Genomic DNA, 57671 nt, shown 5'->3' on the forward strand with positions numbered 1-57671 from the left:
CGGCTGGGCAAACTCCGTGCTCTGCAACAACTCCGGATCGGCGCCCCACATCACCTCACGCACCGACAGCCGGGAATGCTCGTCCACCACCGCGACAGCCTCATCCAACGCCCCGGCGAACACCACGAACCTCTCGTACAGCTGCCGGCCCATCCCCAACGTCTGCGAGCCCTGACCGGGAAACACCAACACCGTCTTGCCCGTCGCCCGGGCCCGCCCCACCACGGTGGCCGCATCCGGCCGCCCCGACGCCACACCCGCCAAACCCGTTGCCAGCACGCCACGCTCGCATCCCACCAGCACCGCGCGATGCTCGAACACCGCCCGGGCGCTGACCAACGACCACCCCACGTCCAGTGGACTCGCCTGCGGTCGCTCGGCGAGGTGGGCCGACAGCCGTTGCGCCTGCAGGGCCAGCGCCCGTTCGGAGCGGGCCGAGAGCACCCAGGGCAGTGCGACGTCGGCCGGCGCGGACGCTGGAGTTGGATTCTGTTGCGCCGCATCCTGTTCCACGATGACGTGTGCGTTGGTGCCGCCCATCCCGAAGGACGAGACGCCGGCGCGCCGCGGCCCGCCGCGGTCCGGCCACGGCGCCAGCGCGGTATTGACGCGCAGGCCGAGACGGTTCAGGTCGATGTCGGGGTCGGGGCGCTCGAAGTGCAGGTTCGGCGGGATCGCGGCGTGTTCGATGGCCAGGACCGCCTTGAGCAGGCCCGCGATCCCGGCGGCGCTGGCGGCGTGGCCGATGTTGGTCTTCACCGATCCCACCGACACCGGGTGGTGGGATCGTTCGGCGAAAATCCGGCCCAGCGCTTGGGTTTCGACGGCGTCGCCGACCCTGGTGCCGGTGCCGTGCGCCTCGACGTAGTCGATGTCGGCGCCGCCCAGGCCGGCCTCGGCCAGCGCGCGGCCGATCACGTCGGCCTCGGCGGCCGCCGATGGCAGGGTCTGGGCGGGCGCGCCGTGCCCGGCGTTGCCCACCGCGGTGGCGCGGATGACGGCGTGGATGCGGTCGCCGTCCCGCCGGGCCGCCGCCAACGGTTTGAGCAGCACCAGCCCGCCGCCCTCGCCGCGCACGTAGCCGTCGGCGCGCCGGTCGAAGGCATACGTGTGACCCGACACCGACACCGCGCCGAATTCGCGTTCCAGCAGGGCGATTTCGTCGGCCAGGTTGAGATGGACGCCGCCCGCGATGGCCAGCGGCGCCTGCCCGCTGCGCACGCTCTCGCAGCCCAGGTGCACCGCGACCAGCGAGGACGACTGGCCGGAGTCGACGGTCATGCTGGCGCCGCGCAGCCCGAGCAGGTACGAGATCCGGTTGGCGATCATGCCCCGGCTGACGCCGGTGAAGGTGTGGTGGTCCACGTTGTCGGGGACGTCACGCAGCGTCAGCGCGGCGTAATCGTCGGTCATCGCACCCAGGTACACCGAAACCGCTTCTCCGCGTAGCGTTTCGGCGACGATGAAGGCATCTTCGAGCAGTTCCCAGGCCAGCTCGAGGGCCAGGCGCTGCCGCGGGTCCATCGCGGCCGCCTCGCGCGGCGACAGGTTGAAGAAGTCGGCGTCGAATTCCGCGGCCTCCCCGGCGAATCGGGTGACTTCGCGCCCGTCGCGCAGCAGACGCCAGAAGGAGCCGGGGTCCGGCGCGCCGGGGAACCGGCATGCCATCCCGATGATCGCTACGTCGGTCGGGGGCACTGTCAGGGACCGGCTTCGTCGTCGAGGATCGCGAAGAGCTGGCTGTCGGTGGCGGTGGCGATGTCGTCGTCGAAGGCGTCCTCGGGGAATTCCGGGTGCCCGCTGGGCTGGGGCGGCGTCGACAGCAGGCTTTGCAGCCGGGTGACCAGCTGTGCCCGGTCCCCCGGGCTCAACCCCGGCTGGGTGAGCAGGGTCTGCAGTTCGCTCACGACCTCGTCGATGCGGGACGACCGATCGGGTGGCGCGGCGGTCTCGGCCGGCGCCGCGGGGGTCGGGCCGGCGCTGGTCAGCTGGCCGCCGAGGTGTTCGGCGAGCGCGGCCGGCGTGGGGTGGTCGAAGATCACTGTGGGCGAAAGCGTAAGCCCGGTCGCGATTTTGAGCCGGTTGCGCAGCTCGACCGCGGTGAGCGAATCGAATCCGAGATCGCTGAAGGCATCGCCGGGGTCGACGTCGGCGGTGCTGTGTCCCAGCACCGCGGCCGCGTTGCCGCACACCAGCTCCACCAGTTCGGCCTGGCGCTGTTCGGGATTCATGCCGGCCAGCCGGGCTCGCAGGCCCGTCAGCGACACCATGTCGGTGTGCTCGAGCATCCGGCGGGCCGGGCGGCCGGCCAGCTCGCTCAGCAGCGGCGGCAGCGCTGCGCGGTGCTGGGCCAGCGCGGCCCGGTCCAGCCGGGTGCCGACCACCAGCGGCTGCTCCCCGAGCAGGGCGTCGTCCAGCAGGTCCAGCGCCTGCCGGGTGGACAGCGCGCTCAGCCCGGCCCGGCTCATCCTGGCCTTGTCACGCTCCTCGAGGTGGGCGGTCATCGCCGACGGCTCTTCCCACATCCCCCAGGCCACCGACAGGGCCGGCAGCCCGTGCGCGTGCCGGTGGATTGCCAGCGCGTCCAGGAAGCTGTTGGCCGCCGCGTAGTTCCCCTGCCCCGGCGCACCGACGATCCCGGCCATCGACGAAAACACCACGAACGCCGACAAATCCAGGTCCTTGGTCAGCTCGTGCAGGTTCCAGGCGCCGTCCACCTTGGCCCGCAGCACCGTGTCGATGCGCGCCGGGGTCAGCGAGGCGATCACCGCGTCGTCGAGCACCCCCGCGGCATGGAACACCGACCGCAACGGGTAGCGCGCCGGCACCTGAGCCAGCATCGCGGCCACCGCATCGCGGTCGCCGACGTCGCAGGACAGCACCGACACCGACGCGCCGGCGCCCCGCAATTCGGCGGCCAGCTCGGCCATTCCGGGTGCGGCTTCGCCGCGGCGGCCGACCAGCATCAGGTGCGGCACCCGGTGCCGGGCGACCAGGTGACGAGCCAGCGCCGCGCCCGCCATGCCGGTGGCGCCGGTGATCAGCGCGGTGCCGCCGGAGAGCCCGGCCGGCCCGTCCGGCATGGTCAGCACCACCTTGCCGATGTGCCGGGCCGCACTGACGAACCGGTAGGCGTCGGCCGCGCAGCGCGCGTCAAAAGCCTTGACGGGCAACGGCGTCAACGCCCCGGCGGCGAATAACTCCATCACTTCGGCCAGCATCGCCGCGATGCGGTCCGGGCCGGCCTCCATCAGGTCGAACGCCCGGTAGCGCACCCCGGGATGGGCCCGCGCGACGACGTCGGGATCCCGCAGGTCCGTCTTACCCATTTCGATGAACCGCCCGCCGGGGCCCAGCAGCCGCAACGACGCATCGTTGAACTCGCCGGCCAGCGAGTTGAGCACCACGTCCATGCCGCCGGGGGCGGCACCGAACTTCTGCTCGAAATCCAGGGTCCGGGAATCCGCGATGTGCGCATCGTCGAAACCCATGGCGCGCAACGTGTCCCACTTGCCGCGACTGGCCGTGGCGAACACCTCCGCACCCCAATGCCGGGCCAGCTGCACGGCGGCCATGCCCACCCCGCCGGTGGCGGCGTGCACCAGCACCCGCTGCCCGGCCCGCAGCCCGGCCAGCACCGACAGCCCGTAATACGCCGTCAGGAACACCACCGGGATGCCGGCGGCCTGAGCCATCGACCAGCCGGGCGGCACCCGGGTCACCAACCGGCGGTCGACGGCGGCTTCGGAGCCCACCAGCCCGAAGATGCCCATCACCGCATCACCGACGGCCACATCGGTGACACCGGCGCCGACCTCGGTCACGACCCCGGCGCCCTCGGCGCCCAACTGGGCCGCACCCGGATACATCCCCAACGCGACCAACACATCCCGGAAGTTCACCCCGGCCGCGGCCACCCGCACCCGCACCTGCCCGGGGGCCAACTCCGCGGCGGGGTGTTCCTGCACCGCCAGGTCTTCGAGCGTCCCGGCGTCGCCGGCGGCCAGCCGCCACACCGCCGGCGGCCCGGGCAGTTCCAGCAGCGCCCGCCGCCCGGCGGGTCTCAACCGGGCGCGGTAGGCCACGCCGTCGCGCACCACCAGTTGCGGTTCGCCGCAACCGATCACCGTGGCGAGGTCCAGCGAGCCGTCGGTGTCGACCAGCACCACCCGGCCCGGGTGCTCGGCCTGCGCCGAGCGCACCAATCCCCACACCGCCGCGCCGGCCAGATCCGCGACGTCCTCCCCCGGCAGACCCACCGCGCCGCGGGTCGACACCACCAGCACGCCGCCCGCCTCGCCGGCGAGCCGGGACTGCAGCACGCCCAGCGCCTGATGCGTGGCCGCATGGACCGCGGCCGGTCCGGCGCCATCGACAGCGGCGGGCTCCCAGACCGTGACGCCTTCGCTGATTGGGTTGTCGGGCAACGAGTTCCGCGGCTCGATCACCGACCACGCCACGTCCAGCAGCTCACCGCTGCCGGAGCGGACCGCCACGGCCGCGGCCAGCTGCTCGGCCGACACGGCACGGGTGACCAGCTCCCGCACCGACAGCACGGGGACCCCCGACGCGTCGGCCAGTTCGACCGACACGGCGCCGGCGCCGGCCGGCGCCAACCTGACCCGGACCCGCGACGCGCCGGCCGCGTGCAGGCTCACGCCCTGCCAGGAGAACGGCAACACCGTCTCCAGCCGCTTGTCGGCCACCCCTAACGCGTGCAACGCCGCGTCCAGCAGCACCGGATGGATGCCGAAGCGGCCCGTCGAAACGCCGGCCTGCTCCGGCAATTCCACCTCGGCGAACGTCTCGGCCCCGCGCCGCCACACGGCCCGCAACCCCCGGAAGGCCGGGCCGTACCCGTAGCCCCGCCCCGCCAAGTCGTCGTAGCCGCCGGCCACGTCGACCGCCTCGGCATCCGCCGGCGGCCACACCGACAGCTCCGCCGCCGGGGCCGGCGCCGCCTCGCTCAGCACACCTTCGGCGTGCAGAGTCCACTCCGATTGCGCGACACGCGAATACACCGCAACCGACCGCGAGCCCGGCTGCCCGGCCGCGTCGGCCACCACCACCTGAAGCTGCACGGTGCCGCCCGCGGGCAGTGACAGCGGCGCCGACAGCGTCAGCTCCTCGACCACCGGGCAGCCGACCTCGTCGCCGGCGCGCAACGCCAGTTCCACGAAACCCGCGCCGGGGAACAGCACCGTGCCGGCCACCGCGTGGTCGGCCAGCCACGGCTGGGCGGCCGTCGAGAGCCGGCCGGTCAACACCACGCCACCGGAATCCGGCCGGTCCAGCACCGCGCCCAGCAGCGGGTGCTCGGCCTCGGCCAACCCCAGGCTGGCGATGTTCGCCGAGCCCACCGCGTCGCCGGACAGCCAAAACCGGCGCCGCGCAAAGGCATACGTCGGCAGGTCGACCCGGCGGGCGTGCAGGCCGGTGAACGCCGCGGACCATCGCACGTCGGCGCCGGCCGTGAACAGCCGCGCGGCCGCGGTCAGCAGCGAGTCGACTTCGGGGCGGCCCTTGGGCATGGTCACCACCGACATCGCCCGGTCGGACGTCAGCGATTGTTCGACCGCGGACGTCAGGGCCGCGCCCGGGCCGACTTCCAGGAACACGCCGGCACCCTGGGATTCGGCCAGCCGCACACCGTCGACGAACCGGACCGGCCGGCGGACATGGTCCACCCAGTACTGTGGCGTGCCGTAGCCGGGGCCGGCCAGTTGTCCGGTCAGGTTGGACACCAAAGGGATTCGCGGGGGCCGCGGCTCGATACCGGCCGCCGCGGCGGCGAAACCGTCCAGCATCGGCTCCATCAGAGCCGAGTGAAACGCATGCGAGACCGCCAACCGGTGCACCCTTGCGCCGGAGCCGGCCAACCGGTCCGCCACCGCCGCCACGGCTTCCTGCTCACCGGAGAGCACCACCGCGTCGGGGCCGTTGACCGCCGCGATGCTCACCCCACCACCCAGCAGCGGCCCCACCTGCGACTCGCCCGCGGTCACCGCCACCATCACCCCGCCGGGCGGCAGCGCCGCCATCAACGCACCCCGGGCCGCCACCAACCGCGCCGCATCCCGCAGCGACAACACCCCCGCCACACACGCCGCGGCGATCTCACCCACCGAATGCCCCATCACCACCCGCCGGGCGGCAGCGCCGCCATCAACGCACCCCGGGCCGCCACCAACCGCGCCGCATCCCGCAGCGACAACACCCCCGCCACACACGCCGCGGCGATCTCACCCACCGAATGCCCCATCACCACATCCGGTGTCACACCCAAGGATTCCCACAACGCCGCCAACGCCACCTCGAACACGAACAACGCCGGCTGGGCAAACTCCGTGCTCTGCAACAACTCCGGATCGGCGCCCCACATCACCTCACGCACCGACAGCCGGGAATGCTCGTCCACCACCGCGACAGCCTCATCCAACGCCCCGGCGAACACCNCGGCTGGGCAAACTCCGTGCTCTGCAACAACTCCGGATCGGCGCCCCACATCACCTCACGCACCGACAGCCGGGAATGCTCGTCCACCACCGCGACAGCCTCATCCAACGCCCCGGCGAACACCTCGAACCTCTCGTACAGCTGCCGGCCCATCCCCAACGTCTGCGAGCCCTGACCGGGAAACACCAACACCGTCTTGCCCGTCGACCGAGCCCGCCCCACCACGGTGGCCGGGCCCGGCCGCCCCGACGCCAGACCCGCCAAACCCGTTGCCAACGCGCCACGCTCGCGGCCCACCACCACCGCGCGATGCTCGAACACCGCCCGGGTGCTAACCAACGACCACCCCACGTCCAGTGGACTCGCCTGCGCGTCGGCGGTCACATGGTCCAGCAACCGGCGGGCCTGCCCGGCCAACGCCTCGGCCGAACGGGCCGAAACCACCCACGGCACAACAGCATCGGGCATAGTAGACGATGCGGGTGCGGCCTCGGTCTCGGCGGCCGCGGGGGCCTGCTCGACGATCACATGCGCGTTGGTGCCGCTGATCCCGAACGACGACACCCCGGCGCGGCGCGGCCCGCCGTGCTCCGGCCAGGGCCGCGGGTCGGTCAGCAGCGACACCGCCCCGGCCGACCAATCCACATGCGGCGACGGGACGTCCACGTGCATCGTCTTGGGCATCACCCCGTGCCGGAGCGCCTGCACCATCTTGATCACCCCGGCCACCCCGGCCGCCGCCGAGGTGTGACCGATGTTGGATTTGATCGAGCCCAGCCACAGCGGCCGGTCCGCCGGGCGGTCCTGGCCGTAGGTCGCCAAAAGCGCTTGGGCCTCAATGGGATCGCCGAGCACCGTGCCGGTGCCGTGGCCCTCGACCACGTCCACGTCCACGGCCGACAGGCCGGCGTTGGCCAGCGCCGCCCGGATCACCCGCTGCTGCGAAGGCCCGTTGGGGGCGGTCAGGCCGTTGGACGCGCCGTCCTGGTTGACCGCGCTGCCCCGCAGCACCGCCCACACCGGGTGTCCCAGCCGACGGGCGTCGGCCAACCGCTCCAGCACCAGCACACCGGCGCCTTCCGACCACGAAGTGCCGTCGGCCGCACCGGCATACACCTTGCAGCGGCCGTCGGGCGCCAGCGCCCGCTGCCGGCTGAACTCGACGAACGCCGCGGGCGTGGCCATCACGGTGACACCGCCGGCCAGCGCCAGGTCGCACTCGCCGGACCGCAGCGACTGCGCGGCCAGGTGCATGGCGACCAGCGACGACGAGCACGCGGTGTCCACCGACACCGCCGGCCCCTCCAGGCCCAGCACGTAGGACACCCGGCCCGAGGTCACGCTCAACGTCGAGCCGGTGAGGCCGTAGCCCTCCAGCTCGCCCTTCACCTCGCCGCCGTAGCCGGCGTGGATGACGCCGGCGAAAACCCCGGTCGCCGTGCCGCGCAACGCCGAGGGATCAATGCCGGCCCGCTCCAAGGCTTCCCAGCAGATCTCCAGCATGATCCGTTGCTGGGGATCCATGGCCAGCGCCTCGCTGGGTCCGATGCCGAAGAACCCGGCGTCGAAGTCGCCCGCGTGCTGCAGAAAACTGCCCTGCCGGGTGTACATCTTGCCCTTGGCGTCCGGATCGGGGTCGTACAACCCCTCGACATCCCAGCCGCGGTCGACCGGAAAGTCCGACACCGTGTCGCGGCCCTCGATCACGAGGTCCCACAACGCTTCCGGCGAGTCCACCCCGCCGGCGTAGCGGCACGCCATGCCCACCACCGCCACCGGTTCGGACAGCCGGCCTTCCAGCTCCGCGACCCGCCGCCGGGTCCGCCTGAGATCGGCCGTGAGGCGCTTCAGGTAGTCGAGGTGCTGCTCGGTGCCCGGCATCGGCGCTCCTTGCGGGGTGTCAGCGGCCGAGTTCTTCATCGAGGATCGCAAAGAGTTGGCTCTCGGTGGCGGCTTCCAGGTCTTCGTCGAGCGGTGCGGAATCGGGCCCGTCACCGGCCGGAAGCGCGCCGAGCAGGCCGTGGATGCGGGCCCGCAGCACGGCCTTGTCGTCGGAATTCCAGTGGGGCGCGCCCAGCAGCGCCTGCAGCTCGCGGGTGATGTCGTTGAAGCGACCCATCAGGTCGGGCTGGTCGTCGCCGCCGGAGCCGGCCAGCCGGGAGTCGAGGTGCTCGGCCAGCACCACCGGTGTCGGATAGTCGAAGATCAGTGTTGGCGAAAGGGTAAGCCCGGTAGCGTTTTTCAGCCTGTTGCGCAGTTCGACCGCGGTCAGCGAGTCGAACCCGAGGTCCTGGAACGCCCGGCCGGCGTTGATGTCCGCCGGGTTGGGCACCCCGAGCACCATCGCCGCGTTGCCGCACACCAGGTCGACCAGCTCGCGCCGGCGCGCCTCGGGACTCAGGCCGTGCAGCCGCGCGGCAAGCCCGCTCATCGACGCGGTGACGTCCGCGTCGTCGATGACGCGGCGGGTGGGGCCGGCGGCCAGCTCGCGCAACAGCGGGGGCAGCGCGGCGATGTTCTCCGACAGCGCGGCACGGTCCAGCCGGGCCGCCACCAGCACCGGCGTCTCGACCAGCATGGCGGCGTCGAACGCCGCCAGCGCCTGTTCGGTGGACAACGGCGCCAGCCCGATCCGGCTCATCCGGGCCTTGTCGCGGTCGCCGAGGTGGGCGGTCATCGCCGAGGCCTGTTCCCACAGCCCCCACGCCAGCGACAGGCCGGCGAGCCCGTCGGCGCGCCGGTGGGCAACCAGCCCGTCCAGAAAGCTGTTGGCCGCCGCGTAGTTGGCCTGACCGGGCGTGCCCACGATCCCGGCCATCGACGAAAACACCACGAACGCCGACAAATCCAGGTCCTTGGTCAGCTCGTGCAGGTTCCAGGCGCCGTCCACCTTGGCCCGCAGCACCGCATCCACCCGGTCCGGGGTCAGCGAGGACAGCAGCCCGTCGTCGAGGATCCCGGCGGCGTGCACGATCCCGCGCAGCGGATAGCCCGACGGTAGCCCGGCCAGCATGGTGGCCACCGCGTCGCGATCGCCGACGTCACAGGCCAGCACCGACGCCGACGCGCCCGCCCGCTGCAGCTCGTCCACCAACTCGGCGGCTCCGGCGGCCTGCGCGCCGGTGCGGCTGACCAGCACCACATGGCCCACCCGGTAGCGGTCGACGAGATGGCGGGCCAGCGCCGAACCGGCCATCCCGGTGCCGCCGGTAATCAGCACGGTGGACTGCGCCAGCCCGCCCCCGCACCCGCTGAGCACCTCGCCGGGCCCGGACGGCACGGTCAGCACCACCTTGCCGATGTGGCGGGCCTGGCTGACATACCGGTAGGCCGTCGACGCGCAGCGCACGTCGAATGTCTTGAGCGGCAACGGTGTCAGCACACCCGCTCGCAGCAGTCCCACGATTTCGGCCAGCATCGCCGCGGTGCGGTCGGGGCCGGCCTCCATCAGATCGAACGCCCGATAGCGCGCCCCGCGGTACCGCTGCGCGACGACGTCCGGGTCACGCACGTCGGTCTTGCCCATCTCGATGAACCGCCCGCCGGGGGCCAGCAGCCGCAGCGACGCGTCGGTGAACTCGCCGGCCAGCGAGTTGAGCACGACGTCGACCCCGGCCCCGCCGGTGGCCGCGAGGAACTTCTGCTCGAAGTCCGGGCTGCGCGAATCACCGATGTGGTCGTCGTCGAATCCCATCGCGCGCAAGGTGTCCCACTTGCCGCGGCTGGCGGTGGCGAAGACCTCGGCGCCGTAGTGGCGGGCCAGTTGCACCGCGGCCATGCCCACTCCGCCGGTGGCGGTGTGCACCAGCACCCGCTCGCCGGGCCGCAGCCCGGAAAGCACCGACAACCCGTAAAGCGCCGTCAGGAACACCACCGGCACGCCCGCCGCCGCCACCAGCGACAGACCCGGCGGCACGGCAGTCAGCAATCGCTGATCCACCACCGCTTCGGACCCGACCACCCCCAGCAGCCCCATCACCGGGTCACCGACGGCCAGGCCGGTCACCGCGGGCCCCACCTCCACGACCACGCCGGCGCCTTCGGCGCCCAGCCGGCCGCCGCCGGGATACATGCCCAGGGCCACCAGCACATCCCGGAAGTTGACCCCGACCGCGGCCACCGCGACCCGCACCTGCCCGTCCGCCAATTCCGTTCGCGGGCACCGGCTGACCACCAGGTCCCCCAGCGTGCCCTCGCCGCCGGCGTCCAACCGCCACGCCCCGGACGGCAGCCCGAGCGTCGCGCCGGCCCGCGCCGGCCGCAGCCGGGCCGCATGGGCCACACCCTGGCGAACCACCACTTGTGGCTCGCCGCAAGGGATTACCGCCCTGGCGTCCAGGGATCCGTCGGAGTCGATCAGCACCAGGCGGCCCGGATGCTCGGCCTGCGCCGACCGCACCAGGCCCCACACCGCCGCACCGGCCAGGTCCGAAACGTCCTCCCCGGCCAGGGCCACGGCCCCGTGGGTCTGCACGGCCAGCACCCCGGCGCCCTCACCGTCCAACCAGGATTGCAGCACCGCCAGCGTCTCGGTGACCGCCGCGTGCACCGACTTCACCACGTCGCCGCCGTGTTCGCCCGGCTCCCACAGCGTGACCTCGTCACCAAGATCGTTGCCGCCCAGTGCGATCGGCGACCAGATCACGTCGAGCAGCCCCGAGGGCTGCGCGGTGCCCATCGCCGCGCTCAGCTGCCCCGGTGAGACCGGGCGCATCGTCACCGACCGCACCGACAGCACCGGCAGGCCCGCGCCGTCCGCCAATTCCACCGACACCGCGCCGGCCCCGGCCGGGGCGATCCGGACCCGCGCCCGCGACGCGCCCGAGGCGTGCAACGCCACCCCCTGCCAGGAGAACGGCAACACGGTCTGGTCCTTCTCGCCCGCCACACCGAGCGCGTGCAGCGCGGCGTCCAGCAACACCGGATGGACGCCGAAATCGTCACCGGCGGCGGCGTCGTCGGGCAGGGCGACCTCGGCGAAGATCTCGTCGCCGCGCTGCCACATCGCCCGCAAACCCCGGAAGGCCCGGCCGTATTCGTAGCCCCGCTGCGCGAGCCGGGCGTACCCGCCGGTGACGTCGACCGCGGTCGCCCCGATCGGCGGCCAGATCGACAGGTCGCCGGCCGGTGTCACCGTCCCGGTCCGCAGCACACCCTCCGCGTGCAGCATCCACTCCGAATCCTGGTGTGCGGCAGCCGAATACACCGACAGCGGGCGGCGTCCCGCCTCGTCGGGCGCGCCGACCACCAGCTGCAGCCGCACACCACCGGACGCGGGCAGCGGCAACGGGGCCGACAACGTCAGCTCGTCGATCACGCCGCAGCCAACCTCGTCGCCGGCCCGGATGGCCAACTCGACGAACCCCGCCCCGGGAAACAACACCGTGTCGCCCACCGCATGATCGGCCAGCCACGCCTGCGCGGACGTCGACAGCCGGCCGGTCAGCACCACACCCCCGGAATCGGGCCGCGGCAGCACCGCGCCGAGCAGCCCGTGCTCGGCGCCGCGCAGCCCCAGGGCGGCGACGTCGGAGGATCCCGTCGACCCGCCGGGCAGCCAAAAGTGTTGCCGCACAAACCCGTACGTCGGCAGGTCGACGCGGCGGCCGCCCAGCCCGTCCAGCATCGCGCACCAGTCCACGACCACGCCCGACACGAACGCCTGGCCGGCCGAGAGCCAGAACCGGTCCGGTCCGCCGTCGTCGCGGCCCAGCGACGGGATGACGCAGCCCTGACCGCCGTCGGGCATGGTTTCTTCGATGGCGGCCGTCAGCACCGGATGCGGGCTGCACTCGATGAACGCCCGATAGCCCGCTTCGGCGGCGCCGCGCACCGCCCGCTCGAATTGCACCGTCTGCCGGATGCTGCGGAACCAGTAGTCGCCGTCCAGCGCGGCGGTGTCCATCAGTTCGCCGGTGACCGTGGAGAAGAACGCCACCGCCGACGACCGCGGCGCGATACCGCGCAGCGCCTCGGCGAGCGAATCGCGAATTTCCTCCACCTGAACCGAATGCGAGGCGTAGTCGACGTCGATCCGGCGGGCACGGATGTCGTCGGCCGCGCACCGGTCCAGCAGTTCCGTCAGGGCATCCACCTCGCCGGACACCACCACCGCCGAAATCCCGTTGACGGTGGCGATATTCAATCGCTCACCCCAGGGGGCGATCAGCTGCTCGGCGCGCGAGCGTCCGCAGGCCAGCGAGACCATGCCGCCGCGGCCCGACAGCCGCACCAGCAGCCGGCTGCGCAGCGCCACCACCCGCGCGGCGTCGTGCAGCGACAGCGCCCCGGCCACACAGGCCGCCGCGATCTCGCCCTGGGAGTGACCGATCACGGCGTCGGGAACCACACCCACCGAACGCCACAACTCGGCCAGCGACACCATCACCGCCCACAGCGCCGGCTGCACCACGTCCACCCGGTCCAGCCCGGGCGCGCCCGGTGCCCCGCGGATGACGTCGATCAGCGACCAGTCGACGTGCTCGGCCAACGCCCGAGCACACCGATGCATGTGTTCGGCGAATACCGTTGAGCGGTCCAGCAATTGAGCGCCCATGCCGGGCCATTGCGAGCCCTGGCCGGGGAACACGAAAACCGTCTTGCCCACCGGCTGGGCCCGGCCGGTCACCACGCCCGCCCCCGGCTGCCCGCCCGCCAGATCGGCCAGCCGGCGAAGCAGCTGCGCGCCGTCGGCGCCGACGATCACCGCCCGGTGCTCGAACCGCGACCGCGTCGACACCAGCGACCAGCCCACGTCCAGCACCCGCACGCCGGGATCGGCCTTCACCCGCGCCAGCAGCCGCGCCGCCTGGTTCGTCAACGCCTCGGCCGAGCGCGCCGAGAGCACCCACGGCACCACCACGTCACCCCCTTGGGGCGCAACGGTTTCCGGCTCATACTGCTCGACGATGACGTGCGCGTTGGTGCCGCTGATGCCGAACGACGAGACGCCCGCGCGGCGCGGCCGATCCCGCGCCGGCCAGGGCCGCGCCTCGGTGAGCAGCGACACCGCCCCGGCCGACCAATCCACCTGCGGCGTCGGCTCGTCCACGTGCAGGGTCTTGGGCATCACCCCGTGCCGAATCGCCTGGACCATCTTGATCACCCCGCCGGCGCCGGCCGCGGCCGAGGTGTGACCCATGTTGGATTTGATCGACCCCAACCACAGCGGTTCGTCGACCGGGCGGTCCTGGCCGTAGGTCGCCAAAAGCGCTTGGGCCTCAATGGGATCGCCCAGCATGGTGCCCGTCCCATGCCCTTCCACCAGGTCCACGTCGGCCGCGCCGAGCCGGGCGTTGGCCAGCGCCGCCCGGATCACCCGCTGCTGCGACGGACCGTTGGGGGTGGCCAGGCCGTTGGACGCGCCGTCCTGGTTGACCGCGGAGCCGCGCAGCACCGCCAGCACCGAATGTCCCAGTCGCCGTGCATCGCTCAGCCGCTCCAGCACCAGCACCCCGACGCCTTCGGAGAAGCCGGTGCCGTCCGCGGCGCCCGCGTAGGCCTTGCAGCGGCCGTCGGCGGCCAGCGCCCGCTGCCGGCTGAACTCGATGAACATCGCGGGGGTGGCCATCACCGTCACCCCGCCGGCCAGCGCCAGGTCGCATTCGCCGGAGCGCAGCGACTGCGCCGCCAGGTGCAGCGCCACCAACGACGACGAACACGCGGTGTCGACCGACACCGCCGGGCCTTCCAGGCCCAGCGCGTAGGCCACCCGCCCCGAGGCCACGCTCAGCGTCGAGCCGCGCAGGCCGTATCGCTCCAGGTTTCCGGGCACCCGGCCCTGGCCGCCGTAGGAGCCGTGGAATATCCCGGCGAACACCCCGGTCGCCGATCCGCGCAGCGTGGCGGGGTCGATTCCGGCCCGCTCCAACGCTTCCCAGGACACCTCGAGCAGCAGCCGCTGCTGGGGGTCCATCGCCAGCGCCTCACTGGGTGCGATCCCGAAGAACGCGGCATCGAAATCGCCCACGCCGGTGAGGAATCCGCCGCACCGGCAGTACGACTTGCCGACCGCGTCGGGATCGGCGTCGAACAGCCCGGCCAGGTCCCAGCCGCGGTCGGCGGGAAACTCCGAGACGACGTCGCGGCCCTCGACCACCATCTCCCACAACGCCTCGGGCGAATCCACGCCGCCCGGGTAGCGGCAACCCATGCCCACCACGGCCACGGGTTCGGTCGCCGCGACCAGGTACCGGCGGTTCTCGCGCTTGAGCCGCTCGTTCTCCTTCAGCGACTGGCGCAGCGCCCGGACCAGTTCCTCGGTGTCGCCGCTCATCGGAGGCGGCCTCGGGTGTCACTCACAGCGATACTTCCGCATTCGTGCACGGGCGAGGGTCAGTGCCAACGCAACAACACCAGTTCGGAGCAGAAACCCGGACCCATCGCGAGCATCAGGCCGGGGCTGTCGCTCGGCGGCGGCTTGGCGAGGGTGTCGCGCAGCACGTGCAGCACCGACGCCGACGACAGGTTGCCGATCTCGCCGAGTGACCGCCAGGTCAGTTCCAGCGCCTCCGGCGGCAGGCCGAGGGCGGCGTTGATCGCCTCGATCACCTTGGGCCCGCCCGGATGGCTGACGAAGGCGCCGATGTCGTTGGTGGTCAGGCCGTGCGCCCCGAGGAATCCGGTGACGTCGTCCTCGATGTACTGCTCGACGACGGCCGCGACGTCCTTGGACAGCACCAGCTCGAATCCCGTCGCGCCCACGTCGTAGCCCATGGTGCGCAGCGAATCCGGATACAGGTGGCTGCGCGAATCCAGGACGCTGGGGCCGGCGGCGTCGAGCTGCTCGGCGCGCCGCTCGCCCACCGCCACCACGGCCCCGGCGCCGTCGGCGAACAGGGCGCTGCCGACCAGCCCGGCCAGCGACGGCTTGTAGCCGGGGTAGGTCAGCGAGCACAGCTCGACCGAGACCAGGGCGGCGACGGCGTCCGGTGCGCCGCGCAGGTAGTCGTGCATGCGGGCCACCCCGGCGGCGCCGGCCACGCAGCCGAGCCCGAACAGCGGCACCCGGCGCACGTCGTCGCGCAGACCGAGCCGCGCGGCGATCCGGGCGTCCACCGAGGGCACCGCCAGGCCGGTGACCGTGGTGGTGATCAGCACGTCGAGGTCTTCGGGTTTCAGGCCGGCCTCGTCGAGCGCGCCGGACAGCGCCGCGCAGCCCAGGGTCACCGCGTGGTCGATGAAGATCCGGTTGGCCACGCCGAAGTCGGTCAGCGTGGGGTATTGCTCGAGCGGCAGCACCAGATGGCGGCTGCCGACCTTGGCGCTGGCATGCAGCTGCCGCACGATGTCCTCGTAGCCTTCGAATTCGGGGATGCTGACGAAGAAGTCGGTGAGCTCACGCTGCGGATAGCGGTGCGGCGGCAGCGCACCGAACACGCCGGCGATGACGCTCATTGCACCCACCCCTTGATCACGACCGGTCGGGCTGACAGGTTCAGCCGCATCGCTCGAGCGGGAAGTCTAGTCCGGTTGCAATTTACCGGCAGGTAAATCGAAGCCATCTCAGGCCGGGCCGCCGAGCCGCTCGCGCAGCCGCGCGGCGGTGGCCGCCACGGTGTCGATCTGCTCGACGACCCGCGCCGGCGCGGTGCCGCCCCGCGCGTCCCGGGAGGACACCGAGCCCTCGATCGTCAAAACCTCCCGTACCTGCGGCGTCAGGGCCGGGCTGATGGCGGCCAGTTCGTCGTCGGTCAGCTCGTCGAGCCCGACGGCCCGCTGCTCGGCGGCGCGCACCGCGGCCCCGGCGGCCTCGTGCGCGGACCGGAACGGCACGCCCTGGCGCACCAGCCATTCGGCGATGTCGGTGGCCAGCGTGTAGCCGGCGGGGGCCAGCGCGGCCATCCGCTGCACGTCGAAGGTCAGGCTGCCGACCAGGCCGGCCATCGCGGGCAGCACCAGCTCCAGCTGGGCCACCGCGTCGAACACCGGTTCCTTGTCCTCCTGCAGGTCGCGGTTGTAGGCCAGCGGTTGGGCCTTCAGCGTGGCCAGCAGCCCGGCCAGGTTGCCGATCAGCCGCCCCGACTTGCCGCGGGCCAGCTCGGCGATGTCCGGGTTCTTCTTCTGCGGCATGATCGAGCTGCCGGTGGACCAGGCGTCGTGCAGCTTGACGTAGCCGAACTCCGTCGAGCTCCACAGGATGACGTCCTCGGCCAGCCGGGACAGGTCGACGCCGATCATGGCGAAGACGAACGCGGCCTCGGCGGCGAAGTCCCGGGACGCGGTGGCGTCGATCGAGTTGTCGGCGGCGCTGGCAAACCCCAGCTCCGCGGCGATCGCGTCCGGGTCCAGGCCCAGCGACGAGCCGGCCAGCGCCCCCGAGCCGTACGGGGACACCGCGGCGCGCTTGTCGAAGTCGACGATGCGGTCGACGTCGCGCAGTAGCGGGTGGGCGTGCGCGAGCAGATGGTGGGCCAGCAGCACCGGCTGCGCGGACTGCAGGTGCGTCTTGCCCGGCATGATGGCCTCGGGGTGGGCGGCGGCCTGGGCGACCAGCGCCCCCACCACGTCCAGCGCCCCGGCCGCGACGCGGCGCACGGCGTCGCGCAGCCACATCCGGAACAGGGTGGCCACCTGGTCGTTGCGCGACCGGCCGGCCCGCAGCCGCCCGCCCAGGTCGGGCCCGACGCGGTCGATCAGGCCGCGCTCCAGCGCCGCGTGCACGTCCTCGTCGGTGACCAGCGGGGTGAAGCTGCCGTCGGCCACGTCTTCCGCCAGGCTGTCCAGCCCGGCCAACAGCCCGTCGCGCTGCTCCTCGGACAGCAGCCCGGCCCGGTACAGGATCACGGTGTGCGCCCGGGAGGCGACGATGTCGTAGGGGGCCAGCACCCAGTCGAAGTGGGTGGACTTGCTCAGGGCGGCCAGCGCGTCGGACGGGCCGTCGGCGAACCGCCCGCCCCACAGCGACCCCTCGCGGGTGCTCACGCGCGCCCCCCGGCGCGCCCTCTTGCGGGAAAGCTCACCGCTGGTCCCGGCGGGAGGCGATCTTCGACGACAGCCCGTGCACGTAGACGAAACCCTTCGCCGCCGACTGGTCGAAGCTGTCGCCCTCGTCGTAGGTGGCCAGGTTGAAGTCGTAGAGCGATTCGGCGCTGCGCCGGCCGTTGACGGCAATGTGGCCGCCGTGCAACACCATTCGGATCTCGCCGGTGACGTGCTCCTGGGTCTTGTCGACGAAGCTTTCCAGCGCAGCCTTCAGCGGCGAATACCACAACCCGTCGTACACCAGCTCGGCCCAGCGCTGATCGGTGTGCCGCTTGAACCGGCCCAGCTCCCGCTCCAGCGTGACGTGCTCGAGCTCGGTGTGCGCGGTGATGAGCACCATGGCGCCGGGCGCCTCGTAGATCTCGCGGCTCTTGATGCCCACCAGCCGGTCCTCCACGACGTCCAGGCGCCCCACCCCCTGGGCGCCGGCGCGGGCGTTGAGTTCCTCGATGGCGCCCAGCACCGACACCGGCTTGCCGTCGATGGACACCGGAACCCCGCGCTCGAACCCGACGATCACCTCGTCGGGGGTGCTCCAGTTCAGCGTGGGGTCCTCGGTGTAGGCGTAGACGTCCTTGGTGGGCGCGTTCCAAAGGTGTTCCAGGAAACCGGTTTCCACCGCGCGACCCCACACGTTCTGGTCGATGGAGAATGGCGAGCGTTTGGTCACGTTGATCGGGATGGCGTTCTCCTCGGCGAACGCGATCGCCTTCTCCCGCGTCCACGCGTAATCGCGCACCGGGGCCAGCACCTCGAGATCCGGTGCCAGCGAAGCGAATCCGACCTCGAAGCGGACCTGGTCGTTGCCCTTGCCGGTGCAGCCGTGCGCGACGATGCTGCCGCCGTGCTCGCGGGCCGCGGCCACCAGGTGCTTGACGATCAGCGGCCGGCTGATCGCCGACACCAGCGGGTAGCGGTCCATGTAGAGGGCGTTGTTGCGGATGGTGGGCAGGCAATAGCCCTCGGCGAATTCGTCGCGGGCGTCCACGACGACGGCCTCCACCGCGCCGCAGTCCAGGGCGCGCTGGCGGATGACCTCCATGTCTTCGCCGCCCTGGCCGAGGTCGATCGCCACCGCTACGACCTCACGGCCGGTCTCCTTGCCGATCCAGCTGATGGCCACCGAGGTGTCCAGACCGCCGGAATACGCCAGGATGACGCGTTCTGACATGAACCAATCTCCTTAAGTTGAACCGCTTTAGGTGAGTTTTTCCAATGTGTCGGCCAGCTCCGCGCCCGTCATCGGATCGCGGGCGGCGACGAACACGGTGTCGTCGCCGGCGATGGTGCCGACGACGTACGGTAGCGCCGCCCGGTCGATGGCGCTGGCCAGGTAGTCGGCGGCGCCCGGCGGAGTGCGCAGCACCGCGAGGTTCGCGCTGGCGTCGGCCGAGACCAGCAGCTCGCTCAGCAACCGGGAAAGCCTTGCGGTGCCGCCCGATACGCCGCGCACCGGGCTGCCGTCCTCGGGGACCATGTAGACGCCGACCCCGCCGTCGGCGCCGCGCAGTTTGACCGCGCCCAGCTCCTCGAGGTCGCGCGACAGGGTGGCCTGGGTGACCTCGATGCCCTCGTCGGCCAGCAGCGCCGCCAGCTCGCTCTGGCTGCGCACCTGCGCCGACGACAGGATCGCCACGATGCGGGCCTGCCGGGCGGCCCGGGTGGTTTCGGGGGCGCTCTTCGAGCGGGTCATGCCTGCCGCTCCAAAAGCCAGGTGAGCAGCGCCTTTTGCGCGTGCAACCGGTTTTCGGCCTCGTCCCAGACGACGCTGGACGGCCCGTCCATCACCTCGTCGGTGATCTCCTCGCCGCGGTGGGCCGGAAGGCAGTGCAGCACAATGGCTTCCGGATCCGCGAGGGACACCAGGTCGGCGTTGAGCTGATACGGCCAAAACGGTGTGCGGCGGTCCAGGCCGTCGTCCTCCTGCCCCATCGACGTCCAGGTGTCGGTGACCAAGACGTCGACACCGCGCGCGGCCGTCCGCGCGTCGGTGGTGAGAGTGACCGTGGCGCCGGTGCTTTCGGCGCGCCGCCGGGCCGCTGCCACGAATTCCGGTGCCGGGGTGAAGCCGTCCGGGGCGGCGATGGTGACGTGGATGCCGGCCGTGACCCCGCCCAGCATCAGCGAGTGGGCCATGTTGTTGGCGCCGTCACCGAGGTAGCACATCCGCAGGCCGCTCAGCGACCCCTTGTGCTCGGCGATGGCCTGTAGGTCGGCGAGCACCTGGCAGGGATGGAACTCGTCGGAGAGCGCGTTGATCACCGGCACGGTCGCGGCGCCGGCCATCGCCTCGAGGCGGTGCTGCTCGAACGTCCGCCACACGATGGCCTCGACGTAGCGGGACAGCACCCGGGCGGTGTCCTCCAGCGTCTCGTCGCGGCCCAGCTGGGTGCTGCGGGCGTCGACGACCACGGCGTGCCCGCCGAGCTGGGCGATGCCCACCTCGAACGAGAACCGGGTGCGGGTGGAGTTCTTGTCGAAGAGCACCGCGACCCCGCGCGGGCCCTCCAGCGGGCGCGCGCTGAACGGGTCCTTCTTCAGCTCGGCGGCCAGCGCCAACACCTCGGCCTGCTCGGCCGGCGACAGGTCGTCGTCGCGCAGGAAATGCCGGGGGGTCATGCCGCGGCCCTGTCGAGAATGCCGGGCAGCGCCGCGATGAAGCCGTCGATCTGGGCCTCGGTCACGATCAGCGGCGGAGCCAGCCGGATGACGCCGGGGGCGGCGGCATTCACCAGGAATCCGGCCTCGCGGGCGGCCGCCTCGGCGTCCTTGGCGCGCGGCGCGGTCAGCACCACCCCGCACAGCAGTCCGCGCCCGCGCACGTGGTCGACCAGCGGATGGCCGAGCCCCTCGATGCCCTGGTGCAGCGACTTGCCCAGCACCTCGGCGTGCCGGACCAGGTTCTCCGAAACCAGCACCCGCAACACCGCGAGCGCCGCGGCCGCGCACACCGGGTTGCCGCCGAAGGTGCTGCCGTGCAGGCCCGGGGTCAGCAGGTCGGCGGCCGGACCGACGGCCAGGCAGGCGCCGATCGGCAAGCCGCCGCCGAGCCCCTTGGCCAGCGTCACCACGTCGGGGGTGATGCCGTCGTGCTGATGGGCGAAAAACGTTCCGGTGCGGCCCATTCCGGTCTGCACCTCGTCGAGCACCAGCAGCGCGCCGTGCCGTGCGGTGATGTCGCGGGCGGCGGCCAGGTATCCCTCGGGTGGGACGACGACGCCGCTCTCCCCCATGATCGGTTCCAAAAACACCGCGGCGGTGCCGTCGTCGACCGCGGCGGCCAGCGCCTCGGTGTCGCCGTAGGGCACGTGCGTGACGTCGCCGGGCAGCGGCGCGAACGGCGCCTGCTTGCTGGGCTGACCGGTCAGCGCCAGCGAACCCATGGTCCGGCCGTGGAAGGCCTCTTGCGCCGCAACGAGTTTGGTGCGGCCGGTGAGCCGCGACAGCTTGAACGCGACCTCGTTGGCCTCGGTTCCGGAGTTGCAGAAGAACACCCGCGCCGTGCCCGCGGATTCGGTGCCGCCGGATTCGTGGCCGGCTGGTTCGTGGCCGGCGCCCAGCAGGGCCACCAGTTCCTCGGCCAGCGCCAGACTCGGCTCGGTGGCATACAGATTCGAGGTGTGGCCCAGCGTCGACAGCTGCTTCGTGACGGCCTCGATGATCGCCGGGTGGCGATGGCCCAGCACGTTGACCGCGATGCCGCCGAGCAGGTCGAGGTAGGTGTTGCCGTCGACGTCGGTGACCACGGCGCCCTCGCCGCTGGCCAGCGCGACCGGCGGGGTGCCGTAGTTGTGCATCATCACGGCCTCCCAGCGCCGCCGCAGCGCGTCCGTGTTTGTCACCATCGCCGATCCCCCTTCCCGAGCGTCACGCTGGGGTGGTTCTCGGCGCCGAACGCCACGCTGGCGTGACGCTCGGCGGCTGGCAAGGCACCCTTCGTCACGAGCTCACCACCTTGGTGCCGGTGCCCGCGTCGGTGAAAAGCTCCACCAGCACACAGTGTTCGACCCGCCCGTCGATGACGTGCGCGCTGGGCACGCCCGCGGACACCGCCCGCAGACACGCCTCGACCTTGGGGATCATGCCCGCCTCCAGCGTGGGTAGCAGTTGGGACAGTGTGGCCGTGTCGATCTCGCTGACCAGCGAATCACGGTTGGGCCAGCTGGTGTACAGGCCCTCGACATCGGTGAGCATCAGCAGCTTCTCGGCGCCCAGGGCTTCGGCCAGCGCCGCCGCCGCGGTGTCGGCGTTGATGTTGTGTACCACCCCTTCGGCGTCCGGGGCCAGCGTCGACACCACCGGAATGCGCCGCGCCGCAATCAGATCCAGCACCGCGGCGGCGTTGACCCGCTCCACGTCGCCCACCAGGCCGATGTCGGTGGTCACGCCGTCCACGGTGACGCTGCGCCGCACGGCGGTGAACAGCTGGGCGTCCTCGCCGGTGATGCCGACCGCGTACGGGCCGTGCGCGTTGATCAGGTTGACCAGTTCGCGGCCGACCTGGCCGAACAGCACCATCCGCGCCACGTCGAGCACTTCCGGTGTGGTGACCCGGAATCCGCCCTTGAAGTCGCCAGGGATGCCCAGCCGGCGCAGCATCGCGGTGATCTGCGGCCCGCCGCCGTGCACGACGACGGGGTGGATGCCGCAGTTGCGCAGGAACGCCATGTCGGCGGCGAAGGCGCGCCGCAGGGTGTCGTCGGTCATGGCGTTGCCGCCGTACTTGATCACCACAATCTTGCCGTGCAGCTGCTTGAGCCAGGGCAGCGCTTCGGCCAGCACCTGCGCCTTGACCGCGGTGGGCAGCGCTTCGGTCGAGGGCGTCATGAGCTGTAGGCCGAATTCTCTTCGACGTAGCCGTGCGACAGGTCGGTGGTGCGGATGGTGGCCCGCCCGTCGCCGAGCCGCAGGTCGACGGTGATGTCGATGTCGGGCCCGGACAGGTCCACCTCCCGCGCGCCGGGTGTGCCGACGCCGTCGGCGAAGACCGCGGAACCGTTGAACGACACCGTCATCCGGTCGGGATCCAGCGCGATCGGCGCGATGCCGACGGCGGCGACCACCCGGCCCCAGTTGGGGTCGGAGCCGAACACCGCCGTCTTGACCAGGCTGTCGCGGGCGATGGTCCGGGCGGCGACGACGGCGTCGTCGTCACTGGCCGCGCCGGTGACGGTGACGTTGACACGTTTGGTGACGCCCTCGGCGTCGGCCTGCAGCTGAGCGCACAGGTCATCGCAGACCCGCAGCACCGCGTCGTCGAGATCGGCCTGCGCCGGCGTGATCGCGCTGGCTCCGGAGGCCAGCAGCAGCACCGTGTCGTTGGTCGAACACGCGCCGTCGATGTCGAGCCGGTCGAAGGTGGCGGCGGTGGCGCGGCGCAGCGCGGTGTCCAGCGCCACCGGGTCGACGGCCGCGTCGGTGGTGAGCACGCACAGCATGGTGGCCAGCGACGGCGCGATCATGCCCGCGCCCTTGGCCATCCCGCCGACGGTCCAGTTGCCGGGATGGTGCAGCGCAACCTGTTTGGGCACGGTGTCGGTGGTCATGATGGCCTGCGCGGCGTCGTCGCCGCCGGACAGGCCGCCAGCCATGTCCTGCACGATGGTGCGCACCCCGGCGAGCAGCTTGTCCATCGGCAGCCGGTCGCCGATCAGCCCGGTGGAGCACACCGCGACCTCGATGGCGCCGGTCTCGGTGCCCCAGTCCGACAGCGCGGCGGCGACGGCTTCGGCGGTGGCGTGGGCGTCCTGGAAGCCGCCCGGCCCGGTGCAGGCGTTGGCGCCGCCCGAGTTCAGGATGACGGCGCGCAACGCGCCGGTGGTCACCACCTGCTGGCTCCACAGCACCGGCGCGGCCTTGACCTTGTTGCGGGTGAACACGCCGGCGGCGCCGTAGTCGGGTCCCTCGTTGAAGACCAGGGCCAGGTCGCGCTTGCCCGACGCCTTGATCCCCGCGGCGATGCCGGCGGCCCGGAAGCCGGCCGGCGCGGTGACGCCCTGTTCGCGCAGCAGCCGCGCCGCGTTCACCGTCTCGGTCACGGCGCCACCCCGATCACCGAAAGTCCTTGTGTCTCCGGCCAACCCAGCGCCAGGTTCATCGACTGCACGGCCGCCCCGGCGGTTCCCTTGACCAGGTTGTCGATCGCGGCGATCGCCACCAGCACGCCCGCCGCCTCGTCCACCGCCACCGCGATGTGCGCCGCGTTGCTGCCGATCACCGCCCCGGTCCGCGGCAGCTGTCCCTCGGGCATCAGGTAGATGAAAGGCTCTGCGTCATAAGTCTTTTCGTATGCGGCCCGAAGCGCCGACAACGGCGCGGTGGTGCGGGCGGTGCAGGTGGCCAGGATGCCGCGCGAGGTCGGGATCAGCACCGGGGTGAACGACACCGTGACGTCGCGTCCGGACACGGCCGCCAGGCCCTGGGCGATCTCGGGGGTGTGCCGGTGCGCCCCGGCGATGTTGTAGGCCCGCGCCGACCCGATGACCTCCGAGCCCAGTAGGTCGGTCTTGGCGGCGCGACCGGCTCCGGAGGTGCCGCTGACGGCGACCACGGTGACGGCGGGCTCGATCAGGTCCTCGGCCATCGCGGGCAGCAGGGCCAGCAGCGCCGCGGTCGGGTAGCAGCCCGGCACCGCGATCCGGCGGGCGCCGCGCAGCCGCTCGCGCGCCCCGGGCAGCTCCGGGAGCCCGTAGGGCCAACTGCCGGCGTGCGGCGCGCCGTAGAACCGTTCCCAGGCGGCGGCGTCGGTCAGCCGGAAGTCCGCGCCGCAGTCGACGATCAGCGTGTCGGCGCCGAGCTGGTCGGCCAGCGCCGCCGAATGTCCGTGCGGCAACGCCAGAAACACCACGTCGTGGCCGGCCAGCACGGCGGCGTCGGTGGGCTCCAGCACGCGCTGGGCCAACGGCGTCAGGTGCGGGTGATGCTCGCCGAGCGGGCTGCCGGCGCTGGCCGCGGCGGTCACCGCGCCGATCGTCAGCCGCCCCTGGGCGTAAGCCGGGTGCCCGAGCAGCAGGCGTAGGATTTCACCGCCCGCATAGCCGCTGGCACCGGCTACCGCCACCCTCATCACGTCGGCCATTTCGACGATTCTGCATGGTTATGCAGTACTTTGCAAATCCATTCCATCTAGGTGCGCAGCTCGGCGCCGACCGCCTCGGCGGCCCGGCGCACCGCGGCGTCGCGGGCCGCGGTGGCGTCATCCTCGGTCAGGGTCCGGTCCGGCGCACGGAACCGCAGTGCGAAGGTCAGCGACTTGCGGTGCTCGCCGAGCTGCGGCCCGGTGAAAACATCGAACAACTGCAGGTCTTCCAGCAGGTCCCCGGCGCCCTCGCGGACGGCGTCGGCCACCGCCTGGGCCGGCACGTCGGCGGCCACCACCAGGCTGACGTCCTGAAACACCGCCGGGAACGGCGAGACGCGGGGGGCGGGCAGCGTCGCGACGAGGGGTATCGCGTCCAGGTCGAGTTCCAGCGCGCAGGTGCCCCTGGGCAGGCCGGCGCGTTCGACCACCGCCGGATGCAGCTGGCCGGCGTACCCCACCGGGGTGTCGCCGACGAGCACCTCGGCGCATCGGCCCGGATGCCACGGCAGCTGCTGCGCGGCGCGCAACCGCACGTCCACGCCGGCGGCCCGGGCGATGACGCGCACCGCCTCGAACGCGTCGGCGGCCTCGGCGCGACGGCCCGGCCCCCACGGGCCGCGTTGTTCGCGCAGGCCGGTCAGCACCGCGGCGACGTGCTGGGGTTGCCGCGGCAACGACGCGTCCAGGACCGCGATCTCGGCGTCGGTGGGCCGGCGGTCGACCGGAATGAACTGCACCGCACGGGTTTCCGCTGTCGGCTGCACCACCTGCGCCAGCGCGTAGAGGGAGACGTCGACCAGGCCGCGAGACACGTTGCGCACCAAGGCTTCCAGCAGTGCGGGCAGCAGCGTGGTGGCCAGATGCGGGCGGTCGGACTCCAGCGGGTTGAGTACCTGGGTGGTGACGCGCCGCGGGTCGTCGTCCGGCAGTCCCCACACGTCGAACACGCCCGCCGGCAGGAACGGGGTGGGCAGGATCTCGACGTAACCGGACTGGGCCAGCGACCGCCCGATGGCGCGGCGGCGGCGCTGCGCGGCGGACAGGCCGCGGCCGGCCGGCGCCGACGGCAGCACCGATCCGATCACCTCGAGGCCCTCCAGCCGCAGCACCTCCTCGACCAGGTCGGCCGGCTGCAGCAGGTCGGGCCGCCAGCTGGGCGGGACCACCGTCAACGTGCCGCCGTCGGCGGTGACCGCGGCGCCGATCTGGGCGAGCCGCTTGGCCGCGGTGCCCGGCGGGTAGGTGACCCCGGCGAGGCGGTCGGGCAGGTCGGCGGGCATCTGGATGGCCGGCGGTGACCAGCCGTCGCACGCCGGCTCGCCGCGCCAATCGGTCAACGCCTCCGACACCGTGCCGCCGGCGATGCCGGCGAGCAGCGCGGCGCACCGGTCCAGCGCGGCCACCGAGATCGCCGGATCCACCCCGCGCTCGTAGCGGCGGGCGGCTTCGCTGGGCAGGTGCAACCTGCGCTGGGTGCGCGACACCGCGGCCGGGTCCCACACCGCGGCCTCGAGCAGCACGTCGGTGGAATCGGCGCGCACCTCGGTGCTGGCCGCGCCCATCACGCCGCCGATCGCCGCGGTCGCCGCGTCGTCGACGATCAGGACGTCGACGGGTTCGAGCTTGCGCTCGATGTCGTCGAGGGTGACGACGGTCTCGCCGGGCCGGGCGAAGCGCACGCCGAGCCCGCCGCTGATCCGGTTGCGGTCGTGGGCGTGCATGGGGTGGCCGAGCTCGAGCATCACGTAGTTGGTCACATCGACCGCCGGCGAGGTGGCGCGGATGCCCGACAGCAACAGCCGGCGCTGCAGCCACCACGGCGATACCGCCGCCGGGTCGATGCCGGTGACCGGGCGCAGCGCGAACCGCCGCACCCCGGTGTCGGGCTGCACCGTCAGCGGCCAGGCCTCGCCGTCGACCGGCAGCGGCTTGACATCCGCGGGGTCGACGAATTCCAGGTCGTAGGCGCAGGCGATCTCGCGCGCCAGGCCGCGCAACGACATGCAGTAGCCGCGGTCGGGGGTGATCGCCAGGTGGAAGATCACGTCGTCGAGTCCCAGCACCGCGGCGCCGTCGGCGCCCGGTTCGGCGGTGCCCGGCGGCAGCACCAGGATCCCGGAATGGTCGGCGCCCAGGCCGAGTTCGGCCGCCGAGCAGATCATTCCGTCCGAATTGCGGCCGTAGGTTTTGCGCGCGGTGATGGCGAACCCGCCCGGCAGCGTGGTGCCGGGCAACGCCACCACCACCAGGTCCCCTGCTACGAAATTTGTTGCGCCGCAGACGATTTCACGGTCAACGTCGTCGCCGACGTCGACATGGCAGAACTGGATCGGCTTCTTGAAGCCGGTCAGCTCTTCGATGTCGGTGACCCGGCCGACGGTCAGCGGGCCGTCCACCGGCCCCAGCTCGATGACCTCTTCGACCTCGTGGCCGATGCGGATCAGGGTCTGTTCCAGCTCGGCGGGGGCGACGTCCCAGTCCGGCGCCCCGGCGGCCACGACCTCGCGCAACCAGCTGTACGGAACGCGCATCAGGCGCCCACCCCGAACGGCAGCGAGAACCGCATGTCGCCCTCGACCATGTCACGCATGTCCGGAATCCCGTTGCGGAACTGCAGGGTTCGCTCCAGGCCCATTCCGAATGCGAACCCGGAGTAGACGTCCGGGTCGATTCCGGCGGCCCGCAACACATTTGGATGCACCATTCCGCAGCCGCCCCACTCCACCCAGCCGGCGCCGCCCTTCTTGCCGACGAACCACACGTCCACCTCGGCGGAGGGTTCGGTGAACGGGAAGAAGTGCGGCCGGATCCGGGTCCGCGCCTGCGGGCCGAATTCGGCTCGCGCGAACGCGTCCAGCGTTCCGCGCAGGTGCGCCATGGACAGGCCGCGGTCCACGGCCAGGCCCTCGACCTGGTGGAAGACCGGGGTGTGGGTGGCATCGAGTTCGTCGGTGCGGAAGGTGCGCCCGATCGAGATGACGTAGACCGGCAGCTCGCGGGCGAGCAGCGTGCGCACCTGCACCGGCGAGGTGTGGGTGCGCAACAGCTGCCGGGAACCCTCCGGCGCGATGTAGAAGGTGTCCTGTTCGCTGCGCGCCGGGTGGTCGGCGGGGAAGTTGAGCGCGTCGAAGTTGAACTGCTCGGCTTCCACCTCGGGCCCCTCGGCCAGTTCCCAGCCCATCGCGATGAAGGTGTCGGCGATGTGTTCGGCCAGGATCGTGATGGGATGCCGGGCGCCGACCGGCTGCCGGGTCGACGGCAGGGTGACGTCGATGCGTTCGGCGACCAGCACCGCGGCGTCGCGTTCGGCGCGCAACTCGGCCAGGCGTTCGTCGTAGGCCTGCTGGGCCTGCGCGCGTGCGGCGTTGACCCGCTTGCCCGCGTCGGCGCGCTGGTCCTTGGGGACGCCGCCGAGCGCCTGGCGGGCCAGGGCCAGCGGCGCCCGGTCACCGAGGTGCTCGGTCTTTAGGCGCGCCAACGCGTCGAGGTCGCCGGCCCGGGCGAAGGCCTGCCGGGCGGCGCCGACCGCCTCGGCCAACGCTGTTTCCGACAGGTCCACGGGTTGATCACCCACGCGGCGACACTCTCCTTGCTGACGAGGCTCTACGGGCTGCCCGCATCGGCGCCGCGCTGGGTTCGATTCGCCCGGCTCCTCCTCGGTCGCTACGCGAACCGCATCGTCGCCGGGCTGGGCACGATGGTGATTCCGCGCGGCACGGGTCGAGTGCTGATCATAGTGATGCGCTGCGTGCCGCCGCGGCGACGGTCGTCAGCCGGCTACGGCCGGCTGCGGGCCGGTCAGCGGGTCGTCGCCGTCGAGCGGGGTGACCGCCAGGCCGCGGCCGGTGTACGCCTTGGCCGCCGCGTAGGCCACGGCGGCGCCCAGCAGACCGAACACCGGCGTGGCCGCCATGGTTCCCCAATGGTGGGCCAGCATCAAAAAGCCGAAGCCCGAGGACGCCGCCAGCATCAGGTAGCGCGCCGGCGTCCAGTGGATCGGCTGGCGGAACCGCGCCGACACCAGCACGCCCAGGATCACCGCGACGGTGTGACCGGCATCGGTGAAGTCGCCGCCGACGATCGCCGAGGCGATGCCCGCCGCCACCCACCAGCCGACCCAGGCGGCCCGCCAGCGCGCCGGGATCACCGCCGTCATCGCGCCCAGCACCGCCAGCGCGCCGTAGCTCATCCCCACGTCACTGGCCCGGGTGATCGACACGGGCAGCCAGCCGAACTCGACCGACGCTGCCAGCGCGGCGGCCACCAGCAGCGTCGCGCCGATGTGGCCGACCAGAAACGCCACCACCAGCCGGATGGTGCGCAGGTGCAGCTCCGCCAGCGCCAGCAGACAGGTCAGAAAGGGCAGCCAGAAGTAGAGCGGTCCGGCGTCGACGACCAGCGCGCTGCCCAGCAGCGTGCCCAGGTGGCCGTGCGACAGGTTGTGCAGGTTGGTGCTGGCGCGCTGCACGATGACGTCATGCGCCTGCGGGCCGAGCACCAAGATGGCGCAGCTGATGGCCAGCAGCAGCGCCGCATACCCCACGGTGAATTGGACCCGGGCCAGCCGGGACACGATGCCCCCAATCATTGGCACCCATTATGGCTGCGGTTTCGTCTCGTCCGTGTCATCGGAGGCTGACAACTCCTTAAGAGTCTTGAGGCGATATATCGCCAAGTCGGCGGGCATGCCGGCGGGCTTGGGTCCGAAAACCGGTTTGCGGGTGCGTTTGGCCTCGACGCCCAACGCGTCCAACTCGCTTTGCGGTATGTGGTCCAACGTGGAACTCGACACCATGATTCCACCCTTGGTGGCCCGTTCCATAACCCGTGCGGCGATGTTCACATCCACACCCAGCCAATCCGAGGCCAGCCGCTGCGGGCGGCCGGTGTGGATGCCGACCCGCATCCGCGGTGTGTAGCCGGCCACCTCGACCGATCTCAGCGCCTCCTTGGCGGCCAGCACGGCCCGCACGGCGACGGTCGGATCGCCGAACACGGCCATCAGCCCGTCGCCCATCCGCTTGACGATGTGCCCGCCGGCGTCCAGCAGCGGTGGTTCGACGGCGCGGGCCACCTGGCGCAGCAGCGCCAGGGCGGCGTCGTCGCCCGCCTGCAACGACCAGGTGGAGAACCCGACCAGGTCGGTGAAGACCAACGTCACCTCCGGATTGGCCGGACGACGCGAGATGCCCTCGGTCAGCGCCTGCCACACCTGCAGCACCCCGAGGCTGACCTCACGCGACACCGCGTCGCGGTCCCCCAGTAGCCGGTCGGCCGCGCGGGCCGCGGCGCGCGGGCCGCCGTCGCCGGCGGTGGACAGCGGATCGCCGAAGTCGGGGTCGCCCGGCAGCAACCGGCGCGCACGCCGGACCAGGGCCACCGCCCCGGGGCTGTGGTTTCGGTTGTGCAGCCACTGGGTCGCGTTGTGCACCGACAGTGCGGTGCGTCGCGAAGCCGACTGCGCCGCCGCGGATTCCTCGGGCTCGCCCGGATCCAGATCGCGACGCGCGAGTTCCACCTGGCCAGGTTATTTGCTTTCGTCGACGCCAGGCAACGACGGCCGCGTCGCATGTGTCGCAGCTCGCATTCGCACGGTGTTGATGACGGGCCTCGATCACGGAGGCGGCACACCGGCGTGGAACCCCGATAACACTCCCCGGACACGGCACCGAAATCGTAGACAACACGCGTTGTCAAAAGTTATCGTGAGCGCAACTGGCGCAGGAGGCCGCGATGACTGGCAGATCGACCACAGCCGCTGATCCGCTCGGACCAGATTCCCTGACCTGGAAGTACTTTGGCGATCTGCGCACCGGAATGATGGGCGTGTGGATCGGCGCCATCCAGAACATGTATCCCGAACTCGGCGCCGGCGTGCAAGAGCATTCGATCCTGCTGCGCGAGCCGCTGCAGCGGGTGGCCCGGTCGGTCTACCCGATCATGGGTGTGGTCTACGACGGCGACCGGGCGCCGCAGACCGGCCGGCAGATCACCAGCTACCACCACACCATCAAGGGGACCGACGCCTCGGGGCGCCGGTACCACGCGCTCAACCCGGACACCTTCTACTGGGCGCACGCCACGTTTTTCATGCTCATCATCAAGGTGGCCGAGTACTTCTGCGGCGGCCTGACCGAGGCCGAGAAGCGGCAGCTGTTCGACGAGCACGTGCAGTGGTACCGGATGTACGGGATGAGCATGCGCCCGGTGCCCAAGTCGTGGGAGGAATTCCAGGAGTACTGGGAGCGCACCGGCCGCGAGGTCCTCGAGATCAACCAGGCGACGCTGGACATCTTCCGGATGCGCATCCCCAAACCGAAGTTCGTGTTGATGCCGACCCCGCTGTGGGACCAGCTGTTCCGGCCGCTGGTGGCCGGCCAGCGCTGGATCGCGGCCGGGTTGTTCGAGCCCGCGGTGCGCGAGAAGGCCGGCATGCACTGGACGCCGGGCGACGAAGTGCTGTTGCGCCTGTTCGGCAAGATCGTCGAACTGGCCTTCCTGGCGGTGCCCGACGAGATCCGGCTGCACCCGCGGGCGCTGGCCGCCTACCGGCGCGAACAGGGACGGCTGCCCAGCGACGCGCCGCTGGTGGAGGCCCCGCCGTTCATGGCGCCGCCGCGGGACCGGCGCGGACTGCCGATGCACTACTTCCCGCCGCCACCCAGGTTGCCGTTCGACCCGGCCTTGCAGCCCGCGCGGGCGCTGATGGAACGCGCCGGATCGCTGGTGCACACCACGTTGTCGCTGGCCGGCCTGCGCGCCGGGCGAGGCCGGCCGAAACGACCGGTCAGGGCCGCATGAACAGCTCCAGCGCCCGCGCGCTCTGGTAGAGGCAGATCGCCGCGGCCGAGGCCACGTTCAGGCTCTCCGCGCCGCCGGCCATCGGGATGCGCACCCGGTGATCGGCCGCCGCCGCGACTTCGCTTGGCAGACCGTGTGATTCGGGGCCGAACAGCCAGGCCGTCGGCTTGGCCAGCAGTTCACCCGCCCGATCCAGGCGCACCTCGCCGTCCACGGTGGTGGCCAGCAGCTGCAGGCCGGCCTCGCGCACCGCGGCGACGGCCTCGCGCAGGTCCGGCGCGGCGACCACCGGGACGGAGAAGATGCTGCCGGCCGATGCGCGCAGGCATTTGCCGTTGTACGGGTCGACGCTGTGGCCGGCCAGCAGCACGCCGGCCGCGCCCATGGCGTCGGACAGCCGAATCAGGGTGCCGGCGTTGCCCGGCTCGCTGATCTGGACCGCGACCGCGATGAGCCGCGGCGACCCGGCCAGCACGTCGCGCAGGCCGGTGGCCGGCAGGTCGCACACCGCGACCAGCCCGGCCGGGGTGACGGTGTCGGAGAGCGCCTTGGCGGCGCGCTCGGTGATCAGATGGACCGGGCAGTCCAGCGCCGCCAGCAGCGGCGCATACCGCTGCTGCGCGGCTTCGGTGACGAAGACGTCGCGGACCAGGCCGCGGCCCGCGGCCGCCTCGACCAGGTTGGGGCCCTCGGCCAGGAACCGGGCGGCCCGGCGCCGGCCGACGTGGCGGTGCAGTTTGGCCGCCGCGGCGACCCTGCCCGAACGTTCGGTCAGCACCCTGCGGCGTCCCCGTCGTCGCCGGGTCGGTTAGGCCGCTTCTCCGGAGTCCGACGGGGCGTTGACGTCCTCGGGCAGCGCCGCCCGGGCGACGTCGACCAGCGCGGTGAAGGCGGCCGGGTCGGCGATCGCGATGTCGGCGAGGTTCTTGCGGTCCACCTCCACGCCGGCGGCCTTGAGGCCCTGGATCAGCCGGTTGTAGGTGATGTCGTTGGCGCGCGCCGCGGCGTTGATCCGCGAGATCCACAGCTTGCGGAACTCGCCCTTGCGCGCGCGACGGTCGCGGTAGGCGTAGTTCAGCGAATGCAGTTGCTGCTCTTTGGCTTTGCGGTAGAGCCGGGATCGCTGGCCGCGATAGCCCTTCGAGGCCTTCAGGATGCTGCGCCTCTTCTTGTGGGCGTTGACCGCCCGCTTCACGCGTGCCATGGGGTGTTCCTACTCTCGTTCAAACGTCATTCGGTCGGAGGTGCCGTGCCAGCTCACGGACGGGTCTGGCCGGCGCGGGGGTCAGCCGTTCAGCAGGCTGTTGACCCGCTTGGTGTCGTTGGCCGACACCGTGGTGCGGCCTTCCAGCCGCCGGGTGCGGGTGGTCGGCTTGTGTTCGAGCAGATGCCGGCGGTTGGTCTTCTGCCGGACGATCTTGCCGGTTCCGGTGCGCCGGAACCGCTTTGAAGCCCCGCTGTGGGTCTTGGCTTTGGGCATGTTTCCTCTGTTCGGTAAGGACTGTCGTGGTCGGGCGGTGGGTCAGCTCGACGAGGGTTCGGCGTCCGCGGCCGCATCGGAGTCCGATGCCGCGCCGCCGGGGCCCTCGGGATGCCGCGCCCTGGCGCGAGTCTTCGCGCCGCGATGCGGTGCCAGCACCATCGTCATGTTGCGGCCGTCCTGCTTGGCGGACGTCTCGACGAAACCGTATTCGGCGACGTCGGCGCCCAGCCGCTGCAGCAATCGGTAGCCCAGCTCGGGCCGCGACTGCTCACGTCCGCGGAACATGATGGTCACCTTCACCTTCGATCCCGCTTCCAGGAAGCGGATGACGTGACCCTTTTTGGTCTCGTAGTCGTGATCGTCGATCTTGGGTCGCAGCTTTTGTTCCTTGACGACGGTCTGCTGCTGGTTCCGGCGGGATTCGCGCGCCTTTTGCGCCGCTTCGTATTTGAACTTGCCGTAGTCCATGATCTTGCAGACCGGTGGTCTGGCGTTCGGGGCGACTTCGACAAGGTCGAGATCGGCGTCCGCGGCGACGCGCAGTGCGTCTTCGATGCGCACTATGCCTACCTGCTCTCCCCCTGGGCCGATCAACCGGACTTCAGGTACGCGGATGCGCTCGTTGACGCGGGTCTCAGTGCTGATGGGGCCTCCCTTGTTGGGCTTCTATATGTCCTGGCGAATATCCTGCGTGACGACCGGTGACCGGGTGGTCCGGGAAGCAGCGGCGGAGACACCACACCACTAGCAAAAAGGCCCTGCACAAGCAGGGCCCAATGCCGACCGATCCCGGCTGAGCGGTGCTCGAGCCGCCCGCGGTAGCCGCGGAACAGGCATTCGCGATGCCTGTGACCGGACCGCCGGACCTGGGAGAATCCGCTCAGGATCTCGTCGGCCCGCGGTGGGAGTGGGACTCCACTTACTGTTCCCGGCTTGCGCCGGGCTGGTCGCAGCCGTCAGTTTAGCAGTGTTGAGGAGGCTTTTAGCACTTCGGCCGCCCGACCGGGCCGGCGCGGGCGTCGATCCGGCCGGGAAAACACCGCGAAATTCGTGCCGGCCACTCTTAGCGCTTCGACAAGCTTTTCACGGATAGAGGGCATATCCTCGCGGTCTGTGACACTCGCATCTCCTGGTTCGAGGTCTGGTTCGGGTCCTCGTTCGGGGCCGCGGTTGGGGCCTGCAAACCGGTCGACCTCGCGGTATCGCTGGGTGCCGGCGGCCGCCGGGTGGACCGTGGGTGTGATCGCCACGGTGTCGCTGCTGGGCAGCGTGTCCCCGCTGATCCGGTACCTGATCAAGGTCCCGCGCGAGTTCATCAACGACTACCTGTTCAACTTCCCCGACACCAGCATCGCCTGGTCGTTCGTGCTGGCCCTGCTGGCGGCGGCGCTGACGGCACGCAAGCGGATCGCCTGGCTGCTGTTGCTGGGCAACATGATCCTGGCCGCCGCCCTCAACGTCGCCGACATCGCCGCCGGTGACAACACCGCGGCCGAGATCTTCGGCGAGAACCTGGGTTTCGCCGTCCACATCGTCGCGATCGTCCTGCTGGTGCTGGCGTATCGGGAGTTCTGGGCCAAGGTCCGCAAGGGCGCGTTGGTCAAGGCGGCCGCGGTGCTGGTCGCCGGGGACGTGGTGGGCATCCTGGTGTCGTGGGGCCTGGTCGAGTTGTTCCCCGGCACCCTGGCCCGCCAGGACCGGCTGCCCTACGTGGTCAACCGGGTGGTCGGCTTCGCGCTGGCCGACCCGGACCTGTTCACCGGCCGCCCGCACGTGTTCCTCAACGCGATCTTCGGGTTGTTCGGCGCGCTCGCGCTGATCATGGCGACCATCGTGCTCTTTCAATCCCAGCGCGCGGAGAACGCGCTGACCGGTGAGGACGAGTCGGCCATCCGCGGACTGCTGGAGTTGTACGGCAAGAACGACTCGCTGGGCTACTTCGCCACCCGCCGCGACAAGTCGGTGGTCTTCGCCCAGAGCGGACGCGCCGCCATCACCTACCGGGTCGAGATCGGGGTCTGTTTGGCCAGCGGCGACCCGATCGGCGATCCCCGCGCCTGGCCGCAGGCGGTCGACGCCTGGCTGGGCCTGTGCCAGACCTACGGCTGGGCGCCCGGCGTGATGGGCGCCAGCACGCAGGGGGCTCGGACCTATCGCGAGGCCGGCCTCAACGCGCTCGAGCTGGGTGACGAGGCCATCCTGCGCACCTCCGAGTTCAAGCTGTCCGGCCCGGACATGCGCGGCGTCCGCCAGGCGGTGACCCGGGCCCGCCGCGCCGGGTTGACGGTGCGGATCCGCCGGCACCGCGACATCTCCCCCGAGGCGATGGCCGACACCATCGCCCGCGCCGACGCCTGGCGTGACACCCAGACCGAGCGCGGCTTCTCCATGGCGCTGGGCCGACTCGGTGACCCGGCCGACGGGGACTGCCTGCTGGTGGAGGCCATCGACCGGGACGGCAGCGTGGTCGCGATGCTGTCGCTGGTCCCGTGGGGCACCACCGGTGTGTCGCTGGACTTGATGCGCCGGTCGCCGAGTTCACCCAACGGCACCATCGAGCTGATGGTCAGCGAGCTGGCGTTGAATGCTGAAAGCCTTGGTATCACCCGCATTTCGCTGAACTTCGCGATGTTTCGGTCGGCGTTCGAACAGGGCGCCCAGCTGGGCGCCGGCCCGGTCGCGCGGCTGTGGCGGGGGTTGCTGCTGTTCTTCTCCCGGTGGTGGCAGCTGGAGACCCTGTACCGCTCGAACATGAAGTACCAACCCGATTGGGTTCCGCGCTACGCCTGCTACGAGGATGCCCGGCTGATCCCCCGGGTCGGCGTCGCGTCGGTGATCGCCGAGGGCTTCCTGGTGTTGCCGTTCAGCCGGCGCGACAAGGTGCACACCGGCCACCACCCCGCCGTGCCGGCCCGGCTGGCGCAGTCGGGCCTGCTGCACCACGACGGCTCGGCACCGGACGTGAGCGGGCTGCGCCCGGAGCGCACCGACGCCGAGGAGGCGCGCTCGCGGCTGCCCGAGCAGGTTAGGGTGCGCCTGGCCAAGCTGAAGGTGTTGCAGCGCAACGGTGTTGACGCCTATCCGGTGGGCTGTCCGCCCAGCCACACCGTCGCGCAGGCGCTGGACGCCGACGACCAGCAGGACATCACCGTCGCCGGCCGGATCCTGCGGATCCGCGACTTCGGTGGGGTGCTGTTCGCCCAGCTGCGGGACTGGTCGGGGGAAATGCAAGTGCTGCTAGACAATTCGCGTCTGGAGCGGGGCCGCACGGCCGACTTCACCGCGGCCATCGATCTCGGCGACCTGGTCGAGGTGTCCGGTCAGATGGGGTTCTCCAAGAAAGGCACCCGGTCGCTGATCGTCACCGACTGGCGGATGATCGGTAAGTGCTTGCGGCCATTGCCCAATAAGTGGAAGGGGCTCACCGATCCGGAGGCCCGGGTGCGAACCCGCTACGTCGACCTGGCGGTCAACCCCGAGTCGCGGGAGTTGATCGCGGCGCGCAGCGAGGTGCTGCGCTCGGTCCGGCAGACCCTGTTCGCCAAGGGATTCATCGAGGTCGAGACCCCGATCCTGCAGCAGATCCACGGCGGCGCCACCGCCCGACCGTTCGTCACGCACATCAACACCTACGACATGGACCTGTTCCTGCGCATCGCGCCGGAGCTGTATCTGAAGCGGCTGTGCGTCGGCGGCGTGGAGCGCGTCTTCGAGTTGGGCCGGGCGTTCCGCAACGAGGGGGTCGACTTCAGCCACAACCCGGAATTCACCCTGCTGGAGGCCTACCAGGCGCACGCCGACTATCGGGTGTGGATCGACGGGTGCCGCGAGCTGATCCAGAACGCCGCCCAGGCCGCGCACGGCGAGCAGACCGTGCTGCGGCCCGGCGCCGACGGCCGGCTGCAACCGGTCGACATCTCCGGGATCTGGGCGGTCAAGACCGTGCACGACGCGGTGTCCGAGGCGCTCGGCGAGCAGGTCGACCCCGGCACGTCGCTGTCCACCCTGCGCAAACTGTCCGACGCGGCGCGCATCCCCTACCGCGCGCACTGGGACGCCGGCGCGGTGGTGCTCGAGCTCTACGAGCACCTGGTCGAGGACCGGACCGAGGAGCCGACGTTCTACGTCGACTTCCCCACCTCTGTGTCACCGCTGACCCGGCCGCACCGCAGCCGGCCCGGGGTCGCGGAGCGGTGGGACCTGGTGGCCTGGGGTGTCGAACTGGCCACCGCCTACAGCGAGCTGACCGATCCGGTGGAGCAGCGCCGCCGCCTGCAGGAGCAGTCGCTGTTAGCTGCCGGCGGGGATCCCGAGGCGATGGAACTCGACGAGGACTTCCTGCAGGCGATGGAGTACGCGATGCCGCCGACGGGCGGGCTGGGCATGGGCGTCGATCGCCTCGTCATGCTCATAACGGGCCGCAGCATCCGCGAAACCTTGCCGTTTCCGCTGGCCAAGCCGCATTAGCGGAGGCCATCCGACACTCGGCCAATCCGGGGCGAACATTCGGTGAATACGTTCCAGGCCGGTTAACAATAGATCACAATGACTCACGTGACAGACTCCCCGAACGGTGCACCCGCACAGTTCCTGGCGTTTAGCCACACCTCGCTGATGCATGGCTGGGTGCCGATGACGGTCCAGGTGCTGGCCGGTGTCGTGCTGACGTTGGCGGTCGGCTGGCGGTCGCGCCGCTGGCGGACGGTGTGGGTGCCGGTGGCCGCGCTGGCCGGCGCCGCCGTGGCCTACCTGACGCACTGGTACATCGTCGACCGCGGGCTGTCCGACGAGCCCGCCCCGGCGGCGCTGTGGCTCTGGGTCATGCTGACCGGGACTGCGGTGGCGGTGCTGGTGCTGGGCTGGCGAACCGCGCGCCGCTGGCGGCGCGGCGCCGCGGTGCTGGCTGTTCCGCTGTGCTTGCTCAGCGCGGCCCTGGTGCTCAACCTGTGGGTCGGCTACTTCCCCACCGTGCAGTCCGCGTGGAGTCAGCTGACGTCGGGCCCGCTGCCCGACCAGACCGACCAGGCCACCGTTACCGCCATGGCCGCCAGTCGAATCCGGCCGCCGCACGGCACCGTGGTGCCGGTGGCGATCCCGTCGGACGGCTCGCACTTCAAACACCGCGGCGAGCTGGTCTACCTGCCGCCCGAATGGTTCGCCACCACCCCGCCCCCGGCGTTGCCGACGGTGATGATGATCGGCGGTCAGTTCAACACCCCGGCGGACTGGACCCGGGCGGGCAACGCGGTCAAGACCATCGACGACTTCGCGGCCGCCCACCACGGCCAGGCGCCGGTGTTGGTGTTCGTGGACTCCGGCGGCGCCTTCAACAACGACACCGAGTGCGTCAACGGGGTCCGCGGCAACGCCGCCGACCACCTCACCAAAGATGTTGTGCCGTTCATGATCTCGGCGTTCGGGGTCAGCCCGCACCGGTCCAACTGGGGCGTCGCGGGATGGTCGATGGGCGGCACCTGCGCGGTGGATCTGACCGTCATGCACCCGGAGCTGTTCAGCGCGTTCGTCGACGTCGCCGGCGACTTCTTCCCCAATGCGGGCAACAAGGCGCAGACCATCGCCCGGCTGTTCGGCGGAAACGCCGACGCCTGGGCGGCATTCGATCCGACCACGGTGATCAACCGGCACGGACCGTACCGCGACGTGGCCGGCTGGTTCGCGATCTCCTCGGACGGCCCGCCCGCGCCCCGGCGTGACATCCAGCTCAGCGACAGCGGCGCCATCCGGCTCGCGGCACGCGAAGCCGCGGCTAACCCCGGCAACCAGACCGCCGCCGCCTATTCGCTGTGCGCGCTGGGCCGCGCCAACGGCATCGACTGCGCCGTGGTGCCGCAGCCCGGTCGGCACGACTGGCCGTTCGCGGACCGCGCGTTCGCGGCCGCGCTGCCCTGGCTGGCCGGGGCGTTGGGCACTCCCGGAATTCCGCGAACCCCGTTGCCCGCCACGTCGTCCCCGGCCGTCGGCGCTCCGCTGGTGGTCCCGGCCGAGCGGTCCAACACCGGCAAGCGATAGCGCCGGTGGCGTCGGAGAAACTTCCCGGCAGAATCGCGCGCCGATACGCGCATATCGTCGGTCGATACGACGATATCGTCGGACCGTGGAACCCACGCGAATGTTTCCGTACGAGCCTCCCCCTCCTCCACAACCGTCGCCCAAGGAACGGATTCGGGACGCGGCACTGAGTTGTTTTGCCGTGCGCGGCATCGCCGCCACGCCGCTGCGTGCGGTCGCCGAGGCCGCAGACGTGTCAATTGGGCTGGTGCAGCACCACTTCCGCACCAAGGCCGCGCTCACGGCCGCGGTCGATCAGTACGTGCTCCAGGTGTTGGACGAGGCATTGAAGCCGACCATGCTGCCCGAGCCTCCCGAGGACGGGCTCAACGAGGCCGGTCACCGGCTGACCACGCTGATGGCCGAACGCCCCGACGTCGTGATGTATCTCGGGCGCGCGCTCGCCGAGGGCGGTGCACTCGGGTCCGTCATCTTCGACGGGCTGCTGAGAATCTGTGCGACCCAGGGCGAACAATTCGTGGCGCAGGGCAACACCCAGCTCGACCTCGACCCGGATTGGGCGGCGATCAACATCCTCGTCCTGCGCGTCGGCGCCATAATTCTGCATCCGTACATCGAGCTCCACCTGGGCAAACCGTTCTTCACCGAGCAGCAGCTGCGGCGCTGGGACGCCTCGGTCACCAGCCTCATCCGGCACGGCATGTTCCTCGAGGACACTCAGCACCCGTACGGAGACGCGAACGCACGGTGAGCGATCGACAGTCGCCACACCGCAATTGGCGCAGGCCGCTCACTACCCGACCGACGTCACATTTTCGGCCGGGCGTTTGCGTTTGAGCCGCTGGCCCACCGGCCAGGTGCTATACACGAAGCACCATGGATGCGCCCGCCGTGACCGCCTATGCCGCGCAACTTCTCGAGATCGGTGAGCCGAACGACGAGTTGACGTTACAGCGGCTGCGAGCCGAACCGTGCGTTGAGTTCATCGACCGCCTCGATGCACAGTTGGCCAACCTCGGCAGCCTTCGTCCCGCCCCGCCGCCTGAGCTTCTTACGGAGCCGGGCCGATGGGCTTACTACCCCTGGCGGCGCACGGCCGTGGCGGTCCTGGGCCCGCGCGGATACCGCGCGGTCCGGTTGGACCGCAACCGCCACAACATCACGCCGCAAGAGCAGGAAAAGCTTGGCGCGCTGAGTATCGGCGTGGCGGGACTGAGCGTCGGGCACGTGATCGCACACACCCTGGCCGCCCAGGGACTGGGTGGTCGCCTCCGCCTGGCCGACTTCGATCACATCGAACTTTCGAACCTGAATCGGGTGCCGGCAACGGTGTTCGACCTCGGCCTCAACAAGGCACGGGTGGCCGCGCGGAGAATCGCCGAGCTCGATCCCTATATCGACGTCGAAATATTCGACGCGGGACTCGCTCTGGACAACGTCGACGCATTCCTTGACGGGCTGGACATCGTCATCGAGGAGTGCGATTCGCTGGACATCAAGGCCACCCTTCGGGAAGCCGCGCGCGTCCGCCGGATTCCGGTGTTGATGGCCACCAGCGATCGCGGGTTGGTCGACGTGGAACGCTTCGATCAAGAACCTGCGCGCCCGATCCTGCATGGCTTGATGGGCGATCTCGACATTGAGTTACTTCCCAGCATGACCAGCCGCGAAAAGGTGCGACACATCCTCGGTTACCTTGAAGCTGAACAATTATCGTCGCGCGGCGCGGCGTCGCTGATCGAGGTCGACCGCACGCTGTCGACCTGGCCGCAGTTGGCCTCGGATGTGGTACTGGGAGCGGCGGCGCTGGCCGAAGCCGTGCGTCGAATCGGACTCGGCGAGAAGCTGCACTCGGGCCGCACTCGCATCGATATCGGCTCGGCGTTCGATCACCTCGACGAGCCCCACGTAGCGCGGCACGGTCCCGTACTGGTGGACGATCACGACCCGCTGGAACTGCCCGGGATGACGGGGATCATCGCCGCCGCGGCGATTCGTGCACCGTCCGGCGGAAACGTACAGCCGTGGCATGTCCAAGCCGGACCCGCCGACGTCACCATCGACATTGCCCCCCAACACACTTCGACCATGGACGTCGGCTTCCGTGGCAGTGCGGTCGCGGTGGGCGCTGCCCTGCTCAACGCAAAAATCGCCGCGGCCGCCCACCACATTCTCGGACCGGTCAAACTCGAGGAGCAGGTCGATGGCTCACTGTTGCGCGCCACCCTGGAAATGGCCGACGGCACCGACCCCGGCCTGGCGCGGCTCTATCAACCGATGCTGCAACGCGAAACCAACCGGCACCATGGAAAGCCAGAAGCGATCGACCCCGCCCTCGTCGAGGCCCTCAGCACCGCAGCGCAACGGGAAGGCGCGCAACTGCGTCTGCTCACACAGAAAGACCAAATATGGCGTGCAGCAATACTTTTGGGTGAATCCGACCGCATTCGCTACCTGACACCGCAACTGCACCAAGAGATGATCTCCGAACTGCGCTGGCCCGGCGATGCCGATCCCGACACCGGTATCGATGTGCGCAGCCTCGAACTCGATGCGGGCGACTTGGCCATGCTGGATATTCTGCGACGCACGGACATCATGGCGCACCTCGCCGAGTGGAACGCGGGCAGCGCACTGGGCGACGACATCCGCAACCGGCTACTAGCCAGTTCTGCACTGGCCGCGATCACCGTGCCGGGCCAGGACCTCCGAGACTACGCACGTGGCGGAGCGGCCGTCGAACTGGTCTGGATCATCGCGCAGCGGGCGGGGCTCGCGGTGCAGCCGGTTTCGCCGGTATTCCTGTACGCCCACACCCGAACCGAGTTCGAGGAACTTTCGCTCCAGTTCGCTGATGAGCTAATGCAATTGGAACGCGATTTTCGCAGTTTGGTCGACATTCCAGCAGACGAGTCAGCCGTGCTCCTACTCCGGTTCACCGCGGGACCACCGACATCGGTGGCGAGCCGGCGAAGCATCGATCGAGCCCGGGTGCTCAGTTGAACCGTTGTATAAGGCACCGCTTTGGGATCCCAAGGCTGTCACGCACCCATCCCCGTGATGCGGCGCACAATGCCTGCCTTGCCCGTCGTAGGAGGCTACGGTAAGGGCAATGTCGGGCACCTTGGACCACCTGGTCACCGCTGCCGCCGCGGAACTGATGGCGGCCACCGCGGCAGACGCCGCCCAGATCAGCGAACGGGTGCTCGCCGACCTCGTCAGCCACTTCGGCGTTAATTTCGGGTTTCTGCGGCACAACGATCACAGCATCCGCGCGACAGTGCTCGTTGCTGAATGGCCCCCGCGCAACGTGGACCCCGACCCTCTCGGGGTGATCTATTTCGCCGACGCCGACTCTGTCTTCGCGCGGGTCGAGACGATGAAAGAACCCGATGTTCTACGTCCCGAACCGGCGAATGCCGACTATCAACGCAATATCGAAGACGGCACCGGAATCCCCGAGGTCTCCCTGGCCGCCGTTCCGCTGCTGTCCGGAGATGTCACCACCGGGACCCTGGGATTCGTCAAGTTCGGCGATCGCGAATGGCTATCCGAGGAACTCAATGCGTTACAGGCGATCGCGGCACTCTTTGCGCAGCTGCAAGCCCGTGTCGTCGCCGAAGAGCAAATTCACTACCTTGCCGAGCATGACGAACTTACCGGGTTGCTGAACCGCAGAGCGCTCATCGCGCACCTCGACAAGCGGCTGGCGCCGGGACAGCCCGGCCCGGTTCCAGTCGTGTTCCTCGCGATCGACCGCTTCAAAGTCATCAACGGCCGCCTCGGCCAAGACGCCGGCGACCGATTCATCGACGCCTTCGCCGCGCTACTCCGCGAAGCCACCGAAATACCGTCCGTCATCGCCCGTTTCGGGGGCGACGAGTTCGGCGTCGTGCCGGCTGCGCCGATGGATGTCGAAGCGGCCGAAAGTTTTGCGCACTCATTGCACGAGCGGCTTCACCATCCGATCGCAATCGACGATGAAATGCTCAGCCGCACCGTCAGTATCGGCGTCGCGGCCGGCATACCGGGGGACGAGAGCACGTCGGATTTGCTCCGCCGGGTGGACCAGGCCACCCGATCGGCCAAGGCCGCCGGCGGCAACAACGTCGCGACCTTCCGCCCGGAGATGTCGACAATAGACACGATCCGCAACGACATCGAGCTGTACCTGGAAGGGATGATCGACGGCGGCAGCGGTGCGCTGGTCTTGCACTACCTGCCGGAATTCGACATGCGTACCGGCGAGATCCTCGGCACCGAGGCGCTAACGCGTTGGCAACACCCCACTCTGGGCTTGTTGATGCCTGACTCGTTCATCCAGGTCGCTGAATCAATCAACCTGGGTGCCAAATTGGGCCGCCTGGTCATGCGGTCAGCGTGTGCGCAATTCGGACAGTGGCGGTCACGCGGCGTCGGACAGGGAACCGTGCTGCGAATCAACGTCTCGCCCGTCCAGCTGGTCACGGCCGGCATAGTTGACACCGTCGCGGCCACCCTCGACGAGTTCGGCCTCGATCCGAGCACCGTGTGCCTCGAGATCACCGAAAGCGTTGTGGTCCAAGACATCGACGCGACGCGTCAGACGTTGTTCGGGCTGAAGGACATCGGAGTGCAGATCGCCATCGATGACTTCGGCACCGGTTACAGTGTGCTGACATACCTCAAATCGCTGCCCGTCGACTCGCTCAAGATCGACAAGGGTTTCGTCCAGAGTCTCGATACCAATCCCGGTGACCTGGCAATCGTGCGTTCCACGCTGGCCCTCGCCGACGCGTTCGGGCTCGACGTTGTGGCCGAGGGTGTGGAAACGGTGGCAGCGGCCGAGACGCTGCTCAGCCTGGGCTGCCATCGCGCACAAGGCTTCCTGCTGTCACGCCCACTCGACAGCGCGGGTATGGAAGCGCTTCTGATCAAAGGCGCTATACCGATGAGGTTCTCGGACGGGGGCGCTCCCGAAAACCAGCACGTGGTCTAGCAGCAGGCCATCAGAAACCTATGCCGATAGGCGGCTGAGGATTTCGGTGTTCTCGGCGCACATCAACTTGAATTGCGCCGGATCGGCATGGGCGGCGAGGGTGCGGCGGTCCCACCACATCACCTTGGTTCGGTAGTTCTCGTTGGGATAGGCCGCCGCCGGCACCCGAGACGCCACCACACCGCCGGAGGACTGCCACTGCTCGAGCACGTGCGCCGCCGCGGTGGCCATGACGAACTGGGCACCGAGCAGCGTCATCGTCGGCAACGCGGTGCGGGCCAGCACGGTGGAAAGGGCCCGATTGCCGTATTCGCGGGAATTCGTCCATGCGCTTTTCACTTCCACGACGCCAAAGGGAATCCGGTTGGCAATCATGTAGCGCAGCAGCGGAAGCCCCGGGTTTCCTTTCCACTCCTTCAGGGCGTGCGAATCCTCCGGAGACCGCAACGGCCCCACCACCCGCGTCCCCCCGACGACCCGACCTTGGGGGTCAAGCGCGGCAAAGAACAGGATCGTGTCGGCGCCATCCCTGATCCGCTCCAGGTCGAGCACCCAGTCCAGGCCGTGCTTGCGATAACTCTCGAGTGCGCCGTCCAGATATTGATTCCACAATTCGGGCTCCGCTTCCGGCGTCGACGCGGTGACCCGACAACCCGTCGCCTGGTCGTACCAGCCGAATCCGGTCTCCGGCCACGGGCCGTCGCTAATCTCTCTTGCCGCGAGCTGAGCCGCTTCCATGTTTACCTCCACTCATTTGCCGTACGATCCGAGCCATTTTTGACCGAGCCTTCAGCACCAATTTGTTTGTTAATAAGACTCGTGACAAATAACCAAGGTGATTGTGGCACAAGCAGCTAATTACGTCCCTTCGGCTCGGGCAAGAAGTTGCACGGCGCGCTTGCTCAGCGGCGCATGGGATTTGGCGAATAGAACAGCTACTGTTCAGTAACCGCGGTGGCGGCCGATTTATGGTTAACGCCGGTCCCGGCCAGAGCATGGAAAATGTGGCGTGCAGCGACGAATCTTCCCCAATCGTCTGTGCCGATGATTTGACGCCCAACGGTGACAACAGGCGTTGCCTATTTCGATCGCCGCCGCAGTAGCGTAACCGCATGCCCGACGAATCAGCTACGCCGGCCGACGCCGGCTACGACAACGCCGGCGTGCCCACCTTCGATTCCGTCCGGGACAAGATCGAGGCGCGCTACGCGACGGCGCAGGGCGCCGCCGACCTCAACGCGGAATCGCCCGAAGGCCGATCGGTCGCCGAGCAGTACGACGAGCGGAAACGCGCCGCCGCACGGCGGCTGGCCCAGATCCGCGAGTCCATGCGGCCGCAGCAGGATTGACTCAGGCGGTGGCTTTGCGGCGCCGGCTCGACCGGCGCGGGGCGCCGGCCGCCGCCCCGCCACGGCCGATCACCTCGGCGAGGAACTTGCCGGTGTAGCTCTCCGGCACCGCGGCGACGTCCTCCGGAGTGCCTTGCGCGACAACGGTTCCGCCCTCGGCACCGCCCTCCGGGCCCATGTCGACGATCCAGTCGGAGGTCTTGATCACGTCCAGGTTGTGTTCGATGACGATCACCGTGTTGCCTTTGTCGACAAGGCCGTTGATGACCTTCAGCAGCTTGCGGATGTCGTCGAAATGCAGCCCCGTGGTGGGCTCGTCGAGGATGTAGATGGTGCGGCCGGTGGAGCGCTTCTGCAGTTCGGCGGCCAGTTTGACGCGCTGCGCCTCGCCACCGGACAGGGTGGGCGCCGGCTGGCCGAGCCGCACATAACCCAGGCCGACGTCGACCAGGGTGCGCAGGTAGCGGTGGATGCCGGTGATCGGCTCGAAGAACTCCGCCGCCTCCTCGATGGACATGTCCAGCACCTCGGAGATGGTCTTGCCCTTGTAATGCACCTCCAGGGTCTCCCGGTTGTAGCGGGCGCCGTGGCAGACCTCGCACGGCACGTACACGTCGGGCAGGAAGTTCATCTCGATCTTGATGGTGCCGTCGCCCGTGCACGCCTCGCACCGGCCGCCCTTGACGTTGAACGAGAACCGGCCCGGTTGATAGCCACGAACTTTGGCCTCGGTGGTGGCGGCGAACAGGGTGCGGATCTTGTCGAACACGCCGGTGTAGGTGGCCGGGTTGGACCGCGGTGTGCGCCCGATCGGCGACTGGTCCACCCGCACCAGCTTGTCCAGGTGGTCCAGCCCGGTGACCCGGGTGTGCCGGCCCGGCACCAGCCGGGCGCCGTTGAGCCGGTTGGCCAGCACCGTCGCCAGGATGTCGTTCACCAGAGTCGATTTGCCCGAGCCCGACACGCCCGTCACCGACGTCAGCACACCGAGCGGGAACGACACGTCGATGCCGCGCAGGTTGTGCTCGCGCGCCCCTACCACGGTGAGCTGGCGGCGCCGGTCGACCGGGCGCCGGATCGCCGGCATCTCGATGCTTTCCTTGCCGGACAGGTAGGCCCCGGTGATCGAGTCCTGGTTGGCCAGCAGCTCGGCATAGGTTCCGCTGTGCACGATCTGGCCGCCGTGCTCACCGGCCCGCGGGCCGATGTCCACGATCCAGTCGGCATGGGCGATGGTGTCCTCGTCGTGCTCCACGACGATCAGCGTGTTACCCAAATCCCTTAATCGCGTGAGGGTTTCGATAAGCCGGCGGTTGTCGCGCTGGTGCAGACCGATGGACGGCTCGTCGAGCACGTAGAGCACCCCCACCAGCCCGGACCCGATCTGGGTGGCCAGCCGGATGCGTTGCGCCTCACCGCCGGACAGGGTGGCCGCCGCACGCGACAGCGACAGATATTCCAGCCCGACGTCGAGCAGGAACCCCAGCCGGGACTGGATCTCCTTGAGCACCTGCCCGGCGATCGCCTGCTCGCGGGGCCCCAGGGTGAGCGTGTTGAGGAACTCCGCGCAATCCGAGATGGACAGCTCGCACACCTCGGCGATGGATTTCTTCCCGTGCCGCCCCGCCGCCAGCGTGACGGCCAGGATCTCCGGCTTCAGCCGGGTGCCCTCGCAGACCGGGCAGGGCACGTCGCGCATGAAGCCCTCGTAGCGCTCCTTCATCTGCTCCGACTCGGTCTGGGCCATCTTGCGCTGCAGGAACGCCAGCACGCCCTCGAAATCGGCGTAGTACGAGCGGGTCCGGCCGTACCGGTTGCGGTAGCGCACATGCACCTGGTGGTCGGAACCCTCGAGAATCGCCTTGCGGGCCTTGGCCGGCAGCTTGCGCCAGGGGGTGTCGACGTCGAAGCCCAGCTCGTCGCCGAGCCCGGCCATCATCCGGGTGAAGTACTCCGCGGTGTGGCCCGTCGACCACGGCGCCACCGCCCCCTCGGCCAGGGTGCGCTCCGGGTCGGGCACCACCAGGTCGGGGTCGACCTCCTTGCGGATGCCGAGCCCGCTGCACTCGGGGCAGGCGCCGTAGGGCGAGTTGAACGAGAACGACCGCGGTTCCAGGTCGTCGACCGCCAGCGCGTGCCCGTTGGGGCAGGCCAGCTTCTCGGAGAACCGCTGCTCGCGGTTGTGCGCGTCGTGTTCGTGGTCGACGAATTCCAGCACCACGATGCCGTCGGCCAGGTTCAGCGCGGTCTCCACCGAATCGGTGAGCCGCTGCTTGGCGGACGCCTTGACGGTGAGGCGGTCCACCACCACCTCGATGTCGTGCTTTTCCTGCTTCTTCAGCTTCGGCGGATCGGTCAGCGGATGCACCACGCCGTCCACCCGGACCCGGCTGTAGCCCTGGGCGTTGAGCTTCTCGAACAGGTCGGCGAACTCGCCCTTGCGGGTGCGCACCACCGGGGCCAGCACCAAGAACCGGGTGCCCTCGGGCATCGCCAGCACCTGGTCGACGATTTGCTGGGGCGTCTGCCGGGCGATCCGCTCGCCGCACACCGGGCAATGCGGGGTGCCCGCGCGGGCGTAGAGCAGCCGCAGGTAGTCGTAGACCTCGGTGATGGTGCCGACGGTCGAGCGCGGGTTGCGGTTGGTGGACTTCTGGTCGATGGACACCGCCGGCGACAGCCCCTCGATGAAGTCCACGTCCGGCTTGTCCATCTGCCCCAGGAACTGGCGGGCGTAGGCCGACAGCGACTCCACGTAGCGCCGCTGCCCCTCGGCGAAGATGGTGTCGAAGGCCAGCGACGATTTGCCCGATCCCGACAGCCCGGTGAACACGATCAGCGCATCCCGGGGCAGGTCGAGGTCGACGCCGCGCAGGTTGTGCTCGCGGGCGCCCTTGACGATCAGACGGTCAGCCACGCTGCCCTCTCTCAATGAATCCGCTCCGTACAGCCGGTATGCGCACGGCGCATTCCATGCTAGGTGCCCATACCGACAAGCAACGTTTGACCAGTAACGTGGCCGCTATGACTGCCTCGGTTGTTCCCAGCGACAACTACACCGGACACGTCGATCCGGGCACCGCGGCCCGCCGGACCCTACCCGGCGCCACGATCATAAAGGCGTCGGTGGGCCCGATGGACAACAACGCGTACCTGGTGACGTGTTCCGCGACCGGCGAAACACTGCTGATCGACGCCGCCAACGACGCCGACGTGCTGATCGGCCTGATCCGCGACTACGCCCCCAAGCTGTCGCTGATCGTGACCAGCCACCAGCACTTCGATCACTGGCAGGCGCTGGCCGACGTCGCCGCCGCCACCGGGGCGCCCACCGCCGCCAACGAGATCGACGCCGACCCACTGCCGGTCAAACCGGATCGTTTGCTGGCGGGCGGGGACACCGTGCGCATCGGGGAGCTGGCGTTCGACGTCATCCACCTGCGCGGGCACACTCCCGGCTCGATCGCGCTGGCCCTGGACGGGGCGGCGACCGGCGGGGTCACCCAGTTGTTCACCGGCGACTGCCTGTTCCCCGGCGGGGTGGGCAAGACGTGGCAGCCCGGCGACTTCGACCAGCTGATCGACGACGTCACCACCCGGGTGTTCGACGTGTACGACGACTCCACCGTCGTCTACCCCGGGCACGGCGACGACACCGTGTTGGGCAACGAACGCCCCCACCTCAGCGAATGGCGCGAGCGGGGCTGGTAACGGTCAACCGGTAGCGGTCATGAGGTGGTGTGCACGATGAGCACGTCGGTCTTGGCCCGCCGCGACACGTTGGCCGGCACCGAGCCCAGCAACCGTCCGGCGATGGTGCTCAGACCGACGTTGCCGACCACCAGTAGGTCCGCCTGCTCCTCCTCGGCGAGGTGCACGAGCGCATCCACCGGGGCCCCCACGATGGGGCGCTCGTCGACGTTCTTCGCTCCGGCCTGGTGGGCGCGCTCCTTGGCGTCGCGCAGAATCGCATAGATCGGGGCGGTGCCCGACACCTTGTAGCTTTCTTCCCGCAGGGCGTCGGCGGCCCGGGCGTCCTCATGCTGGGGCAAGTACGCCGAGGCCACGATCAGCTTGGCATCCGGTCCGGCGATCTGCGCCGCCCGCTCTACCGCACGCATCGACGAGTCCGAGCCATCGGTTCCTACCACGACAGTCCGATAGGCGCCCATTTACCCTCCCAGTGTCGGTTGGTCAGCCAACCCAAGACAGTATCGCGTTTGCTCGATGCTGAGGAGGTAGATCAGCGACACGGTGTGGCGCGGCGGGTTTGCCAATTTGGCGGGCCCGGCTGCGGCAATGGACAATTTCGCCGATGCCAAAACAATCCCGTCCCCGAGGGCAGCGCGGAAAGCATTGCATTGCGCCGCTTTTCGCCGATTCCGGGGCCGACGGCGAATACCCCGGCGGCTGTTTGTGAGCCGCCGCACCGGGCGCGCCCTAAAGTAACAAGCATCATGTCCATGCCCACCCTCGAGCCGACTTTCGAGTCGGGCGCCGGGGATATCGTCGCCGAACCTGCGCCTCGCCGTCCGCGGGGAAGGTTGCTCGATCCGTGGGCGATCGCGGTGCTCGCCACCGCGCTCAGCGCCGCCTGGGCGTGCCGGCCGTCGCTGTGGTTCGACGAGGGGGCGACGATCTCGGCCGCGGCCAGCCGGACATTGCCCGAGTTGTGGCGGCTGCTCGGACATATCGACGCCGTCCACGGGGCCTATTACCTGCTGATGCACGGCTGGTTCGCGCTGTTCCCGCCCACCGAGTTCTTCTCCCGGTTACCCAGCGCCCTGGCGGTCGGGGCCGCGGCCGCCGGTGTCACGGTGTTCACCAGGCAGTTCGCCCCGCGGCGGACGGCGGTGTGCGCGGGCGCCGTGTTCGCCCTGCTGCCCCGCATGACGTGGGCGGGCATGGAGGCGCGCCCGTACGCGTTCGTGGCCGCCGCCGCCGTCTGGCTGACCGTGTTGTTCGTCGCCGCCGTCCGGCGCGGCGCGCCCCGCGGGTGGGTCGGGTACGCGCTGGCGTTGATGCTGGCGATCCTGCTCAACCTCAACATGGTGCTGATGGTGCCGGTGTACGGCGTGATGCTGCCGCTGCTCACGGCCCGCGGCGCACGCAGGTCGGCGGCGCTGTGGTGGGCCGGCAGCTCGGCCGTCGCCGTCGGGGCGATGACGCCGTTCCTGCTGTTCGCGCACAACCAGGTCTGGCAGGTCAACTGGATCTACCCGGTGAGCTGGCATTACGCGTTCGACATCATCTTGCGCCAGTATTTCGACCACAGCGTCGCGCTGGCCGTGCTGAGCGCCGTGCTGATCGTGGCGGCGGCGGTGGCCCGGCTGGCCGGGGTGCCGGCGCCGCCGGGCGACCTGCGCCGGTTGTTGATCCTCTGCGCGGCCTGGATGGTGATCCCCACCGCGCTGGTGGTCGTTTACTCGGCCGTCGCCGAACCGATCTACTACCCGCGCTACCTGATCTTCACCGCGCCCGCGATGGCCATCGTGCTGGCCGTCTGCATCGTCACGCTGGCCCGCCGCCCCTGGCCCATCGCCGGCGCGGTGCTGCTGTGCGCCGTTGCCGCGCTGCCGAATTACCTGTTCGTGCAACGCTGGCCGTACGCCAAGGAGGGCTGGGACTACAGCCAGGTCGCCGACCTGATCGGCTCGCACGCCGCACCCGGCGACTGTCTGCTGGTGGACAACACCGTGCCGTGGCGGCCCGGCCCGATCCGCGCGCTGTTGGCCACCCGGCCCGCGGCGTTCCGGTCACTGATCGACGTCGAACGCGGCGCATACGGCCCCAAGGTCGGGACGCTGTGGGACGGCCACGTCGCCATCTGGCTGACCACGGCCAAAATCAACAAATGCTCGACCATCTGGACGATCACCAATAAGGACAACTCGCTGCCCGACCATCAGTCCGGGCAATCGCTGCCACCGGGCAGCGCATTCGGGCAGGCCCCCGCATATCGATTCCCCGGCTATCTCGGCTTCCACATCGTCGAGCGGTGGCAGTTCCACTACTCGCAGGTTGTCAAGTCCACCCGCTGACGACGACGGCCGCCGGCCGCGTGAAGTTCCGGATGCTGGGTAGCTTGACGGCATGCAGATCTGGCTGACCGGGGCGCCGCTGCTGGGCGGCAGCGTGCAGGGCGCGCGGCATGCCGTCGAACTGTTCGCGGCGTTCGGGTTGACGGCGCTCATCGGGCTGGAGCGCACCATCCAGGGCAAGAGCGCCGGTTTGCGGACGCAGACGATCGTGGGCACCTCCTCGGCGCTGATCATGTTGGTCAGCAAGTACGGCTTCAGCGACGTGCTGTCGGCGGGCAGCATCGTGCTGGACCCGTCTCGCGTTGCGGCCCAAGTGGTTTCGGGGATCGGATTCCTCGGCGCCGGCATCATCATCACCCGGCGCGGTGCGGTGCACGGTCTTACCACGGCGGCCGCGGTGTGGGAATCGGCGGCCATCGGTTTGGCCACCGGCGCGGGCCTGCTGCTGCTGGCGATCGCGGTCGTGGGGCTGCACTTCGTGAGCGCGCTGGCGTTCAATGCGGTGGAACGCCAACTCAATGCGCGGCTGCGCGGCACGGTCCGGTTGCGCATCATCTACGCCAACGGCCGCGGCGTGCTGCGCGAGTTGCTGCGTCTTTCCGGGCAGCGCGACTGGCAGCTCACCGAACTCGACGCCGACCCGCACGACATCGACGACGGCGAGGTCGCGGTGTCAATGACGTTGTCGGGAGCCAAGATCGCCGATGCGGCGCACGTCTTCGCCGAGGTGGACGGGGTCGCCGCGGTGCTGTCGGCCGATGATGCGACGGACTGAATTCAGCCGACGTTGCCGACCGGCTGCGCCTGGCGGGTGGCCCGGGTGGCGGCGTAAGAGACGGCCACCCCCGCCGCACTGAGCGCGGTGAAGACGGTGAACAGCAGGTGGGCGGCCATCTCGTCACCCCCGGTGGCGGTGTTGACGACGACGCCGGCCAACCCGGCGCCGATCGCGGCGGAGGTCAGCTGGACGGTGTTGATCGCCGCCGAAGCGGCGCCGCCCTCGGCCGGGTCGTTGACCGACGCCATGGCCCGCGCCGACAGATGCGGCCAGGCCATCCCGATGCCCGTGCCGGCGACCAGCAGCGCCACCGCCCACAGCGCGGCGGTCCAGGCCGACCCGTCGCCGTGCCGGGCCACCGCCCCCAGCGCCAGCCCGGACGCCGCCACGAGCGGCGCCACCATGACCACCCGTCCCACCGTGCGCGGGTTCTCCGGGGAGGCGCTGACGATCTCGCTGACCGTCCAGCCCAGCGCGAGCGCCGCTCCCAGGAAGCCGGCCGCGATCGGGGTGAGGTGGGCCAGCCGCTGACCGAACAGCGGCACATAGGTGTTCACCATCGCGGCGGCCATCAGCACGCCCATGGTCAGGTAGATCCACTTCAGCGGCCCCGGCGAGAACACGCTGGGCGGCAGGATGGCGGCGTGCATGCGCCAGTCGACGATCACGAACAGCCCGACCAGCATGATTCCGGCCGCCAGTAGCCCGAAGGTCGCCGCGGTGTTGTGCGGGATCTGCGCCACGCTGACCGCCAGCGAGGCGACACCGATGATCAGCAGCGACCACACCGGCACCTTCATCCGGGGTATGGCGGGGGCCGGGTCGACGCGGGCCAGCGCGACCGGCACCAGCAGCGCCATCAGCGCGGTCAGGACGGCCATCACCACGAAGGCCCAGCGCCAGATCCCGAGCTGCGCGAACAGCCCGCCCGTCGCGGGCCCGACCACGGTCGCGACGCCCCACATCGCCGACACCAGCGCCGAGCCGCGGGTCCACAACCAGCGTGGCAGCGCCGAGTTGATCACCGCGTAGCCCAGGCCGGCCAGCAAGCCGCCGGCCACCCCCTGCATGGCGCGCCCAGCAATCAAAACATGCATATCGGGTGCCGCACCGCAAACCAGGCTGGCGACGCCGAACACGGCCAGCCCCAGCAGATACGACGCCCGCGCGCCGACGCGCAGCAGCATCGGATTGACCATGGTGGCCGCGACCACCGAGCCGACCAGATACAGCGTCGTCACCCACGCGTAGAGCCGACTGCCGCCGATCTCGGCGATGGTGTTGGGCAACAAGCTGGTGGTCAGGAACTCATTCGTGGCGTAGAGCGCCACCCCGCCGGCGAGCAGGATCGAGGTCCTCAGATACCTGGCGCCCAGCAGCTCTCGCCAGCCGCCGGTGATGGTCGCCGCATCCGTCACCCCTCTACCGTATGGCGTGCCGCGGCGATGCGAGCTGGAGATCGGTTGCCAGCAAACTCATTTCAGGCCGGCGGCGTCCATCCCGCGCAGCTCCTTCTTCAGGTCGGCGATCTCGTCGCGGAACCGCGCGGCCAGCTCGAACTGCAGGTCGCGGGCCGCGGCCATCATCTGCGCGGTGAGGTCCTTGATCAGGTCGGCCAGCTCGGCGCGGGGCATGTTGGTGGTGTCGCGGCCCTCGACGATGCCGGCGCTGACGGCCCGGCCGGGCTCGCCCTGGGCGCGCCGCCCGCGGGACATGCTGCGCCCGGAGCCGATCTCGACGGTCTCGGTGTCGTCGGCCTCGCGGTAGACCTGGTCGAGGATGTCGGCGATCTTCTTGCGCAGCGGCTGCGGGTCGATGCCGTGGGCCTCGTTGTAGGCGATCTGCTTGGCCCGGCGCCGCTCGGTCTCGTCGATGGCCTCCTTCATCGACTCGGTGATGGTGTCGGCGTACATGTGCACCTCGCCGGAGACGTTGCGGGCGGCGCGGCCGATGGTTTGAATCAGGCTGCGCGCGGACCGCAGGAAGCCTTCCTTGTCGGCGTCCAGGATCGCCACCAGCGACACCTCGGGCAGGTCGAGGCCCTCACGCAGCAGGTTGATGCCGACCAGCACGTCGTACTCGCCCAGCCGCAGCTGGCGCAGCAGCTCCACCCGGCGCAACGTGTCGACCTCGGAGTGCAGGTAGCGCACCCGGATACCCATCTCCAGCAGGTAGTCGGTGAGGTCCTCGGCCATCTTCTTGGTCAGCGTCGTGACCAGCACCCGTTCGTCGGCCTCGGTGCGCTTGCGGATTTCGCCGATCAGGTCGTCGATCTGCCCCTTGGTCGGCTTGACCACCACCTTGGGATCGACCAGCCCGGTGGGGCGGATCACCTGCTCGACGAACTCGCCGCCGGTCTGGCTGAGTTCGTACGGGCCCGGGGTGGCCGACAGGTAGACCGTCTGGCCGATGCGGTCGGCGAACTCCTCCCAGGTGAGCGGGCGGTTGTCGCAGGCCGACGGCAGCCGGAACCCGTACTCGACCAGGTTGCGCTTGCGCGACATGTCGCCCTCGTACATGCCGCCGATCTGCGGGACGGTGACGTGGGACTCGTCGATGACCAGCAGGAAGTCTTCCGGGAAGTAGTCGAGCAAGGTGGCCGGCGGCGAGCCCGGGCCGCGGCCGTCGATGTGGCGCGAGTAGTTCTCGATGCCCGAGCAGAATCCGACCTGGCGCATCATCTCGATGTCATAGTTGGTGCGCATCCGCAGCCGTTGGGCCTCCAGCAGCTTGCCCTGGCCCTCCAGTTCGGCCAGCCGCTCGGCCAGCTCCTGCTCGATGGTGGAGATGGCGTGGGCCATTCTTTCCGGGCCGGCCACGTAGTGGGTGGCCGGGAAGATCCGCAGCGAGTCGACTTGGCGGATCACGTCGCCGGTCAGCGGGTGCAGGTAGTACAACGCCTCGATCTCGTCGCCGAAGAACTCGATGCGCACGGCCAGCTCTTCGTAGGACGGGATGATCTCGACGGTGTCGCCGCGGACCCGGAACGAGCCGCGGGTGAAGGACAGGTCGTTGCGGGTGTATTGGACGTCGACCAGCAGCCGCAGCAGGGCGTCGCGGGGCACCTCGGTGCCGACCCGCAGCTCCACCGAGCGGTCCAGGTAGGACTGCGGCGTGCCCAGGCCGTAGATGCACGACACCGAGGCCACCACCACCACGTCGCGGCGCGACAGCAGGCTCGAGGTCGCCGAGTGCCTGAGGCGCTCGACGTCGTCGTTGATGGAGCTGTCCTTTTCGATGTAGGTGTCGGTCTGCGCGATGTACGCCTCGGGCTGGTAGTAGTCGTAGTACGACACGAAGTATTCAACCGCGTTGTGCGGCAACATCTCTCGCAGTTCGTTGGCCAGCTGGGCGGCCAGCGTCTTGTTGGGCGCCATCACCAGCGTGGGCCGTTGCAGCCGCTCGATGAGCCAGGCGGTGGTGGCCGACTTGCCGGTGCCGGTGGCCCCGAGCAGCACCACGTCGCGCTCCCCCGCCCTGATGCGGCGCTCGAGCTCGTCGATGGCGGCCGGCTGGTCACCGGCCGGCGCGTGCGGGCTGACCACCTCGAAGCGGCCGCCGGCCCGCACCAGCCCTTCGACGGCCTCCTCGGCCGGGCGGTACTCCGAATGCGCGACTACTGGATGTTCCGTGGCAAATGCCATGTCACCAGGGTAGAGGCGATCACCGACAAGTGCGGCGGGGCGGGTTCGCGAAGGTGGCTCACGCTGGTCGCGCGGTGACCGGATCGATCACGGTGGGTCGGCGTACAAGCGCGGTTCGTTGACCACCGGATGCGCTTGCTCCGGGCGGTGCTGCGCCAACGACGGTGCCGTCGGCGTGTAGCGATGCTCATCGTCGATGTCTGATGGGTGTTCTGGAAGGCCTGGGTGTCGATCGCCTCTCCAGCAGATCGTGTCGGTTTCCCCGGGCTGACGGGAAAAGTGCCCGGGCCAATTCTCCTCGAGATCTAGCAAGTAGTAGTACAGCACTGCCTCATCTACGTCCGGCCAGGGACTCGGGTCGAGGATCGATTCTCTGGTGTCGCGGACCAAGCCCCAACTGATGTCGGATGGCGGAGCCTGGTACACCAGGTACATCATCGGCCCTTCTGTCCATGCGTGCGACACCAGAAACGTGTAATGCCCTTCTGCCGCGTTGGCAAACTGGTTCTGGTTCACTATGTGTTGCAAGAGCTTTCGCAGAACGTCGGCTGCGAATGCGCGTTGCTCGTCCGTGTGTTCAGTTGATGGGCACATTGTTATTCACCCATGGCGGCGTCAAAGTCCACCCCGGACGGATCTCCACCACTCCACTTCCTCCCGGGAGGGGGAACATGGTGATCACCCCTTTCTGTCCCCCATCTGACACATCTGCGCGCCCAGAACGCGGATCGACGACGATCCTCATCGTCAGACTCTCGCCGGTGTCCTGGCAGCTGGCGATCCCCAGCGGGCCGCTGGCGCAGTGAACGCGGTTGATAAGGACGTCATAACGAAGCGTACCGTCCGGTTGGTGCTCTGGACGGCTATGTGAGATCAGGTCTTTGAAGACATTGGGGTTGACCACGCCATGCCTCCAATACGCCTTGTCCCAGCCCCATCCCTCTCTTTTTTCTGCGTTGTAGTAGCCCCGCCGCAGCACGACATGGTTGCCGTCGAGATCGGTTGCCTCGGCCACCACCTCGTTGACTGGATAGGATCCGTTGGGCGGTGGATCTTCTTTGAAGGTGTGGTGGTCGACCGCTTGGAATTTCGGTTTGCGCTGAGGCGCATCGGAATCCGGGGTTTGCGGAAACGTGTCGCGGATTCCGGCCGTGGCCGCGGTGACTCTGCCGGCGACCTGCTGGTCCAGGGCGACCAATTCAGCGGCGCGCCGGCGTATGTCACCGGCGAAGGCTTGCGCCTGAGCCTGCCGGGCCGCTCGCTGCGCAGCCGAACCACCCGTCGAACGATCTGCGACCGACATGTCTTCGTACACATCGAAGCCCGACCGCATGGCGTCCTCGACGGCGTAGCGGACTCGCGAGCGGGCCGCGACCAACTCGGAGGCGCCGCTTCGGGCGACTCCGGCCGCTGCCCGCAGTTGGTCGGCGACCCCGCTGGTCTTCCCCGCGTCGTCGTGCGTCGCAGCGTGCAACGCGTCCGCCGCGCGGCCTCGCCAATCACTGGACAGACCGTCCCGCCAGACTTGGTGGATGACTGAGTAACTCCGCTCGCCGACGGCCTCCCAGTGGCGGGCGGCGTCGGTCAGGTGTTGGGTCGGCCACGCCAACACCTGCGAGAGGTCGGGGAACCCCGCCACCGCTGCCATGGCCTACACGGGGACCGTCGAATGAGCCGCCGAACGGGCCACCGCGGCCATCGCGTCCGCCGAGTCCGCCTCGTTGGAGGCGTAGCGCCGGCCCGCCTCGGCGACACGACGTGAATGCGTCTGCACCCGGGTGGCGAGCCCAGCCGTGAAAGCCGTGACGTCGGCATGAGCGGCGTTGACCGCGGCCATGCTGGCCTGGCTCGGCAATCCCGAGGCCGTCGGCGCCGCTGGAACGTGCAATTCGCCCGCTGCCGTCGCCCAGCGACCAGCCATCGCTGCCAATCCAGCGGGGTCCACCCGCACTGCCTGCATAGGTGGGGATTTTATTGGGAATGCGACGCGGCGAAAGTCAGTCAGCGCCAGGCCCACCCGTGCCACATGCGTCACGTGCGTACCTGT

General features: G+C 70.0%; 36 protein-coding genes and 2 pseudogenes. 10 read left to right on the top strand and 28 right to left on the bottom strand.

The features are described 5' to 3' along the window. The 16 genes and pseudogenes from H7I87_RS07280 to H7I87_RS07360 form a co-directional block, all read right to left on the bottom strand. On the bottom strand, nt 1–1698 hold a 1698-nt coding region (locus H7I87_RS07280), incomplete at its 3' end, for a beta-ketoacyl synthase N-terminal-like domain-containing protein (protein WP_264002630.1). A gap of 2 nt (nt 1699–1700) precedes the next feature. After that, a pseudogene (locus H7I87_RS07285) lies at nt 1701–8337 on the bottom strand (SDR family NAD(P)-dependent oxidoreductase); the annotation flags it as partial. A 19-nt stretch (nt 8338–8356) separates the two neighbouring features. Next, on the bottom strand, nt 8357–14731 hold the full coding sequence (locus tag H7I87_RS07295; protein ID WP_033727042.1) for a type I polyketide synthase: 6375 nt from the start codon (nt 14729–14731) through the stop codon (nt 8357–8359). A 59-nt stretch (nt 14732–14790) separates the two neighbouring features. Beyond that, nucleotides 14791–15852 carry a type III polyketide synthase gene (locus tag H7I87_RS07300; protein WP_011725263.1) on the bottom strand — a complete coding sequence of 354 codons (1062 nt, stop codon included), beginning with the start codon at nt 15850–15852 and terminating at the stop codon, nt 14791–14793. Nucleotides 15853–15960: 108 nt separating this feature from the next. Beyond that, nucleotides 15961–17379: an argininosuccinate lyase gene (argH, locus tag H7I87_RS07305; RefSeq protein ID WP_011725264.1), complete on the bottom strand. Its 1419-nt coding sequence runs from the start codon at nt 17377–17379 to the stop codon at nt 15961–15963. 34 nt (nt 17380–17413) lie between these two features. Next, complete coding sequence (locus H7I87_RS07310; protein WP_009977300.1) at nt 17414–18610, bottom strand: argininosuccinate synthase; 1197 nt, start codon at nt 18608–18610, stop codon at nt 17414–17416. A gap of 27 nt (nt 18611–18637) precedes the next feature. Continuing rightward, a complete protein-coding gene (locus tag H7I87_RS07315; protein ID WP_011725265.1) occupies nt 18638–19132 on the bottom strand; it encodes an arginine repressor in 495 nt (164 codons plus the stop codon). After that, the gene (gene argF / locus H7I87_RS07320; RefSeq protein ID WP_011725266.1) at nt 19129–20058 is read right to left on the bottom strand and encodes an ornithine carbamoyltransferase; all 930 of its coding nucleotides are present in this window, start codon (nt 20056–20058) and stop codon (nt 19129–19131) included. Before argF ends, H7I87_RS07315 begins: the two co-directional genes overlap by 4 nt. Next, nucleotides 20055–21284 (bottom strand): acetylornithine transaminase, encoded by a 1230-nt coding sequence (locus H7I87_RS07325; RefSeq protein WP_063967187.1) that lies wholly within the window; start codon nt 21282–21284, stop codon nt 20055–20057. Before H7I87_RS07325 ends, argF begins: the two co-directional genes overlap by 4 nt. Before the next feature lie 94 nt (nt 21285–21378). After that, on the bottom strand, nt 21379–22266 hold the full coding sequence (argB, locus tag H7I87_RS07330; protein ID WP_011725268.1) for an acetylglutamate kinase: 888 nt from the start codon (nt 22264–22266) through the stop codon (nt 21379–21381). Then, nucleotides 22263–23477 (bottom strand): bifunctional glutamate N-acetyltransferase/amino-acid acetyltransferase ArgJ, encoded by a 1215-nt coding sequence (argJ, locus tag H7I87_RS07335; protein ID WP_009977303.1) that lies wholly within the window; start codon nt 23475–23477, stop codon nt 22263–22265. Before argJ ends, argB begins: the two co-directional genes overlap by 4 nt. Continuing rightward, nucleotides 23474–24533 (bottom strand): annotated as a pseudogene (gene argC, locus H7I87_RS07340) (N-acetyl-gamma-glutamyl-phosphate reductase). Before argC ends, argJ begins: the two are co-directional and overlap by 4 nt. Nucleotides 24534–24564: 31 nt before the next feature. After that, complete coding sequence (pheT, locus tag H7I87_RS07345) at nt 24565–27051, bottom strand: phenylalanine--tRNA ligase subunit beta (RefSeq protein ID WP_011725269.1); 2487 nt, start codon at nt 27049–27051, stop codon at nt 24565–24567. Next, entirely contained in the window at nt 27051–28094 is a 1044-nt protein-coding gene (gene pheS, locus H7I87_RS07350; RefSeq protein ID WP_009977305.1) for a phenylalanine--tRNA ligase subunit alpha, read from the bottom strand. The genes pheT and pheS overlap by 1 nt, the downstream gene beginning before the upstream one ends. A 195-nt stretch (nt 28095–28289) precedes the next feature. Then, the gene (locus H7I87_RS07355) at nt 28290–29108 is read right to left on the bottom strand and encodes a rhomboid-like protein (protein ID WP_009977306.1); all 819 of its coding nucleotides are present in this window, start codon (nt 29106–29108) and stop codon (nt 28290–28292) included. A gap of 9 nt (nt 29109–29117) precedes the next feature. Further along, nucleotides 29118–30038, bottom strand: a complete 921-nt coding sequence (locus tag H7I87_RS07360; RefSeq protein WP_003876271.1) for an adenylate/guanylate cyclase domain-containing protein — start codon at nt 30036–30038, stop codon at nt 29118–29120. Nucleotides 30039–30253: 215 nt separating this feature from the next. Here H7I87_RS07360 and H7I87_RS07365 point away from each other — a divergent pair, with 215 nt between their 5' ends. Next, on the top strand, nt 30254–31321 hold the full coding sequence (locus tag H7I87_RS07365) for an oxygenase MpaB family protein (RefSeq protein ID WP_009977310.1): 1068 nt from the start codon (nt 30254–30256) through the stop codon (nt 31319–31321). Here H7I87_RS07365 and H7I87_RS07370 read toward each other — a convergent pair. From H7I87_RS07370 to infC, 4 genes are all read right to left on the bottom strand, one after another. After that, complete coding sequence (locus H7I87_RS07370) at nt 31308–32099, bottom strand: TrmH family RNA methyltransferase (protein WP_009977312.1); 792 nt, start codon at nt 32097–32099, stop codon at nt 31308–31310. The two genes, H7I87_RS07365 and H7I87_RS07370, sit on opposite strands and share 14 nt — an antisense overlap. A gap of 30 nt (nt 32100–32129) precedes the next feature. Next, nucleotides 32130–32525: a 50S ribosomal protein L20 gene (gene rplT / locus H7I87_RS07375; protein WP_003876268.1), complete on the bottom strand. Its 396-nt coding sequence runs from the start codon at nt 32523–32525 to the stop codon at nt 32130–32132. Nucleotides 32526–32606: 81 nt separating this feature from the next. Continuing rightward, on the bottom strand, nt 32607–32801 hold the full coding sequence (gene rpmI, locus H7I87_RS07380; protein WP_003876267.1) for a 50S ribosomal protein L35: 195 nt from the start codon (nt 32799–32801) through the stop codon (nt 32607–32609). A 42-nt stretch (nt 32802–32843) separates the two neighbouring features. Beyond that, nucleotides 32844–33449, bottom strand: a complete 606-nt coding sequence (gene infC / locus H7I87_RS07385) for a translation initiation factor IF-3 (protein WP_075362228.1) — start codon at nt 33447–33449, stop codon at nt 32844–32846. Nucleotides 33450–33902: 453 nt separating this feature from the next. Between infC and lysX the strand changes: the two genes are divergently transcribed. The 5 genes from lysX (at nt 33903) to H7I87_RS07410 (ending at nt 43812) form a co-directional block, all read left to right on the top strand. Continuing rightward, nucleotides 33903–37271: a bifunctional lysylphosphatidylglycerol synthetase/lysine--tRNA ligase LysX gene (lysX, locus tag H7I87_RS07390; RefSeq protein ID WP_372453792.1), complete on the top strand. Its 3369-nt coding sequence runs from the start codon at nt 33903–33905 to the stop codon at nt 37269–37271. A gap of 78 nt (nt 37272–37349) precedes the next feature. Continuing rightward, entirely contained in the window at nt 37350–38834 is a 1485-nt protein-coding gene (locus tag H7I87_RS07395) for an alpha/beta hydrolase (RefSeq protein ID WP_023861755.1), read from the top strand. Between the two features lie 85 nt (nt 38835–38919). After that, the gene (locus H7I87_RS07400) at nt 38920–39585 is read left to right on the top strand and encodes a TetR/AcrR family transcriptional regulator (RefSeq protein WP_024637283.1); all 666 of its coding nucleotides are present in this window, start codon (nt 38920–38922) and stop codon (nt 39583–39585) included. A gap of 125 nt (nt 39586–39710) precedes the next feature. Beyond that, nucleotides 39711–41837 (top strand): Rv1355c family protein, encoded by a 2127-nt coding sequence (locus H7I87_RS07405; protein WP_023871280.1) that lies wholly within the window; start codon nt 39711–39713, stop codon nt 41835–41837. 109 nt (nt 41838–41946) lie between these two features. After that, complete coding sequence (locus H7I87_RS07410) at nt 41947–43812, top strand: putative bifunctional diguanylate cyclase/phosphodiesterase (RefSeq protein WP_011725275.1); 1866 nt, start codon at nt 41947–41949, stop codon at nt 43810–43812. 18 nt (nt 43813–43830) lie between these two features. Here the strand turns inward: H7I87_RS07410 and H7I87_RS07415 are convergent, their stop codons facing one another. Beyond that, nucleotides 43831–44550 carry a hypothetical protein gene (locus tag H7I87_RS07415; RefSeq protein WP_031344330.1) on the bottom strand — a complete coding sequence of 240 codons (720 nt, stop codon included), beginning with the start codon at nt 44548–44550 and terminating at the stop codon, nt 43831–43833. A 374-nt stretch (nt 44551–44924) separates the two neighbouring features. On the opposite strand from H7I87_RS07415, the gene H7I87_RS07420 reads away from it, so the two are divergent. Next, nucleotides 44925–45161, top strand: a complete 237-nt coding sequence (locus H7I87_RS07420; protein WP_011725277.1) for a hypothetical protein — start codon at nt 44925–44927, stop codon at nt 45159–45161. 1 nt (nt 45162) lies between these two features. On the opposite strand, the gene uvrA is transcribed toward H7I87_RS07420, so the two are convergent. After that, on the bottom strand, nt 45163–48078 hold the full coding sequence (gene uvrA, locus H7I87_RS07425) for an excinuclease ABC subunit UvrA (RefSeq protein WP_011725278.1): 2916 nt from the start codon (nt 48076–48078) through the stop codon (nt 45163–45165). Between the two features lie 107 nt (nt 48079–48185). Between uvrA and H7I87_RS07430 the strand changes: the two genes are divergently transcribed. Beyond that, a complete protein-coding gene (locus H7I87_RS07430) occupies nt 48186–48872 on the top strand; it encodes an MBL fold metallo-hydrolase (RefSeq protein WP_031344328.1) in 687 nt (228 codons plus the stop codon). Nucleotides 48873–48889: 17 nt separating this feature from the next. Here H7I87_RS07430 and H7I87_RS07435 read toward each other — a convergent pair whose 3' ends face one another. Further along, complete coding sequence (locus tag H7I87_RS07435) at nt 48890–49333, bottom strand: universal stress protein (RefSeq protein WP_009977337.1); 444 nt, start codon at nt 49331–49333, stop codon at nt 48890–48892. Between the two features lie 285 nt (nt 49334–49618). Here H7I87_RS07435 and H7I87_RS07440 point away from each other — a divergent pair, with 285 nt between their 5' ends. Next, nucleotides 49619–51202: a mannosyltransferase gene (locus tag H7I87_RS07440; protein ID WP_033711996.1), complete on the top strand. Its 1584-nt coding sequence runs from the start codon at nt 49619–49621 to the stop codon at nt 51200–51202. A 52-nt stretch (nt 51203–51254) separates the two neighbouring features. After that, nucleotides 51255–51977 (top strand): MgtC/SapB family protein, encoded by a 723-nt coding sequence (locus tag H7I87_RS07445; protein ID WP_003876250.1) that lies wholly within the window; start codon nt 51255–51257, stop codon nt 51975–51977. Between the two features lie 2 nt (nt 51978–51979). On the opposite strand, the gene H7I87_RS07450 is transcribed toward H7I87_RS07445, so the two are convergent. The 5 genes from H7I87_RS07450 to H7I87_RS07470 all read right to left on the bottom strand — a co-directional run bounded on the left by H7I87_RS07450 (nt 51980) and on the right by H7I87_RS07470 (nt 57584). Next, a complete protein-coding gene (locus H7I87_RS07450; RefSeq protein WP_011725282.1) occupies nt 51980–53398 on the bottom strand; it encodes an MFS transporter in 1419 nt (472 codons plus the stop codon). A 57-nt stretch (nt 53399–53455) separates the two neighbouring features. After that, on the bottom strand, nt 53456–55624 hold the full coding sequence (uvrB, locus tag H7I87_RS07455) for an excinuclease ABC subunit UvrB (protein WP_011725283.1): 2169 nt from the start codon (nt 55622–55624) through the stop codon (nt 53456–53458). An 87-nt stretch (nt 55625–55711) separates the two neighbouring features. Beyond that, on the bottom strand, nt 55712–56140 hold the full coding sequence (locus H7I87_RS07460) for a hypothetical protein (RefSeq protein WP_224119133.1): 429 nt from the start codon (nt 56138–56140) through the stop codon (nt 55712–55714). Between the two features lie 61 nt (nt 56141–56201). Then, entirely contained in the window at nt 56202–57272 is a 1071-nt protein-coding gene (locus H7I87_RS07465; RefSeq protein WP_063967186.1) for a hypothetical protein, read from the bottom strand. Nucleotides 57273–57275: 3 nt separating this feature from the next. Then, nucleotides 57276–57584, bottom strand: a complete 309-nt coding sequence (locus H7I87_RS07470; RefSeq protein WP_023881779.1) for a hypothetical protein — start codon at nt 57582–57584, stop codon at nt 57276–57278. Between the last annotated feature and the right edge of the window lie 87 nt (nt 57585–57671).

The organism is Mycobacterium timonense, from assembly GCF_025821985.1.
Taxonomy (GTDB): Bacteria; Actinomycetota; Actinomycetes; order Mycobacteriales; family Mycobacteriaceae; genus Mycobacterium; species Mycobacterium avium.

Bases quoted from the DNA above. Each gene is read 5' to 3' on its own strand.
- pheT (WP_011725269.1), bottom strand. From the start codon at position 27,051: ATGCGCGTTCCGTACAGCTGGTTGCGCGAGGTCGTGGCCGCCGGGGCG.
- rplT (WP_003876268.1), bottom strand. From the start codon at position 32,525: ATGGCACGCGTGAAGCGGGCGGTCAACGCCCACAAGAAGAGGCGCAGC.
- H7I87_RS07440 (WP_033711996.1), top strand. From the start codon at position 49,619: ATGTCCATGCCCACCCTCGAGCCGACTTTCGAGTCGGGCGCCGGGGAT.
- argB (WP_011725268.1), bottom strand. From the start codon at position 22,266: ATGACGCCCTCGACCGAAGCGCTGCCCACCGCGGTCAAGGCGCAGGTG.
- H7I87_RS07395 (WP_023861755.1), top strand. From the start codon at position 37,350: ATGACTCACGTGACAGACTCCCCGAACGGTGCACCCGCACAGTTCCTG.
- H7I87_RS07315 (WP_011725265.1), bottom strand. From the start codon at position 19,132: ATGACCCGCTCGAAGAGCGCCCCCGAAACCACCCGGGCCGCCCGGCAG.
- H7I87_RS07405 (WP_023871280.1), top strand. From the start codon at position 39,711: ATGGATGCGCCCGCCGTGACCGCCTATGCCGCGCAACTTCTCGAGATC.
- H7I87_RS07300 (WP_011725263.1), bottom strand. From the start codon at position 15,852: ATGAGCGTCATCGCCGGCGTGTTCGGTGCGCTGCCGCCGCACCGCTAT.
- argF (WP_011725266.1), bottom strand. From the start codon at position 20,058: ATGACCCCCCGGCATTTCCTGCGCGACGACGACCTGTCGCCGGCCGAG.
- H7I87_RS07445 (WP_003876250.1), top strand. From the start codon at position 51,255: ATGCAGATCTGGCTGACCGGGGCGCCGCTGCTGGGCGGCAGCGTGCAG.
- uvrB (WP_011725283.1), bottom strand. From the start codon at position 55,624: ATGGCATTTGCCACGGAACATCCAGTAGTCGCGCATTCGGAGTACCGC.
- rpmI (WP_003876267.1), bottom strand. From the start codon at position 32,801: ATGCCCAAAGCCAAGACCCACAGCGGGGCTTCAAAGCGGTTCCGGCGC.
- H7I87_RS07410 (WP_011725275.1), top strand. From the start codon at position 41,947: ATGTCGGGCACCTTGGACCACCTGGTCACCGCTGCCGCCGCGGAACTG.
- H7I87_RS07435 (WP_009977337.1), bottom strand. From the start codon at position 49,333: ATGGGCGCCTATCGGACTGTCGTGGTAGGAACCGATGGCTCGGACTCG.
- H7I87_RS07430 (WP_031344328.1), top strand. From the start codon at position 48,186: ATGACTGCCTCGGTTGTTCCCAGCGACAACTACACCGGACACGTCGAT.
- H7I87_RS07295 (WP_033727042.1), bottom strand. From the start codon at position 14,731: ATGAGCGGCGACACCGAGGAACTGGTCCGGGCGCTGCGCCAGTCGCTG.
- H7I87_RS07355 (WP_009977306.1), bottom strand. From the start codon at position 29,108: ATGATTGGGGGCATCGTGTCCCGGCTGGCCCGGGTCCAATTCACCGTG.
- H7I87_RS07325 (WP_063967187.1), bottom strand. From the start codon at position 21,284: ATGGTGACAAACACGGACGCGCTGCGGCGGCGCTGGGAGGCCGTGATG.
- H7I87_RS07415 (WP_031344330.1), bottom strand. From the start codon at position 44,550: ATGGAAGCGGCTCAGCTCGCGGCAAGAGAGATTAGCGACGGCCCGTGG.
- H7I87_RS07420 (WP_011725277.1), top strand. From the start codon at position 44,925: ATGCCCGACGAATCAGCTACGCCGGCCGACGCCGGCTACGACAACGCC.
- H7I87_RS07310 (WP_009977300.1), bottom strand. From the start codon at position 18,610: ATGTCAGAACGCGTCATCCTGGCGTATTCCGGCGGTCTGGACACCTCG.
- H7I87_RS07365 (WP_009977310.1), top strand. From the start codon at position 30,254: ATGACTGGCAGATCGACCACAGCCGCTGATCCGCTCGGACCAGATTCC.
- H7I87_RS07470 (WP_023881779.1), bottom strand. From the start codon at position 57,584: ATGCAGGCAGTGCGGGTGGACCCCGCTGGATTGGCAGCGATGGCTGGT.
- H7I87_RS07465 (WP_063967186.1), bottom strand. From the start codon at position 57,272: ATGGCAGCGGTGGCGGGGTTCCCCGACCTCTCGCAGGTGTTGGCGTGG.